The sequence below is a fragment of the Corallococcus sp. AB032C genome, assembly GCF_003668935.1.
In the GTDB taxonomy this organism is placed as follows: Bacteria; Myxococcota; Myxococcia; order Myxococcales; family Myxococcaceae; genus Corallococcus; species Corallococcus exiguus.
The window spans coordinates 1-57,671 of the sequence record NZ_RAWP01000007.1; the positions used below are offsets into that span (position 1 = coordinate 1).

Below are 57,671 nucleotides of genomic sequence, written 5' to 3' on the forward strand. Positions count from 1 at the left end.
GGGGTGGGCTCTTCGGCGGGGCGAGCCGCGCCCTTGGCTCCGCGCTTCGACTTCGATGCGGGCTCCTCGCTGGGTGCGGGAGGTCCGGAGGTCTCTTCAGGCGCTTCGGCGGGAACGGCTGCGGCTTCGGAGGCCTTCCGCTTCGCGGCGCGTCCCGTGCCCTTGCGCGAGGGGGCTTCCTCGGCGGTCGTTGTCTCCGTGGCGGGAGGCGTTCCTTCCACGGTGCTTGTGGGAGCGGTGTCGGTGGCGCCCGTCTCGGCCTGTGGCGCGGGCGTGGCGGACTCCGCGGGGGTCTCCGACGGGGAAGGCACGGGGGCCTCCTGCGGCGCGGCGGCGGGAGTTCCTTCGGCCGGGGTCTTCTTCGCGGAAGAGCCCTTGGGCGCCTTCCCTGCGCGCTTCGAAGGAGCCTCGCTGGCGTCCGTCTTCAGTTCGGCCGTCTCCGCACCCGCGGAGGTCGGCTCAGGGGCTTGAGAAGGCTGTTCGGAGGGTGTTGGCGCGGAAGCCTTCGGGCGCTCCTCGGCCGATACGGGCTCCGCGACAACTTCGGAGGACTTCTGTGCCTCGGTCTTCAGGGGCTCCTCGGTCGATGCAGCCTTCGACGCGGCGGCCTTCGAGCCCTTCTTGGTCGGAGTCGGCTCCGCGGCTACCTCGGAGGATTTCGGTGCATCGGCCTTGGGGCTCTCGTCGGTCGATGCAGCAGGCTCCTGGGCTTCCTTCGGCGCGGAAGCCTTCGGGCCCTTCTTGGTCGGCGCCGGCTCCGCAGCCGCCTCGGATGACTTCGATGCATTGGCCTTGGCGTCTTCCTCGGTCGAGCCCGGCTTCTGCGCGGCGCGTCCGGCGGCCTTTGTTGCGGACGCCTTCGGGCCCTTCCCGGTTGAAGCAGACTCCGCTGCGGGTGTCTGGGCGGCCTTCGACGCCGGAGCCTTGGGGCTCTCCTTGGCCGCGGTGGGCTTCGTGGCGGCTGCCTTTGAAGCCTGCGCGGCGGGCTTCGCAGCGGGCGTCTTCGACGATTGTCCGCCCGGCTTCGCCGCAGGCGCCTGAACGGCGGCCTTTGCTGGGGGCGCCTTCGGAGCCTGTGCGGACTTCGCGGCCGGCGTCTTCAGCGCCTGAGCACCGCCCCTCTTCGCGGCGGAGTCCTTCGGCGCCTGGGTCGCGGACTTCGCGGCAGGCGTCTTCGAGGCCTGAGCACCCGACTTCGCCATCAAAGCCTTCTGAGCCTGTGCGGCCTTCGAAGCGGAAGCCTTCGGAGCCTGCGCCGCCTTCGCGGTGGGCTTCACGACAGGCTTTGCCTTGGCCGCCGCGCCCTTCACCGCCTTCGCGACCTGCTTCAGCTTCGAGGCCGCGGTCTTCAGGGCCTGCACCACCGGCTTCGCGACCGCGGCCTTCTTCGCCGGGGCAGGGGCCTTGCCCCCGGTGGGACGGCCCCCGGGCTTCGTGGCGGCCTTGCCAGCGGCGCTGCGGGACTTGGACGAATCAGAGGAGGCGGACGGTCGGGTCGGGCGACGCTGGGCCATAATCGATGGCTAGTGCACCCACCGCCTCGCCGCAAGGCACACGTGGGGCGCGTGCACGCTTCCTGTCCTGTGGAGAGGACAGGACCGGTCCGCTGGAGAGGTCAGGCGCCATGCGGAGGGCGCGTCCCTTGCGTCTGGACGTCCTGGGGTTTCCACGGAGACCGGTCCGGTACAGCCATTGCTCAGGCGAGTGATTCCAGGTGGGCGATGGCGTCAGCGAGGACGCTGCGGAAGTAGCTGTCGGCCTTGCCAGGCGGGTCCCGAAGACGATGGAGCAGCGGCAGGAGGGAGAGGTCCTCCAGCGCCTGGGCTGCTTCGACAGCCAGGACGATGACCTCGCTTCCCTCCAACTCGCGGCGCAGCGGCTCCAGGACACGCGGGTCCTTGCGCAGCGCCAGTCCGACCAGGGCCTCGCCGCGAAGCTCCAGGTCGGTCTCCGTGAGCCGGTCGAACAACGCATCCCGAAGCTCGGGCGTGTCCACTTCTTCCGCCTGGCTGCCCAGGCTGAAGGTCGCCCAGTTCCGGACGTCCTCGTCGCTGTCGCGGGAGAGCTCAATCAAGGTCTGGATGGCGACCGGATCCCGGTGGGGCATCGTGCCCATGACCACGCCCATCCGGACATTCTCGTCCGGGTGGTTCTTCAGGGGCAGGAGCGCGGGAACCGCTCGGGCATCCCGGAGGTGCCCCAGGGCCGTGGCCATTGAGTCCAGGACGGAGGCATCCTGCTCCGTGGCCAGCGCGGACAGGACCTCATCCGCGCACTTCGTGATGAGCGCGTCGCTGCGTTTCCGACCGCCCAGTTGCGCGAGGATGTCCGTGCCGCGTCCACGCTCGCGTGAAGACGCAGAGTGCAGCAACCTGACGGCGGCCTCGAACACCTCATCGCCGCCCCGGTCGCGCAAATCGCGGATGGCCTCCCAGGCCGTTTCGTCCTCCTCGTCACCCTGCAACGCGAGGGCAATCAACTCCGGAACGGAACGGTCTTTCATGACGCGTGCCCTCCCAGGCATTCGATGGCGAAGTCGATGGCGCCCTCGAAGGCGTCGTCCATCGGGCGGGCCGCCTCTCGGACCGCGAGGAGCAGCGGCAAGAGCGACGCGTCCTCCAGGTACCTCGCGGCCTCGATGGCCGCGATCTCGACGGGTGGCCTCTCCAGTTCATGACGGAGGTGCACCAGGACGCGAGGGTCCTTCCTCTTGGCCAGCCCGACCAGCGCGTCCGCCCGGATGCCGCTGTCCTCATCCGACACCCGGTCGAGGAACGCGTCCCGCAGCGCCGGGGTGTCCACCTCGTCCTCGTCCTTGAGGGCCAATCCGGACAGCACCTCCTCGCGCACGGATGTGTCTCCGTCCCGGGAGAGCTCCATCAAGGTCTGGAGGGCCACGGAGTCGTTGTGATGCGGCATCAGACCCCGGGCGACTCCCTCCCGGACCCGGGCATCCGGGTGGTCCTTCAAGGCGCGCAGCGCGGTCAAGGCCCGGGCGTCCTCAAGGTAGCCCAGGGTATAGCCCATTGCCTTGAGGACGGATGGAGCCTGCTCCGTGGGCAGCACGGCGAGGAGGGCCTCCGCGCATCGTGCCCTGCGCTCACGGTGCTCCTTCGCGTCGTGCCCCGCCGCCTGGGCGAACAGCACCGCGCCCCGTGCGCGTTCCCTCGAAGAAGGGGAGCGCAGCAACTGCTCGGCGGCGGCGAACAGTTCCTCCCGGTCGCGCTTTCGCAGCGCATCCAGCGCGGCCCAGGTCCAATCCCCCTTCACCTCGAGGAGCGCGATGGCCACCAGCTCCAGCGCGGAGAGGGCGTCGTAATGAGCGGGAATGGCCATGGGGAAAGGATAGCCCCAGGAACACCCCCCTCGGGCTCCCCATCCCCTACGCGGAGCGCCGCTGCCGTGCGCTCGCGTCCAGCGGAAGGGTGATGGTGAAGCAGGTCCCCTCCTCGGCGCCGCTCGTCACCGTGGCCTTGCCTCCGTGCGCTTCGGCCAGGCCTCGCACCAGGGGCAGCCCCAGTCCCCAGCCCTTCTCCGCGCTCTCCGTGGCGGACCGCGTGCGGTGGAACGGCTCGAAGATGGTCTGCAGGTCCTCCGCGGCGATGGGCGTGCCCTGGTTGCGCACCTGGAGCCTCACCTGGGTTTCATTCCGGTCGAGCCGGATCTCAATCGGGGTGCCCGGCGCTCCGTACTTCGCCGCGTTGGAGGCCAGATTCTCCACGATGCGGCGCAGCCCGAGCGGATCCGCCCGCATCGTGAACTCACCTTCCGCCTTCAGCTCGAAGCGCCCCGGGTAGAGCGCAGAGATCTCATCCAGCGTCTGGGCCGCGACCGCGTGGAGGTCGCACTCCCGCACCTCCAGCGCCACGAGCTTGCCGGCCTGGATGCGGCTGGCGTCCAGGAGGTTCTGGATCATCCGCTCCGCGCGGTCCAGGCTCGCCGTCACGCGGCCCACGGAGGTCTGGACGCCCGGCAGGTCCGCATGACGCCTGCCCATCAGCTGCACGCTCAGCTTCGACGCCGTCAGGGGCGTGCGCAGGTCGTGCGTGAGCGCCGCGACGAACGTGTCCCGCATCCGCTGCTCGGCCTTCAGCTTGCGGATCTGATCGCGGAGGTTGATCTCCGTCATGATGGAGGCCGTCAGCTCCTTCATCACCAGGTGGTCCTGTTCGGTCCACTCGCGCGCCGTGGGCTGGATGCAGCAGAAGGTTCCCAGCACGTGCCCTTCCGGGTTGATCAACGGCAGCACGATGAGGGCGACGATGCCCCAGGGCCCGGTGGACGGATGGAACTTCAGGAACGGATCCGCGGGCGCGTTCGAGGAGATGATGGGCTCCCCCTCGAGCGTGTAACGGCACAGCGACGCGTCGATGGGCAGCGTCCGCGTCTCCCGGAAGGGCGAGGGCAGGCCGAAGTCCGCCTTGAAGAACTGCCGGTTCGAGTCCACCAGCGACATGATGGTCAGCGGGACGTTGAGCAGCTGCGCCGCCAGGCGGGCGAGGCGGTCAAAGGCCTCCTCCTGAGGCGTGTCCATCAGCCCGGTGTCCCGGATGGCCTGCAGACGGTTCGGATCCGCGAGGCGACGGTTGCACCGCTGGGTCCGCGCGAGAGAGGCCTCGTCCAACTCACCTAGAAACTTCATGGAGGCGAATCCTAGGTCCTGGGCCTGGAGGCCGGTCACCCGGATCCAAGGGGCCAGCTCCTCCGTTCGCTGACCAACCATCCAGGAGCGCTCAGGAAAATCTTTCAGGGCTCTTGACCCGCTTTCCCGGGGTCCGCCCTCCCTGTCTCCCGGACCCTTTTCCGGGAGGCTTTCCCCCAATGCATCCCCCTCGTTCGTCGTCCCGCGCGGCCCTCGCCGTGCTCCTGCTGCTTCTGCCCACCCTGGCCCTGGCCGCGGACCGGGGCGCCTGGGCTCCAGGCGTCGCGTATGCCGTGGGTGACATCGCGTCCTATGGAGGGAAGGGCTACGACTGCCGTCAGTCCCACACGTCCCTGGTGGGCTGGGAACCGCCCAACGTGCTCGCCCTGTGGCTGGAGCGCACCGGCAATCCTCCCGCGGACACGCAGGCCCCCACCGCGCCCTCCGGCGTCGGTTCACCCTCCAAGACGTATGACAGCGTGTCGCTGACCTGGAGCGCGTCCACCGACAACGTGGGCGTCACCGGCTACGAGGTCTTCGTCAACAACGGAGCCTCCGCCTCGGCCACCTCCACCACGACGAGCGCCACCGTCACCGGGCTCGCTGCCAACACCACCTACACGTTCACCGTGAAGGCGCGCGACGCGGCGGGCAACCGTTCCGCGGCGAGCGCCGCGTTCAGCACCACCACGCCCACTCGCCCCGCGCCGGACACGCAGGCCCCCACGGCGCCCGGCTCCCTGCGCTCCACCGGCGTGACGGCCTCCAGCGTGTCCCTGGCGTTCAACGCGTCCAGCGACAACGTGGGCGTCACCGGCTACGAAATCTTCGTCAACGGCGGCACCAGCGCGGCGGCCACCAGCACCACGCTGACCGCGACCGTGACGGGGCTCGCCGCCAACACGACCTATACGTTCACGGCGAAGGCGCGCGACGCGGCCGACAACCGCTCCGCCGCGAGCAACAGCGTCGCGGTGACGACGGGCAACACGGCGCCTTCGGGCAGCAAGGTGCTGGTCGGCTACTGGCACAACTTCGACAACGGCTCCACCAACATCCGGCTGCGCGACGTGTCCTCCCAGTTCAACGTCATCCAGGTGGCCTTCGCGGAGCCGGTGACGGGCGCGCCGTCGGGCACCATGGGCTTCACCCCGTACAACGCCACCGTGGCCGAGTTCAAAGCGGACATCGCCACGCTCAAGGCGCAGGGCCGCAAGGTGCTCATCTCCCTGGGCGGCGCCAACGGCACCATCCACCTGGACGACGCGGCGGCGCGGCAGGCCTTCGTCTCCAGCATGCAGGGGCTCGTCAATACGTATGGCTTTGACGGCCTGGACCTGGACCTGGAGGGCTCGTCGCTGTCTCTCAACGGCGGGGACACCGACTTCCGCAACCCCACCACGCCGCGCATCCAGAATCTCATCGCGGGCACGCGCCAGCTGCTCAACGACAACGGCGCGGGCTTCGTGCTCACCATGGCGCCGGAGACCGCCTACGTGCAGGGCGGCTACGCGGCCTACGGCGGCCCGTGGGGCGCCTACCTCCCCGTCATTTACGCGCTGCGCGACCGGCTGACGTACCTGCATGTGCAGCACTACAACACCGGCACCGTGATGGGATTGGACGGCCGCGCCTACGCGCAGAGCACGCCGGACTTCCACGTGGCCATGGCGGAGATGCTGCTCCAGGGCTTCCCCGTGGGCGGCAACGCGAGCGCCGTCTTCCCCGCGCTCAGGCCGGAGCAGGTCGTCATCGGTCTGCCGTCCTCGCCGCAGGCCGCGGGCGGTGGCTACACCACGCCCGCCAACGTGCAGAAGGCGCTGGACTACCTGATGAAGGGCCAGTCCTTCGGCGGCACCTACGTGCTGCGCCAGGCCGGCGGCTACCCGGGCTTCAAGGGGCTGATGACCTGGTCCATCAACTGGGACAAGTTCACCAACTTCGAGTTCTCCAACAGCCACCGCGCCTACCTGGACACCTACCCGTAGCCTGATGAGGCCTTCGCCTCCACCCGTGAAACGCGGCCGGACGGGTGGGGTGCAAGGCATTGCCTTCCCATGGACACCGCGAGGAGCTGGGAGTGTTCCCCGGGGCCTCCCGGCCCTCTGCTCGCGTGCTAGCGTCGTCGCGGTGTCGACACGGGATGACAGGCCGGAGGGGCGGGAGACGCCGTCTTCCGACAGGACCCGGACCCTTCCCGAGAAGCCCGGGGGCAAGGTCCGCTTGAAGCTGTGGGTGTTGTCCGGGCCCGCGGCCGGCCGGAGCCACCCGCTGCCGGTGGGGGAGTACCGGCTGGGCAAGAGCGCGGACTGCGACATCGTGCTCGAGGATGGCACCGTGTCCCGCTACCACCTGAAGCTGGAGGTGCGGGAGGATCGCGTCGTCGCCACGGACCTGGGCTCGTACAACGGCTCCTTCTGCCAGGGCCTGCGCTTCAGCGAGCTGGAGGTCCAACCCGGCGCCGTCCTCCGCCTGGGGGAGACGCAGCTCAAGGTGATGCCCGAGGACACCCGCGAGCGCTCGCTGCTGCTGTCGCCGCGCGGCCACTTCGGCACCCTGGTGGGGCAGAGCCGCCGGATGCGCGAGGTCTTCACCTTCCTGGAGCGCATGGCCCCGGGCGACTCGGACGTGCTCATCCAGGGCGAGACGGGCACCGGCAAGGAGCTGTGCGCCGAGGGGCTGCACCATGAAAGCCCGCGCGCGAAGAAGCCCTTCGTGGTGGTGGACCTCGCGGGCATCGCGCCGTCGCTCATCGAGTCCGAGCTGTTCGGCCACGTGAAGGGTGCCTTCACCGGCGCCCATGCGGACCGGGCCGGTGCCTTCGAGCGCGCCCACGGGGGCACCGTCTTCCTGGACGAAGTGGGCGAGCTGCCCCTGGAGATGCAGCCGCGCCTCCTGCGCGTGCTGGAGCGCCGGCAGGTGAAGCGGGTGGGGGCCAACGACTACCTGGCGCTGGACGTGCGCGTGGTGGCCGCCACGCACGTGGACCTGGAGGCCGCGGTGAGGGCGGAGAAGTTCCGCCGGGACCTCTTCCACCGGCTGGCCGTGCTGCGCGTCGCGCTGCCGCCGCTGCGCGAGCGCCCGGAGGACATCCCCATGCTCATCGACACCGTGCTGGAGCGCCTGGGCAAGCCGCCCAGCACCTTGTCGGACCAGACGCGCGCCCTGCTCCTCCAGTACCCCTGGCCGGGCAACGTGCGCGAATTGCGCAACGTGGTGGACCGCGTGGTGAACCTGGGCGAGGAGTCGCTCCCGGACATCGACCCGGGCGTCCCCGGCCGTGCCTCCCTCCGCGCGGGGGTGCTGGACCTGGCCCGGCCCTTCAAGGAAGCCAAGGAGCAGCTCGTGGAGGGCTTCGAGCGCGACTACCTCAAGAGCCTCCTCAAGCGCTGCGAGGGCCGCTTCAACCGAGCCGCCCGCGAGGCCGACATCGACCGGGTGTACCTGCGCAAGCTGATGCGCAAGCACGGCCTGGAGCTCAGCGACGGCAAGCCCGTGGCGGACGAAGACGACGCCGGGTGACTCCTGTCACCCACTGGGACCGCCACCGGGTGACTCGAGTCACCCACCCGCGAGCCTCTCTGCGTGGCTTCTCCCTCGGAAGGCCCGATGCGCGGGGCGCTGGCATCGCTCCTGCTTAGGGAACGTGTACCGGCCATTCACGGCCCCCACGACCCCGAGCACGCCATGATCTCCTCCGTCTCCTCCCGTTCCAACCCGTCCTCGTTCCTCACGTCCCTGCTGAAGCCGGCCGCGCGGACGCAGCCCGTGCAGCCCTCCCAGGACACGTCCGCGGCGGCCCTGCGCAACAAGATGTTCCACACGGACAGCTTCGAGTCCTCGCCGTCGGCGCGGACGCAATCGCTGCCTCCCACGCCGACGACGCGGCCCGCGGGCGCGGGCGCCGATCCGGTCGGCGCGGACGCGCTCGTGCCGGCCAGCACGCATGACGCCTCCAAGGACTACCAGGCGCTCTCGTACTCGGAGGACAAGCAGTACAACGGGCAGCCGCTGAGCTTCTGGAAGAAGAACGTCTGGGACACCGCCATCAAGTCGGGCGCCGCCCCCGAGGAGGCCGCGCTGCTCGTCGCGCAGGTGATGCAGGAGGGCGGCACGGACTTCAACAAGAGCGGCTCCGCGACGAACTACGGCCCCTTCAACCTGAACAAGGACCTGCTGGAGACCTACGGCAAGCACCTGCCTCAGGACCTCCAGCAGCTCAACGGCAGCAGCCCGGAAGCCATCGAGCTCAACGTGACGAACGCGCTGGACGCGATGCGCGCGGTGGGGGCCAACAACTACCTGCACCACGTGCGCGGCGGCCGCACCAACTTCGAGCACCCCGAGCAGCGCATCAGCGACAACCCGAACGTGAAGGGCGATGACGCGTTCGCCTTCGAGCGCAGCCTGTCCAACAACGCGCGCCTCTTCCTGGAGTCCGTCCAGGCCAACCCCTCCACGCTGACCGACAACCAGCGCTTCGCCTCCGACATCCCGAACATCTGAGGAAGCGGTTGGAAGTGAAGGACGGGGCCCCGCGTGCGATGCACGCGGGGCCTTTTCGCGTCCCCACGCCGCGTGAACTACGAACCGGACTCGCGCGAACCGAAGGAGTTGTTCTTGGAGCCGATGCCGGAGGAGTCCCCCAGCGTGGCGGAGTGATTCGCGTTCGCGGCGGCCAGCGCGCCCGCGTCACCTCCCTGCGGGTTGACGATGAGCATCCCGCCGCCGTTGAACGAATCCCAGCCGGAGTTCATCGCCTGGGTGAGGTGCTGGAGGTCCACGTCGTACTTGGAGCCGGTGGCCGGATCATTGATCTGATACTGGCCCTGGGCATTCTTGCCGTCGATCTCCACCCAGTGCGCGCTGCCTTTGGACGTGTCGCCGGAGGCGCCGGGCTGGATGAGGTTGGAGTCCACCAGGGCCACCGCCTTCTTGCCCGAGTCGAGCGCGGCGTTCAGCGCGTCGCGGTCGAAGTTGGCGGCGCCGCGCGTCACCTCGAAGCCCTGGCCCGCGAGCATCTGGCCCATCTGGTCCGGTGTCGTGCCCTTGCTGTCGGAGTAGCGCGACTCCAGCGACTGGACGAGCTGGGCGTCCGTCTGCCCCTGGCCGCCGCCATTGGCGCGCACCAGCATCGCGGCGGCAGTCGCGCCGCAATTGGTGGCGTCCGTCTGCCGGAGGACCGGCGTCTGCTGGGCCCATCCCTTGGCGCCCGCGAGCGAGGGCGCCGGCTCCATCTGCGACAGCTCCATGGGACGCGCGCCCAGCGGCTGTCCGGCCCCCGCAGCCTGGGCGGCCCATTGTCCCGCCACCTCGGGTGACTCCTCGAAGCGGTCCTGGGGGAGCCCGGTGACCTGCTCCGCCTCGAGGACTGGCTCCGGGGCGAGGTGGCCCTGGACCGGAGCGTTGCCTTGCGGCGCGGCCGTCTGCTCGGGGGGCAGGGAGGGAGGGAGATTCTGGGGACGGGTGACGTTCATGAACAACCCTTGCGCTCGGGGGAGGAGACCGCGGCTCCTTATTATCGAAGAAGACCGCGGTCGGGTTGTGGGGGCATGGTGATGGCAACGCCGGGGCTCCTAGGATGTCATCCATCATGAAGACCCCGGCCGGAGACGACCGCGACGACACGCTTCCCGCGCGCAGCCCTGATGGCGAGGCGACGCGCCTGCTGCCGCGGACGCCAGCGGAGACCGTGCCCGCGACGAATGAATCGGACCGGCAGCCCCGGCACGGGACGTCCTCGCCCGTCCAGGTGGGGCGCTACCTGCTCCTGCGGCCGCTGGGCGCGGGAGGCATGGGCGTGGTGTACGCGGCCTATGATCCGGACCTGGACCGGAAGGTGGCGCTGAAGCTGCTGCGCTCGGATGGGCACGCGGATCCGGAGCAGGGACGGGCGCGGCTCTTGCGTGAGGCGCAGGCGATGGCGCGCATCTCACACCCGAACGTCATCCCGGTGTTCGACGTGGGCATCTGGGGCGCCCAGGTCTTCCTGGCGATGGAGTTGCTGGATGGGGGCACGCTGGGGCAGTGGCTGAAGGAGGCCCCCCGCTCGTGGCGCGAGGTGCTGGAGGCGTACCTGGGCGCGGGCCGGGGGCTCGTGGCCGCGCACGCGGTGGGGCTGGTGCACCGCGACTTCAAGCCGGCCAACGTGCTGAGGGACCGCCGGGGCCGCGTCTGCGTGACGGACTTCGGGCTCGCGCGCCAGGTGGGGCTGCCCTCCGGCGACGATGAGGACTCCTCCGCGCGGGAAGTGAACGCGCTGGCCGCGGAGCGGCGCATGCTGGACGCGCCCATCACCGTCACTGGCGCGGTGATGGGCACGCCGAACTACATGTCCCCGGAGCAGGTGCTGGGCGCGGTCCCGGACGCGAGCACGGATCAATTCAGCTTCTGCGCCGCGCTGTACGCCGCGCTCTACGGCCAGCGCCCCTTCGACGTCGCGCGCATGCAGGCGCTGAAGACGCCGGCCGACCTGGAGGGCCCGAGCGCGCCCCGCCTCCTGGAGCCGCCGCGCGACACGCGGGTGCCCGCGTGGGTGGGCCGGGCGGTGATGCGCGGGCTGGCGCTGCGTCCGGCGGAGCGCTTCCCGACGCTCGCGGAGCTGTTGGACGCGTTGGGGCAGGAGCCGAAGCGCAGGGCCCGGCGCCGCGCGTGGGGCGGCGTGGGCCTGCTGGCGGGAGGACTCCTGATGGGCGGCGCCGTGCTCTATCAGCAGTCGCGCGTGTGCGAGGGCGCGGACGCGCTCATGGCGCGGGTGTGGGGCCCAGAGCAGCGGGAGCAGGTGGTGCGTGCCTTCACCGCCACGGGCAGCCCGCTGGGGGCGGACATGGCCGGGCGCGTGGCGGCCGTGCTGGATGGGTACGCGCGGAGCTGGAGCCAGCAGCACACGGACGCGTGCAGGGCCACGCTCGTGGAGGGCACCCAGCCGGAGGCCCTGCGCGTCGAGCGCGTGGTGTGCCTGGAGCGGCGGCGCGAGGACGCCCGCGCGGTGGTGGCGCTGCTGTCCACCGCGGACGTCCCCCTGGTGGAGAAGTCCCTGTCGCTGGTGAACGCGCTCCCCGCGCTGGACGAATGCGCGGACGTGGCGAAGCTGGGCGAGCAGCAGCGGCTGCCGGAGTCGCCCGCGGAGCGCGCCGAGGTGGAGCGCCTGGAGGCGCTCCTGTCGGAGGTGAAGGTGCTGGTGGACGGCGGACGCCTTCCCCAGGCCCGGGCGCGGCTGGAGCCGCTGGTGGAGGCCGTGCGGGCCACGGGGTACGCGCCGCTGATGGCCCGGCTCCAGCTTCAGCAGGGCTGGATGCGCGAGCAGTTGGGGGACTCCGAGGGGGCGGCCATCGCGCTGCGGCAGGCGGCCTTCGACGCGGAGGCGGGGAGGGCGGACCGGCTGAAGGTCACCATCCTCAACCGGCTGCTCTATGTGGAGGAGGGCCAGCGGCACTTCGAACCTGCGGAGGTCTGGAGCGGGCTCGCGGACGCGACGCTGCGGCGCATGGGCGGCGACGCCGTGCTGGAAGCAGAGGTGCGGGTCAATCAAGGCAACCTCGCGAACGCGAGGAATGACTTCTCCCGCTCGAGCGCCCTCTTCGAGGAGGCGCGGACGCGGGCGGAGGCGGCGTTGCCGGAAGGCCACCCGCTGCGCGCGCGCATTACCTTCCTCCAGGGGAACCTGGCGATCCGGATGAAGGACACCGCGCGCGGCGTGGCGTTGATGGAGCGCGCGCTGTCGCTGACGGAGGCCGCGGTGGGCCCGTTGCACCCGGACACCGCGCGCCGGCATGACGCCCTCGCCTGGGCACTTCGCGAGGCGGCGGATCCGGCCCGGGCCCTGCCGCACGCGCGCGCCGCCGTGGAGATCCGCAAGGCGCTCCTGGGGGCGCGCACGCTGCCGGTGGCGGAGGGGCTGGACGAGGTGGGCATGTGCCTGCTGGCGCTGGGCCGCCATGACGAGGCGCTGCGCGTCTATGAGGAAGCGCTCGCGACGAAGCAGCAGGTGGCGCCCGCTGGGGACGAGACCTTCCAGTACAGCCAGGACGGCGTGGGCCAGGCGCTGCTGGGCCTGGGCCGCGCGAAGGACGCCATCGCGCCGCTGCGGCTGGCGGTGGCGTATCCATCGATGCCGGACGGGACGCTGGCCGAGTCAGGCTTCGCGCTCGCGAGGGCGTTGTGGGATGCCGGGGAGAGGCAGCCCGCGAGGCAGGAGGCGGAAGCGGCCCGCGCACGCTTTGTCCGAGCCACGCGCGAGCCCGAAGCCGCGACCGTGGCCCGCTGGCTGGAGACGCATCCGGCTCCGGAGGCCGCCGCCGTCCCCGCGCGTCTCAAGGAGCCCCGGGCTCGGGGAGGGCGTTAGCGGAAGTAGCGCGTCAGTCCAGGCGCGTCGCGACGCGGGCTCGCAGCGTGTCGCCGGTCGCGTCCCCGGCCTTGAGGGCGTACAGGGAGCGCATGCCTTCGGACGTGATGTAGCGCAGGTGCGGCGATGGAGCGGTCGCGGCCTCGCAGATGATGCGCGCGATGTCGTCCGCGGTCTGGCCCAGGCTCGCGTAGGTCTCCGCGGAGCCCCGCATGTACCGGCCCAGCAGCTCGCCATACACGGCCGGTCCGTTGCCCTGGGTGCCATTGCCCGTCGCGCGCACGGTGTTGACGAACTCCGTGTGGACCGGCCCCGGCTCCACCAGCGAGACGTGGATGCCCAGCCGGGACGCCACGGGGGCCAGGCTCTCCATGAAGCCCTCCACCGCGAACTTCGCCGCGCAGTACGCGTCGTTGAAGGGCTGGCCCACCAGGCCTCCAATGCTGCTCAGGGAGATGATGCGCCCGGACCGCTGCTCTCTCATGACAGGGAACACCGCCTGGGTGACGCGCCACACGCCGAAGAAGTTGACCTCCATCGTGCGCCGCAGGGCCTCCTCGGAGGTCTGCTCCATCGTGGCCAGGTAGCCCGCGCCCGCGTTGTTCACCAGCAGGTCGATGCGGCCGTGCGCCTGGAGGACGTCGCGGACACACGCCTGGGTGGAGTCGTCACGGGTCACGTCCAGCGTGCGGATGTGGAGCTTCACGGACTCCCGGTCCGCCCGGTCCCGGAGCGCGTCCGCCCGGGCGCTGTCGCGCAGGGTGGCGACGACCTCGAAGCCCTGGCGTGCCAGGTGGACGGCCGTGCTCAGGCCAATGCCAGTGGAGGTGCCAGTGACGAGTGCGACCGGGGCCATGCAAGGTGTCTCCTGGAGTGGCGCACCGGGAGCGGCGCGCAGGGCATAATGACTATCACCCTGGGCCCCTTCCGCACGCGGATTCCAGGACTCAGGTCTTCTTCAGCTTCTCTCCCACCGCGCCGAGCAGCTGGTCGAAGGACTCCGTGAACAGGCGGATGCCGTCAGTGGACAGCTCGTCCGTCACCGTCTTCATGGAGATGCCGGCCGCCTCCAGTTGGCGCATCGTCGCCTCCGCCGCCGGCAGATCCTCCTCCAGGCTGGGGCGCACCTTGCCGTGGTCCCGGAACGCGTCGATGGTGGCGGGCGGCATGGTGTTCACCGTGTCGCGGCCGATGAGTTCCTCCACGTAGAGCACGTCGCGCAGCTTCGGGCTCTTGGTGCTGGTGCTCGCCCAGAGCACGCGCTGCACCTTGGCGCCCTTCGCCGCGAGCGCCTTCCAGCGCGCGCCGCCGAAGACCTCCTTGAAGGTGCGGTAGGCGAGCTTCGCGTTGGCGATGGCCACCTTGCCGCTCAGCCCCTCCATTGCCTTCTGCTGCTCCGGCGTGGCGCCCGCCTTCAGCTTCTTTTCAATCTCCTTGTCCACGATGGCGTCGATGCGGCTGACGAAGAACGACGCCACGCTCGCCACGCGGCTCACGTCCCCGCCGGACGCGGCGAGCTTCTCCAGGCCGGAGACGTAGGCCTCGGCGATCTGCTTGTAGCGCTCCTGGCTGAAGAGCAGCGTCACGTTGACGTTGATGCCCTCGGAGGTGAGCTGCTCGAAGGCCGGGGTGCCCGGCACGGTGCCCGGGACCTTGATCATCACGTTGGGCCGCGACAGCGTCTTCCACAGCCGCCGCGCCTCCTCCAGCGTGCCCTGCGTGTCCAGCGCCAGCCGGGGGGAGACCTCCAGCGACGCGAAGCCGTCCTGGCCCTTCGTCGCGTCGTACACGGGCTTGAGGAGGTCCGCGGCGCCCTGCACGTCGCGCACGGCGAGCTGCTCGTAGAGGTCGTTGCCGGAGAGGCCCTTGCCCTTCGCCGCGTCGAAGAGGTCCTGGTAGTCGTCGCTGCCCGACACGGCCTTCTGGAAGATGGTCGGGTTGGAGGTGAGCCCCTTGAGCCCGTCCTCGTCGATGAATTTCTTCAGCGTGCCCTTGGTGATGTAGCTGCGCTGGAGGTTGTCCACCCAGACGGATTGGCCGAACTCGGCGAGCTGTCGCAGCGGATTCATGGATTCTCCCGGCGGGGGCGCGAGGCTCCCGGATGGCGTTGCTTCAAGTTGCGCATGCCCTTTCCCCCGGGTCCGGCCGGGCGGGCAGGCACTCGCGGATTCTGCCTGTGAACAGGGCCGGCGGGGGGCAACGCTTCTCGCGGGCCGGGGCAGTCAACACAGTAGCGGGGGCACACCCCTGGCCCCCCAACCCGGGAGCGAAACGATGGCGGACACCTTGGCGGACCTCGCGGCGCAGCTGCGCATCGACAGCATCCGTTGCACCACGGCGGCGGGCTCGGGCCATCCCAGCTCGTCCATGTCCGCGGCGGACATCATGGCCGTGCTGTTCCAGAAGTACCTGCGCTTCGACTTCCAACAGCCGAAGGCCCCCAACAACGACCGCTTCGTGCTCTCCAAGGGCCACGCCTGCCCGGTCCTCTACTCCGCCTTCAAGGCGGCGGGCGCCATCGACGACCGGGAATTGCTCTCGCTGCGCAAGTTCGGCAGCCGGCTGGAGGGGCACCCGAACCCGCACGTGCTGCCGCTCGTGGACGTGGCCACCGGCTCGTTGGGGCAGGGGTTGGCCGTGGGCGTGGGAATGGCGCTCGGCGCGAGGATGGACGGACTGCCCTTCCGCACCTACGTGCTCATGGGCGACAGCGAGACGGCGGAGGGCTCCGTGTGGGAGGCGTTCGACAAGGCCGGCCACTACGGGCTCGACAACCTGTGCGCCATCATCGACGTGAATCGCCTGGGGCAGAGCCGCGAGACGGAGCTGGGCTGGAACCTGGAGGCCTACGCGGCCCGCGCCCGCGCCTTCGGGTGGAACGCCGTCACGCTGGATGGCCATGACCTGGGCGCCATCGACCGGGCCTTCGCCGAAGCCCAGGCGAAGAAGGGGCAGCCCACCTGCCTCATCTGCAAGACGGAGAAGGGGCGCGGTTTCTCGCTCATCGCCAACCAGGACGGCTGGCACGGCAAGCCGCTGCCGGAGGACAAGGCACAGGACGCCATCCGCGAGCTGGGCGGGGAGCGCGACGTCCGCGTCCAGGTGAAGAAGCCGGAGGCGCTGAAGGCCACCGTCCAGGACAAGGCCTCACCGTTGCAGTTGCCCACGTACGAGGTCGGCCAGAAGGAGGCCACGCGCAAGGCGTATGGCGACGCGCTCCTGGCGCTGGGCAATGCGCGGCCGGACGTGGTGGCGCTGGACGCGGAGGTGTCCAACTCCACGTACTCGAACGAGTTCCAGAAGGCGCACCCGAAGCGCTACTTCGAGATGTTCATCGCGGAGCAGAACATGGTGTCCAGCGCGGTGGGCCTGGCGGTGCTGGGCAAGAAGGCCTTCGTCAGCACCTTCGCGGCCTTCCTGTCGCGCGCCTTCGATCAGGTGCGCATGGCGGCCATCTCCAACGCCACGGTGCACCTGTGCGGCAGCCACGCGGGCGTGTCCATTGGCGAGGACGGCCCGTCTCAGATGGCGCTGGAGGACCTGGCGATGATGCGCGCGGTGGGAGGCAGCACGGTGCTCTACCCGAGCGACGCGAACCAGACCGCGAAGCTCCTGGCGCAGCTGCTGGAGCGCCCGGGCATCACCTACCTGCGCAGCACGCGTGAGAAGACGCCGGTGCTCTACCCCGCGACGGAGGACTTCCCCATTGGCGGCAGCAAGGTGGTGCGCCAGTCCGATGAGGACGTGGCGACGGTGGTGGCCGCCGGCATCACGCTGCACGAAGCGCTCAAGGCCTACGAAGCGCTGAAGAAGGACGGCATCGCGGTGCGCGTCATCGACCTGTACTCCGTGAAGCCGGTGGACGCGAAGACGCTGCGCAAGGCCGCGCGCGAGACGCTGGGGCGGCTCATCGTGGTGGAGGACCACTGGGCGGAAGGGGGCCTGGCGGACGCGGTGCTGGAGGCCTTCACCGGTGAGCGCGAGCAACTGCCCACCGTGGTGAGGCTCGCGGTGACGAAGCTGCCCGGCTCCGGCAAGCCCGCGGAGCTGCTGAACGCCGCGGGCATCGACGCGGAGCACATCGTGGAGGCCGTCACCTCGCTGAGGGAGGAGACGACGGCCCGGGGCAGGCCGTCCGAGAACGCCTGGGGCCACACGAACGCGTAGCCCCGGGTGTCTGTCTTCTCAGGGCTTCGGATCCAGCCGCTCGGCCGCGCGCGCCGCACCCATGGAGCGCGCGTAGTCCAGTGCGGTGCGCTTGTCAGCGTCCCGGACCCGGTGGTCCGCGCCGCGCTGGATGAGCAGCTCCATCATCTCCAGCTTGTCGAACATGGCCGCGAACATCAGCGGCGTGCGGCCATCCGGGCCCGCGCCGTCCACGTCCGCGCCCGCCTCCAGGAGCACCGTGGCGATGGCCTCGTTGCCCTTGAAGGCCGCGCCAGCCAGGGGTGTCTGGCCCGCGTCGTTGGGCTGCTCCGGATCCGCGCCGCGCTCCAGCAGCAGGCGCGTCGCGTCCACGTGGCCGTAATAGCTGGCCAGCATCAGCAGGGAGTCGCCTCGCTCGTTGCGAACCCCCACGGGAAGCCCGGCGTCGAGCAACTCGCGCAGCTTCCCGGCGTCCCCCGAGCGGACCAGCGTGAAGGCGTCCCTCACGGCGGCGTCGGCATCCGAGGGCGGAGCAGCGTTCTTCGGGTCGTTCGTGGGGCTCATGGTCGGTGTTCCTTCCTCGTAGGACATCCCTGACGTGTCGACTTCCCGGGGCGCGGCGGTCAGGGAGTGTAGAGCTCGGCTGCGTTGGAGTCGAAGCTCCCCGACACGACAAGGACCCTGCCGTCGAACAGCAGCGTCGCCGTGTTGAGCGCAAAGCGCGGGACGATTGTGGGCGCGGTGGGCGTCCAGGTGCCCGTTGCCGGGTCGTACAGCGCCGCGGAGTCCGAATACACGGCGAGCGCCTTCCCATTGAGCAGCACCGTCACCGGGCCCTGGAACAATGTGGACGGTGAGCCCGTGAGGCTCCAGGTGCCCGTGGCCGGGTCGTACAGCTCCGCAGTATCCCCCCCCAAGTCGAGCACCCGCCCATCCAGCAGCAACACCGGCCAGCCGCCGATGGGGATGACAGGAGCGCCCGTGGAATTCCAGGTGCCCGTGGCCGGGTCGTACAGCTCCGCAGTGGCGCCCTCCACGGCGAGCACCCTGCCGTCCTGCAGACGCGGCGCCGAGCTCGCCTCACGACTCATGGCCAGGGAGCCGGTCGCGCTCCAGGTCCCCGACGCAGGGTCATAGAGCTCCGCCGACAGCCCACTCTGAACGAGCATCTGGCCATCGAGAAGGAGTGTCGCGGTCTGGCCGGAGCGGGGCTCCGTCATGGAGCCCGTGGGACTCCAGGTGCCCGTGGCCGGGTCGTACAGCTCCGCCGTTCGCAGGGTGAAGAACTCATCCATTCCACCCGCGACGAGCACCTTGCCGTTGAGGAGCAGTGTCGCCGTGTGGCCGTAGCGGCATTCGAGCATGGAGCCGGTCGCGCTCCAGGTATTCGAGGCCGGGTCATACAGCTCCGCCGTGTTGTTGCACTGGCCTCTTTGCGCTTCGCTGCCGCCCGCGACGAGTACCCTGCCGTCCTGCAGCCGCGTCGCCGTGCTGAACAGGCGAAGACTGCCTCCAACCATGGGCCCCGTCAGGGCCCACGTCCCCGGAACGGAACAGCCTGGCAGTCCCGTCACGGTGAAGCTCCGGGTGGCCGTGAGGCCGAATGCATTCGTCACGGTGACGGTGATGGACGGGGGCGTGCCACCACTGGCGCAAGGGGGCGCCGTCCAGGTGACGCGGCTGTGCGTGGAGTCGCCGGTCGGCGTGCCCAACGCGCCGGTGCTCGCGTCCCAGGAGAAGGTGAGCGCGGAGCCCCGCGGGTCGCTCGCCACCACTTCATAGGTGAGCACCTGACCCGGGCTCGCCGTGTCGGAGGAGCGGTAGGAGCGGAGGATGACGGGCGCGATGGGATTGACGGGAGGCGTGCTGGTGACGCACAGGGCGACGGTGCCCGTGTTGTGTCCGCCGCGCCCGTCGGACACGGAGACGGTCAGGCGGCAGTTGTTGCAGGCTTCGGCTGGTGCGAGCGAAGGCGTGAATTGAGTGAAGTCGGAGGACGTGTCGCTGAAGGTGCCCGCGCACGACGCGCTCCAGGCGTAGGAGAGGTTGTCACCGTCCGGATCCGACGCAGTGACGGACACCGTCGTCGGCTGCCCGACGACGAGCTGCGTGGGCGAAGCATCCAGCGAGCTCACTTCCGGTGCGCTGTTGAAGGAGATGGACAGCTCGGCCTCGCCTTCCCCTTCGGGCAGGACGTTGACGACCAGGAGGGCGCTGGAGGCCAGGCCGCGTGAGTCCGTCACCGTCAACGTGAGCGTTTGAATGCCGGTGGTGGCGGGAGCCGTCCACGAGGTGAAGGGTTCGGAGGCCGAGGAGAACGTGCCCGCGGTGGCGCTCCATGCGTAGCTGAGCGTGTCGTCCGGGTTCGGGTCATGCGCGGAGGAGAACAGGGAGACGGTGCCGCCAGCCGCCACGGTGCTTGGGTTCGCCGCCACGAAGTCGATGATGGGCGCTTCGTTCTCGAAGGGCGGCGGCGGGTTGATTTGTTGGAGGGTGATGGCGACGAGGGTCGTCTGGTCCGCGAGGATGGAGATGCCGTCGGCGGAGCCCTCGAAGCGCAACGCGCCCCCGGCATCGAAGGCCTGCGCCAGGAAGGTGCGGTCGGCGCCCGCCGGAATGTTGCCAATGATTCCGCCCCACACCCCGTTCGTTGGCGCGAGCTCCACCGACACGGAGGGGATGGCCGCTCCCCCAGAGGTGACGACGACGCGGGTGATGCCGGATGCGAGAGATTGGGGCACGGCGACCGTGAAGCGCGCCGCCCCCGCATCCCCCGATAAAGCGCCGCAGCCCACGAACAGCGCGGCCACGAGCACCAGCATCAGGTGCCTGTCTGCTCTCTTCATGGACGCCCCCTCTTGGTCGCGATAGCGATTGGGCGGACTATCCAGGATGGAAGGCATTGCCGCCTATGACCCGGGCAGGTGGCCCACCGTCGCTTGCCGGACGACGGAGGCTCCCTGTCGTCAGTAGGGGGTGGCAGGGGCCTTCACGTCCGTGGAGGGATGCCCTTCCAATTCCAAAGGGCAATCCCCTCCTCGGAATCCGACAGCCGACCGCGCTCCCGACCCATGGCCAGAGCCCGGTGGAGACGCCACCCTGGCCGCCGCTCCCAATCCGAGGTGCCGGAAATGCACGGGTCACGGTCATGGTGGAGATTGTTCCTGCTGCTGACGCTGGGAGGGGCACTGGCGTGCGAAGTCGCTCCTGCCCCGGGGATGTTGTCATTGACGTCTCCCGCGAGCGGGGACACAGGCGACGCGAGTTCGCCGGAGACGACTGAATCCCTCCAGGCCTCGGCCATCTTCGAGGCCACGTTGCGCGAGGAGGCCACGGCGGCGCCCGGCGGGCTGAAGCCCGTGGAGCGGCTCGGCAAGCTGCTCTTCTTCGACCGCCGGCTCTCCGAGCCCATGGGCCAGGCCTGCGCCGTCTGTCATGGCCCCGAGGTGGGCTGGACGGGCCCCAGCCTGCTCATCAACCTCACCGGCTCTGTCTATGAAGGCGCCGTGAGGGGGCGTTTCGGCAATCGCAAGCCGCCCTCGTCCGCCTACGCCACGCAGGCCCCCATCCTCCACCTGGTGACGCCTGGACAGGCGGCCTTCGTGGGAGGCAACTTCTGGGATGGCCGCGCCACCGGCGAGGAGCTGGGCAACCCCGCCGCGGACCAGGCGCAGGGCCCCTTCCTGAACCCGGTGGAGCAGAACAACCCCAGCGAGGCCGCGGTGGTGGCCAAGGTCTGCGGCGGCCCGTACGGCGACCTCTTCCGGGCCGTCTGGGGCGCCCGCATCTGCGGCGACGTGCCGCGCGCGTATGACAACATCGCGAGGTCCATCGCCGCGTACGAGGGCTCTCGCGAGGTGAACGCCTTCTCCTCGAAGTACGACGCCTATCTCGCGGGCCGCGCGCGGCTCTCCTCCCAGGAGCAGTGGGGCCTGAAGCTCTTCGAGGGCAAGGCGAACTGCGACAACTGCCACACGAGCCAGCGAGGCCCGCGCGGCGAGCCGCCGCTCTTCACCGACTACACCTTCGACAACCTGGGCGTTCCGCGCAACCTGCTCAACCCCTGGTACTGGCAGCTCCAGTTCAACCCGGAGGGGCCCTTCTGGATAGACACGGGCCTGGGGGGCTTCCTCCAGACGCGCCAGGACTACGCGCCCTTTGCGCGCGCCAACCTGGGCAAGGTCAAGGTTCCCACCCTGCGCAACGTGGACAAGCGCCCCTTCCCTGGCTTCACCAAGGCCTATACGCACAACGGCTACTTCAAGAGCCTCGAGTCCATCGTCCACTTCTACAACACGCGTGACGTGCTGCCGGTCTGCACGGGGAGCACGTCTGGGATTCCTGGCGTGGACTGCTGGCCCATGCCGGAGGTGGGGCTGAACATCAACACGCGGGAGATGGGCAGCCTGGGCCTGTCACCCCAGGAGGAGCAGGCCCTCGTCGCCTTCATGCGCACGCTCTCGGACGGCTACTTCCACTGACAGGCGGGGGCCTCGGGCGCGGCGCCGCCAGGGCACCCGCTGGAGAAGAAGCGGCAGGTGCGGCTGCGCGACCTGGATGAAGAGGACGTGTTGCTGCTGGAGGACGGGCACTGCTTCCGCAGCCCCCGGGCCGAAGCGCTGCGCACCATCGAGCGAGGGGACGCTGCGCTCCGTGTGGCCCGGGGTGGGGAAGGCGAAGGTCAGCGCAGCGCCTTCTGCGAAGTGACGATGCCGTCCGCATCCGCGTAGAGGTGGTGGCCGGGGACGAAGGTGACGCCGGCGAAGCGCACCTCCTCGTCGCGCTGGCCCTCGTTGCGCTTGCCGCTCTTGAGTGGGTGGGCCCCCAGCGCCTTCACGCCGATGGCGGTGCGACCCACCTCCTCCGCGTCGCGGATGCAGCCGTTGACCACCACGCCGGCCCAGCCGTTCTTCTGGCCCAGGGCCGCGAGCACGTCACCCACGAGCGCGCAGCGGCGGCTGCCTCCGCCATCCACCACCAGCACGCGGCCCTGGCCGGGTTCCTCCAATGCCTTGCGCACCAGGGAGTTGTCCTCTGGCGCGCGCACGGTGCTGATGGGCCCGAAGAAACTCCGGCGCCCGCCGTAGTCCAGGAATCCTGGCTCAACAGTCTGGAATTGCTGAGTTCCCGAGTGGGCGTCACAGAGGTCGGCGGTCTTGATGTCAGGGGTGTCGCTCATGACCTGTAGGATGCACGCGTCGGCCGGGTATGGCTGTGATTGCGCGTGCGGGTCCGTCTGTCTTGACCGTGCAATGTTCGAAACCCTATCGTCGGCGCCTTTCTGAGGGGGAAGTTCATGCAAAGGCTGAAGTGGTTCGTGGGCGCGATTGCGTTGCTGGCGCTCGCGTGTGGTGAGGTGTCTGAGACGTCCACGCCCGTGATTCGCGAGGGCGAGGGGCTGCTGGAGCTGCCGCTGGTGTCGACCTCGGCGGGGCGCAGCTACAAGCTGGTGGGCGCGACGTTCGCCATCACCGGGCCGCAGAACGCGACCATCGCGGACACGTCCGCGGAGTCGGTGAGCCTGGCGCTCATGGCCGGGAAGTACACCATCCAGATGAACGGCGACTGGCACGTGGAGCGCACGGATGTGCCGGGCATCACGGTGCCTGTCACGCTGGTGTCTCCGAATCCGCTGACGTTCACCCTGGGCGAGGGCGAGACGCGCCCGGTGCGCTTCCTCTTCAAGGTGCCGGGGGATGGCACCGCGGACGTGGGCATTGGCGTGGACTCGGGCGGATGGGTTTCGGGGACGCTCGTGTTCGAGCCTCGCTCGCCGCCTCCGCCCGGGAGCCCTGCTGACATCTTCGTCGACATGGGAGGGAAGAGCGTTCCCTTCGTCATCAGCTATGAGTCGTCGACGGTGACGCGGTCCATTGAGTACGGGTACAAGCGGATCCAGGTCCAGTCAGGGCCGGTGACCGTCCAATTCGGGGGCGAGACGACTGCCGCGGTGCAGCAGCAATTCGTCGCCGCGCTGAAAGGGGCGACGTTGAGTTTCTTCATGGAGGCCTCCGGGCCTAACAGTGTCTACATGGGGACGTTGTTCCTGGAGAATCAGGCGCACAGCGTCCTGTTCTATCTCGACCTTCCGCCGTCCATCCTCAAGCAGGACGCGGAGGGCTATCCGCTCCTGGAGACCGTGGCTTTTGCGGTGGGGTACTCGCAGCTCTCCACGTTGGGGCTGGGAAGCGCCTACGCAGAGATCCACGACGGCACCTTCGCGCCTCGGTAGCACCCACCGCCGCGCGCCGTTCCCTTCCCGTGGAACGGCGCGCGGCCCCTGGAGCCGTGTTGGAGGCGCGGCTTCAGGGCGCGAAGGGGGGACTCTCGTAACCCACGGTGCCGGTGTTGCCGTCGTAGGTGTTGGCGCTCGGGGTGAAGGTGGAGTTCTTGAAGACGAAGACGCCCCAGCCCGTGCCCTGGGACACGAGCGAGTCGGAGAGCTGCAACCGGCCCCGGCCCGATTGGCCGCCCAGGACGATGTTGCCCTGGATGTCACCCGCGCTCGTGAAGGCGTCGCAGCAGAAGGGGTCGGAACCGCCGTGGCTCACCCGCGCGTGGGCGATGACGTTGTTCGCGTCCAGGGAGCGGATGGAGATGCCCTTCCAGTAGCCCGGCGTCTCCGTCCGGCCCGTGAACACGATGGGCTCCGCCGCCGTGCCCCGCGCCACCAGCGAGCCCGTCTCCGTGATGCGCAGGCCCGACTCCGCCTCGAACTGGAGTCGCACCCCCGGCTCCACGGTGAGCGCGCCCGCGTACTCCACGATGGTGTCCGGGGTGCCGGTGGAGACGCCGTAGGGCACGTCCAGCTTGTGCAACGTCTGGGCGACCGCGGTGTCCGCCTTCGGCGCCGCCATCAGGTGGACGGTGTTGTCGCCGTTGGCCGCCGGACTGGTGGCGCTGTTTCCGGAGAAGACGGTGGTGGCGTCCAGGGCGCTCGCGATGGACAGGCTCACCGTGGCGGGCGCTCCCAGGTTGCCCCGGAAGAGGTTGCGCGAGAAGCCCGGCAGCCGCGCCTTGTTGAAGGCGAAGAGGCCCTGGGTGCCGCTCTTCTCCACCGTCGTGTTCGCGATGCGGACCTGGCTGACGGAGTCCTGGAGCTGCGAGCCCACCACCACGGCGGCGCGGACCTCCAGGCTGCCGCCGGGGCCATGGAAGTAGTCGCAGCAGAAGGAGTCCTCGCTGCCCGCGTAGGAGATGACCACGTGCTCCAGCACGTTCGCGGGGGTGTTGGACTTGAACGCGAGTCCCTTCCAGAAGCCCGGCGCGGCCGTCGTCCCCGTGAAGGTGATGGGTGCGGCCTCCGTGCCCGCCGCGTTGAGGGACCCCGTCGACATGATGAGCAGGCCCGCGTTTGGCCCGAAGCGCACGGTCGTGCCCGGCGCCAGGGTAAGGGCTCCGCTCACCTCCACCACCCCTGTCACCGCGTAGGTGCACTGCTGCGCCCCCGGCTCCCACGTCGTGGCGGCGGTCACTTTGCTGGAGATGTCCCGGACGCAGGTGCCGCCGGGTCCGGGCCCGGGGCCGTCGCCGGGGTCGTCCTCCGAACCGCCACAGGCAGCCAGGACGGAGGCCGCCACGAAGGGTAGAAGCCGCGGGAAGCGAAGCAGGTGTTGCACCATGGAGATCCCCCTGAACGGGCCAGCGGCGGATGCCGCCTTCAGGCGGAGTACGCCGGGCCGCGCGCATATTCTCGGGTGGCGGGGAAAACGCCGCCGGCGGACGGTGGCGGCTCGCTAGACTCCGGGGATGACCGACCGGACGCTGGACGCGCTGTTCCAGAACAACCGCCAGTGGGCCGCCTCCATGGTGGAGAAGGACGCTGACTTCTTCCGGAAGATGGCCGGCCACCAGTCGCCCGAGTACCTGTGGATCGGCTGCTCCGACAGCCGCGTGCCGGCCAATCAAATCGTGAACCTGATGCCCGGCGACCTGTTCGTCCACCGCAACATCGCCAACGTCGTGGTGCACACCGACCTCAACGCGCTGTCGGTGTTGCAGTTCGCCATCGACCTCTTGCGCGTGCGGCACGTCATCGTCTGCGGCCACTACGGCTGCTCCGGCGTGCGCGCGGCGATGGAGCGCAAGCGGGTGGGGCTGGCGGACAACTGGCTGCGCCACGTGCAGGACGTGCACCAGAAGCACGAGCGGCTCCTGCCTGAATCACTGCCGCCCCGCGAGCGGCACGACCGGCTGGGCGAGCTGAACGTCCTGGAGCAGGTGCAGAACGTGTGTCAGACGACCATCGTGCAGGACGCGTGGGAGCGCGGGCAGCCGCTCACCGTGCACGGGTGGATCTACAGCGTGGAGGACGGCCTCCTCCATGACCTGGGCCTCACGCTCAGCGGCCCGGACGAACTGGCCGCGAAGCTGCCCGGAAGCCTCGCGCGCTACGCGGCGGCACCGTAGGCTCCGCCGCGAGCCCGTCCGCTCAAGGCCGGATGGCGACCTTGAGCACGCCGTCCTTGCGCTGGCTGAACAGCTCATACGCGTCCCGGATGTCCTTGAGCTGGAAGCGGTGGGTGAACAGCGGCGTGAGGTCCACCCGCTTCGCGCGCACCACCTCCATCAGGCGCCGCATGCGCTCCTTGCCGCCCGGACAGAGCGTGGTGACGATGCGGTGGTCCCCCAGCCCCGCCGCGAAGGCGTCATAGGGCATTTGCAGCTTCCCGGAGTACACGCCCAGGCTGGACAGCGTCCCGCCGGGGTTGAGCGTGCGCAGGGCGCTCTCGAAGGTCTGCTGCGTGCCCAGCGCCTCGATGGCCACGTCCACGCCGCCGCCGGTGAGCCGCTTCACCTCCGCCACCACGTCCTGGTTCCGGAAGTCGAGCACCACGTCCGCGCCCAGCTTGCGCGCCATGGCCAGACGCGTCTCGTCCCCGTCGACGCCGATGACGAGCGACGCGCCCATGAGCCGCGCCCCCACGGTGGCGCACAGGCCAATGGGCCCCTGCGCGAACACCACCACCGCGTCCCCAATCCTCACTCCGCCGGACTCCGCGCCGCTGAAGCCCGTGGACGCGATGTCCGCCAGCAGCAGCACCTGTTCATCCTTCAGTTCGTCCGGAATGGGGGCCAGGTTCGCCTGCGCGAAGGGCACGCGCGCGTACTCCGCTTGCACGCCATTCATCGTATTGCCCAGCCGCCAGCCTCCGGCCGCCTCCAGCCCCTGGCCGTGGCCGCACTGGGACGCGTGCCCGGAGAGGCAGCCCCGGCACTGACCGCACGGCGTGATGGCGCCCACCAGCACGCGCTGCCCCACCTGGTAGCCCGTCACGCCCGGGCCCAGCTCGTCGATGACGCCCACCATCTCATGGCCCACGGTGAGGCCGGGCTTCACCGGGTACTCGCCGCGCAGGATGTGCACGTCGGTGCCGCAGATGGTGGTGAGCGTCACCCGGACGATGGCCTCGCCCGCGCCCGCCTTCGGCCGCTCCACCTCCTGCACTCCCAGCTTCTGGGTGCCTTGGAACACGGTTGCCTTCATGACTCACCTCGTCTGTCTTCAGGCGCGCGGCATGCGCACCGTCACGGCGGGCCGGTCGCTGCGAGCCATCACCTGCTGCGCCACCGAGCCCAGCACCATCCGGCTCACTCCCGTGCGGCCGTGGGTGCCCAGGCACACCAGGTCCACGCAGTGGCGTTCGGCCGCCTGGGTGATGACCGCCGCGATGTCGTCGCCCTTCAGCACCGACAGCTCGACCTTGTGGCTGCCGTCATGCTCCGGGGACGGCACGCGCAGCTCCAGTTGATGCCGCGCCGCCTGGAGCTCCTCGGGCGTCGCCTTCGCGGGCTCCACGTGCAGCAGGTGCACCGTGCCGCCCGGTGGCGTGATGGCGAAGGCGTAGGCGATGGCACGGTCGCCGGCCTCACCGAAGTCCGTGGTCGCGAGCACCGAGCGCACCCGGGGAGGCTCCTGCTCCAGGCCCTGCTCCGCCGCGCGCACCGGCACGCTGACCACCGACATGGGAGCCAGCCTCCGCGCGGACTGGGACACGCTCCACAGCTTCGCGAGCGCCCTGCGCTGGTGCGTGCCCACCACCAGCAGGTCCACCTGTTCCTCCGTGGCCAGGGCGATGAGGTGGTCCGCGATGCGGCCCAGCCCCGGCTCCAGCCGCGAGCGCACCGGCAGGCCCGCGGCGCGCAGGGGCTCCAGCAGCGACTCGGACTCGCGCTCCAGCGCCTCCCGCAGCTCCGGGGACATGTCCTTGTAACTGTGCGGATGCACCAGTCCCAGCCGCTCCGCCTCGCTCCCCACCCAGACGATGCGGCCTCCCACGACCTCCAGGGGGCCGACCTTCGCGAGCCGCTTCACCCATTCCCGGGCGACCTCGAAGGGCCTGGAGCGGTCCACGCCCAGCATGACCCGCAGGGGGCGCTCGCCCCGCGCCCAGGCCTCCAGACCCGAACCCTCGCGGACCACCAGGAAGGGGACCTCCAGCAGCTGTGCCATCCGGTCGACCGTGCCCCCCAGGCCCCGGAAGGGCGTGTCCTCGCGCGGCGCGCCGGCCACCACCCACTGGAAGCCGCGCTTCGCCACCAGGTCCCGCAGCTCCTCTTCCGGCTCACCCGTGAGGAGCACGGAGTCGACCTGGATGCCGGTGGCCCGCAACCGGTCGCATTCGTCGCGCAGCGTGGATTGGGCGGTTTCACAGATGGCGTCCCCGAAGGTCCTCACCAGGGTCCCGGTCAGGACGTGCACGAGGCAGAGCGGGACGTTCATCCGCCGTGCGAGCAGCGCCGCCGTGTCACAGGCGCGCCGGGCGTCTTCCGAGAAGTTGGTCGCGCAGGCGATGGTCATGGCTCCTCCTTGCGGTCACGTCTCCAAGCTAGTCACCGCGCAAGCGCGGGATGCCCCCGACGGAGCGGCGGGCGCGGGGCACGTCAGGCACCTCCTGATGGCCTCACGGCGGCCGGACGCGTTGCCGGCGCCCATGCAGGACCCCAGCTTCTTCAGGGGGCGTCATGCGAGTCCTGGTTCCTGTCGATCGCCTGCCTCATGGCTGGGAAGACGTGCGCGGTCTGGAGGCGCAAGAGGTGTCGGCGCGCCGCGCGCGCTACGGCCGCAACGACGTGCGAGGCCGGCCTCCCCGCTCCGCGCTCCAGAGCCTGCGCGAGGCGGCGAGCGACCCGATGCTCTGGTTCCTCGTGGGCACGAGCGCCCTCTACTTCGCCCTGGGCGAGCACGTGAACGGCGGGGTGATGCTGCTGGCCCTCGTGCCGCTGCTGGGCATGGACGTCTTCCTGCACCACCGGACCCAGGCCTCCACCGAAGGCCTGCGCGGACGCCTGGCCGAGCGCGCCACGGTGTCGCGCGACGGCCAGGAATCGGAGGTGCCGGCGGAGGACGTGGTGCCGGGAGACCTCATGCGCGTGGAGGCGGGCAGCACGTTCCCCGCGGACGGTCTGGTCGTGCGGGGGCAGGGCCTGCAGGCCGAGGAGTCCTCTCTCACCGGCGAGTCGCTGCCCGTGCGCAAGCGGCCGTTGGGGCGCCTTCCGCCCGGCGCGGAGCCGGCGGTGGAGGCCGTGCATTGGGGGCTCGCGGGGACGCGGCTGCTCACCGGGACGGCCTGGGTGCGCGTCGTCTTCACCGGTCCGGAGACCCTGTACGGGAGCATCATCCGTTCGGCGGGGCAGGAGGCGCGGGCGCGCACGCCGCTCCAGCAAGCGGTGGCGCACCTGGTGGCGGTGCTGGTGGGCGTGGCGGCGGCGCTCTGCGCGGTGCTGGCGCTCGTCCGCCTGCGCCAGGGCTTCGGGTGGCTGGACGCGCTCTTGAGCGCGGCGACGCTCGGCGTGGCGGCGCTGCCCGAGGAGTTCCCGGTGGCCCTCACGTTCTTCCTGGGCGCGGGGGTGTACCGCCTGGCCCGGCGGCAGGCGCTGGTGCGGCAGGCCATCTCGGTCGAGAACATCGGCCGCGTGAGCTGTGTGTGCTCGGACAAGACGGGCACGCTGACCGAGGGGCTCCTGCGGGTGGCCCGGCTGTTGCCGGCGCCCGGGACCTCGCCGCGGGCGCTGCTGGAGACCGCGGTGCTGGCCTCGCGGGAGGAGGGGAGGGATCCGCTGGACGTGGCGCTGCTGGAGGCCGGAGCGCGGGACCTGCCGGAGCCGCCCGCTCCCACCCGCGAGGCCACCTTCCCGTTCACCGAGGAGCGTCAGCGTGAGACGGCGGTGGTGCGGCGGGGGCCCGGGACGCTGCTCGCCGCGGTGAAGGGCGCGCCCGAGCGGGTGCTGGGCCTGTGCGCATTGTCCGAGGACGCCCGGCGGGAGTGGGCGCTTCGCGTGGACGCGCTCGCGCGCGAGGGCCACAAGGTCATCGCGTGCGCGAGCCGGACGCTGGACGCGGCGCACTGGCACGGCGGCGAACCGGACCGGGGCTTCGACTTCGCGGGGCTCGTGGGGTGCGAGGACCCGGTGCGCCCGGGCGTGGAGGCGGCGGTGCGGGAGTGCCGCGACGCGGGGCTGCGCACGGTGATGGTGACGGGGGACCACCCGCGGACGGCGCTCGCGGTCGCCCGGCGGCTGGGGCTTGGGGGCGAACATCCGGTGGTGCTCACGGGAGAGGCCCTGGAGGCGCGGCTGGCCGACACGGGAGGGGCGCCGCCCGTGGACGTGGTGGCGCGCGCGCTGCCCGCCCAGAAGTACGCGCTGGTGAAGGCGCTCCGGAGACAGGGCGAGGTGGTGGCCGCCACGGGGGACGGGGTGAACGACGTGCCGGCGCTCCAGGCCGCGGACGTGGGCATCGCCATGGGGGAGCGGGGGACCCGGAGCGCTCGCGAGGCGTCCTCCATCGTGCTGCTCAACGACGACTTCGGCACGCTGGTGCGCGCCATCGCGGAGGGGCGTCAGCTCTTCTCCAACCTCCAGCGCTGCTTCCTCTACCTGCTGCTCATCCACATCCCCCTGGTGGGCACGGCGGCGCTGGTGCCGCTCTGGGGGAAGCCGCTCCTGTACCTGCCCATCCACATCGTGTGGCTGGAGCTCATCATCCACCCCACCGCGATGCTGGCCTTCCAGGCGGCCGCGAAGCCCGGGCGGCTCACCCCGCTGCGCGCGAGGCCCGCCGCGCGCTTCTTCTCCTGGCGGGAGTGGACCTTGCTCACGGCGGTGGGCGCGCTGATGGCGTGCGGGCTCGTCTGGGCCTACGCGCGGTGCCTGTCGGAGGGGCACGACGTCGAGCGCGCGCGGGCGGTGGCGATGGCCTCGCTCACGCTGGCGAGCGCCACCTTCGCGGCCGTGCTCACCCGGCTGCGGACCCGCACCGCGCGGTGGGTCTGCGCCCTGTCGCTGGGGCTCTCCGTGCTGCTCATCCAGGTGCCCGCGCTGGCCTCGCTCGTGGGGCTGCACCCGCCCGATGCTCGCGACTGGGGCCGGGTCCTCGTCGCCGTGGCCGTCGCGCTGGTGCCCCTGCTCGTCGCGGGGCCGCACGCGCGGGGCGGCCTGCTCCGGGGCCACCGGTGGCGAACCGGCCGGCGCATGACGTCCCCGGAGGCCTCATGACGAACCCGCCTCCCGTCACCCCGTCCGCGCCGCCCCGGTTCCCGAGGGGGAGCGCGGGGGGCGTCGCCGTGGCGAGCGCGTTCGCGGTCCTGTTGGGCGTGCTCGTGGTGGGCGGGTGGGCCCTGTCGCCCTCCACGGCCCCGGGCCGTCCGTCTCCCTGGGACGGATGGGGCCTGGTCTTCGCGGGAGGCGCGCTCTGGCTGCTCCACGCCCAGGGGGCGCGCGGCGCGCGGCGCGCGGTGGGGCGGGCGCTGGCGGCCGGGGTCGTGGTCATGGGCATCACGCAGCTCACCCGGGGCGCTCCGGGAGGCGGGCTGGGCCTGCTGCTCACGGGGCTGTCGCTCTGGACGTTGCACGCGCGCACGCGCCGCGGAGGGCCCCCCGCGCGGTGGCTGGCCGCCTGCGCCGCGCTGCTCGCGGTGTGGGGCCTCGTCGGAGGGCTGTACCAGGGGCACTGGTTCGGGTTGCCCCCCCTGAACACCGTGACGGGAGTCTCCAGGGCGCCGGGACTCCCCCTGTCGCTGGCCCTGCTGCTGCTGTCGGGAGGGCTGCTCTCGCTCCACCCTGACCGTGGGCTGACGGGCGTACTGCTGCGCGAGGACCTCGGGGGGCACTCGGCGCGGCGGCTGCTGCTCGCGGTCCTGCTGCTCGTGCCCGTGACGGGCGCCGTCCGGCTCCTGGGCGAGCGGCTGGGGCTCTACGGCACCACCGAGGGGGTCACGCTCTTCGTGCTCCTGACGATGGCGGCCTTCCTCGCCGTGGTCCTCTGGAACGCGAACGCCCTCTCCCGGCTGGATGCGAGCCGGCGGCGGGTGGAGCAGTCGCTGCGGCTGTCGGAGGCGCGCTTCGCGGGCATCGTCACCCACGCCGCGGACGCCATCATCTCCATCGACGCCGGGCAGCGCATCGTCCTGTTCAACGCGAGCGCCGAGCGCATCTTCGGCTACTCTGCGCAAGAGGCCCTGGGCCAGCCGCTGGACATCCTCCTCCCGGAGGACATCCGGGCCGCCCACATGGCGCACGTGCGGCACTTCGCGCAAGGCACGGCGACGTCCCGGCACATGGGCGAGCGGCTGCCCATCCTCGGCCGGCGCCGCGGCGGAGAGGCGTTTCCGGCGGAGGCCAGCATCATGAAGCTGGACGTGGAGGGCACGCTGCGGCTCACCGTCATCCTCCGGGACATCAGCGCGCGGCGGAAGGCGGAGGACCTGCTGCGCCTGAGCGAGGAGCGCTTCCGCGCCTCGTTCGAGGGCGCGCCCATTGGCATGGCGCTGGTGGGACTGGAGGGCCGCTTCCTCCACGTGAACGCGGCGCTCTGTCACCTGGTGGGCTACTCGCGGGACGAGATGCTCAGCCGGTCGTTCCAGGACCTCACCGCGCCGGAGGACCTGCCGCTGGACGAGGAGAACGCCGAGCGGATGCGCCGGGGAGAGATGTCCTCCTTCCAGCGGGAGAAGCACTACGTGCGCAAGGACGGCCGGCGCATCGCCGTCCTCGTGTGGAGCGCGGTGGTGCTCGACGCGCGGGGACGGCCGGTCCACTTCATCTCCCAGATGCAGGACATCACGGAGCGCCAGGAACTGGAGCAGGCCTGGCGCTTCCTGGCGGACGTGGGGCCGCGGCTCGCGGCGTCGCTGTCGTCCCGCACGACGCTCGCCACGGTGGCGGCGCTCGCCGTGCCGACGCTGGCGGACTGGTGCGTGGTGGCCTGCCTGGACGCGAACGGGCACATCCATCGGGTGGAGCACGCGGCCGCGGACGCGCGCACCGCGGAGCGGCTGCGGGCGCTGGACGCGGCGTATGGACCGGAGTCCCTCTTGCCAGCCCCCCTCGTCGCCTCCGTGCAGGACACGGGACGGCCGGTGCTGCTGCCGGAAGCGCCACCCGGAATGCTCGGCGCGGCCGCGGTGGACGCCGGGCACCCGGAGCCGCTGCCGCTCCGTTCGGCCCTCATCCTGCCGCTGTACAGCCGGGAGCGGAACCTGGGCGTCATCCTCCTCGCGACCTCCGGAGCCGGGCGCCGCTACGGAGCCCGGGAGCAGGCCCAGGCGGAGGAGCTCGCCCGTCGCGCCGCGCTCGCCATCGACAACGCCGGCCTGTACGAACGGGCCGAGCAGGCCATCCGCATGCGCGAGGACGTGCTGCGCATCGTGGCGCACGACCTGCGCACCCCGCTCAACGTCATCCAGTTGAGCGCGAGGATGCTGGAGAAGTACCTGCCTCCAGGTGACGGCGCCCGGCCGCGCCTGGAGACCCTCCAGAAGTCGGTCCAACGGGCGAACCGGCTCATCCAGGACCTGCTGGACGTGGCCCGGATGGAAGGTGGGAACCTGTCGGTGGAGCGCAAGCCGCTGGAGGTGGCGCCGCTCATCCAGGAGGCCCTGGAGCAGCACCGCGGGCTCGCGGAGGCAAGGTCGCTCCTGCTCCAGACCCACGTGCCGGAGGGAGTGCCCCGCGTCCTGGCGGATCCGGAGCGGCTGTCGCAGATCCTCTCCAACCTCCTGGGCAACGCGCTCAAGTTCACGCCCGAGGGAGGCCGCGTCCTCCTGCGCGTCCAGCCGGAGGCGGGCCAGGTCCGCTTCCTCGTGAGCGACACGGGCCCCGGCATCGCGGCGGAGGACCGGCCGCGCATCTTCGAGCGCTTCTGGCAGGCCGGACCGAAGCGCAAGGAGGGCGCGGGGCTGGGGCTCGCCATCGTGAAGGGGCTGGTGGAGGCCCACGGCGGCCAGGTCGGCGTGGACAGCGCTCCCTGCGCGGGCAGCACGTTCTTCTTCACGCTGCCGACGGCGGAGGGCGCCCAGGCGCACGCCGGGGCCTCCACCTGAGCGCGGCCTACCGGCGCAGGGCGGACTCCAGCAGGAGCCGCCGCTCCGCCGCCGCCACGACCGCCCGGGTCGCGCCGACGGCCCCTGGATCCACGGAGAGGGACGTGATGCCCGCGCGCACCAGGTGCTCCGCGAACGACGGGCGGTTCGACGGGGCCTGGCCGCAGAGGGACGAAGTGATGCCCGCCTCGCGGCTGGCCCGGATGATGCGGACGATGGCGTCCAGCACCGCCGCGTCCTCCTCGTCGAAGAGCTCCGCGCAAGACTCCGAGTCCCGGTCCACGCCCAGCATGAGCTGCGTGAGGTCGTTGGAGCCGATGGACACGCCGGTGATGCCCATCCGCGCGTACTCCGGGATGCGGTAGACGACGGAGGGCACCTCCGCCATCACCCAGCGCTCCAGCCCGCGGTGGTGCCCCAGCGGACTTGCGTCCACGGCCTCCAGGCACGCCTCCAGCTCCCACTTCGTCCTCACGAAGGGAATCATCAGGTGCAGGTTGGGCGTCTCGTCCCGCACGCGGGCCAGGACCTCCAACTCCAGCCGGAACACCTCGGGCTCGCGCAGGTAGCGGTAGCAGCCCCGGAAGCCAATCATCGGGTTGGCCTCGTCGGTCTCGAACTCGCCGCCTCCTTCCAGTCCCCGGAACTCATTCGTGCGGAAGTCCGTGGTGCGATACACCACCGGGCGGCCCCGGAAGGCGCGGGTGATGGTCAAGAGCGCCTGGGACATCCGCTCGACGAACTCGCGGCTCCGTCCCTGGGCGATGAGCTTGCGTGGGTGCACGCCGCCCAGGGCCTCGGTGAGCATGAACTCCGCCCTCAGCAACCCCACGCCGTCCACCGGGAGCGCCGCCGCCTCCCGGGCCTGTCCCGGCAGGGCCAGGTTCACGTAGAGCCGCGTGCCCAACGCCTCCGGCCCGGTGGCCTCCCGGGGCTGGGGACCCGCGTGGGGGGAGGGCGGCCCCACCACCGCCGCGGAGGGCGCTTCCCTGGCGCGGCCCTCGCGCACGGTGCCGGCGGCGCCATCCACGGTGACCTCCTCCCCATCGCGCAGGACCTTCGTGGCGCTGCGCGTGCCCACCACGCAGGGCTTGCGCAGCTCGCGGCTGACGATGGCCGCGTGGCACGTCATGCCGCCGCTGTCGGTGACGACCGCCGCCGCGCGCCGCAGCGTGGGCACCCAGTCCGGAGAGGTCATGGGCGCCACGAGGATTTCACCGGCCTCCAGCTTCGAGCCCTCCCGGGCGTCACGCAGCACCCGCACGCGGCCGACGGCCACGCCGGGAGACGCGCCCAGTCCGCGCACCCGCGCCCGGTCCGGGGCCGCGGCGGGCTCCGGAGCCTGCGGGGCCTCCGGTGCGGCGGCGGACACCGTCGTCACCGGCCGCGACTGGACCAGATAGAACCGGCCGTCCTGCTCCGCCCATTCGATGTCCTGGGGCGCGCCGTAGTGCCGCTCCACGCGCAGCCCCAGCCGCGCCAGCTCCAGCACCTCCACGTCCGTGAGCACCCGCGCGCGGGCCCGTTCCGGTGGGAGCTCCTCGCGCTTCTCGCGGCCCACGCCGTCGCGCACGAGCTGGAAGGACTTCAGGCCCACGCGCGTCTCCAGCAGGCGCGGCCCCTCGCGGTCCACGACGTAGGTGTCGGGCTCCACCTGTCCACCCACGACGACCTCTCCCAGGCCGAAGGCCCCCTCGATGACGAGGTGCCAGCGGTTTCCGGTGGAGGGATCCACGGTGAACATGACGCCCGAGCGCGTCGAGTCCACCATGGCCTGCACCACCACGGCGATCTCCGGGACTTCCGTGAGCCCCTGCGCCTTGCGGTAGGCCACCACGCGCGGGCCAAAGGCCGACGCCCAGCACGCGCGCACGCGGTCGAGGAGCGCGTCATCGCCCGCCACGTTGGTGAACGACTCGTGCATGCCCGCGAAGGAGGTGGTGGCGGTGTCCTCCGCGGTGGCGGACGAGCGCACCGCCACCGCGGAGCACTCCCACAGCCGGTGGTACGCCGCGAGGATGGAGGTGTCCAGCCAGTCGGGCAGGGGCGCCTCCAGCACGAGGCCGCGCAAGGACTCCGTGACCTCGGCGAGCGACCGCGGATCATCCGGATCCACGCGCTCCCACAGCTCGCGCAACCGGGCGCGCGCGGGCTGCATCGCCTGCTGGAAGGCGGCGGCGGTGATGACGAAGCCCGGGGGCACGGGCAGCCCGGCGCGGGTCAGCTCTCCCAGGTTGGCGCCCTTGCCTCCGGCCTGGGCCACGTCCTCCCGGGACAGGGCGTCGAACCAGAGGATGGATGGGGGCGGAGCCGGCCGGGCTTCTGGTGCCTGGGGAGAAAGCTCTGGGGGAAGGGACGGGTCCATGGTCTTGGGCTCCTCGCGCTCCTTCCAAGCTGAGGCTGGCGCCTTCCGGACGTACACCGTCAGGGGAGCAGGGACACCGCGAGCCTGCCCGCCGCGGCGCGCGGAGGACGCGCCCCGTGCTTATCCGGACCGGTATGGACGACTGGACCCAACGCTACGCGGACCGGGTGAGGACCGCCGGGGAGGCCCTGCGCGCCGTCCTGCCGGGAAGGCGCATCCTCATCGGTTCGGGCGCGGCCGAGCCGGTGACGCTGGTGCGGGCCCTGGTGGACGAGCGGGGCCCCTCCCTGGCGGACAACGAGGTGGTGCACCTGCTGACGCTGGGGCCCGCGCCCTACGTGGAGCCCGCGCAAGCCGGGCGCTTCCGCCACGTCGCCTTCTTCATCGGGCCCAACGTGCGGCAGGCCGTGCAGGAGGGGCGGGCGGACTTCATCCCGGTGTTCCTCTCCGAAGTCCCGGAGCTCATCCGGAGCCGGAAGATCCGCATCGACGTGGCGCTCATCCAGGTTGGTCCGCCGGACGCCCACGGCTACGTCAGCCTGGGCGTCTCCGTGGACATCGTGCGCGCCGCGGTGGACGGGGCCTCGCTCGTCATCGCGGAGGTCAACCCGAACATGCCGCGTACGCACGGGGACTCGTTCCTGGACGTGCGCCGCATCCACCACCTGGTGCCGGTGACGCTTCCGTTGTTGGAGGTCCATCCCGAGCCACCCGACGCGGTGTCCCGGAGCATCGGGGAGCACGTCGCCCGGCTCATCCCGGATGGCGCCACGTTGCAGTCGGGCATCGGGAGGATCCCGGACGCGGTCCTGGCGGCGCTGGTGGACCACCACGACCTGGGCATCCACACGGAGATGCTCTCCGACGGCGTCATGCACCTGGTGGAGGCGGGCGTCATCACCGGACGGAGGAAGACGGTGCTCGCGGGCAAGCTCGTCACGTCGTTCATCATGGGCAGCCAGCGGCTCTACGCCTGGGCGCATGACCACCCGGCCATCGAGATGCGGCCGAGCGACGACACCAACGACCCGGCGGTGGTGGCGCGCAACGCCCGGATGGTCGCCATCAACTCCGCCCTGGCGGTGGACCTCACCGGCCAGGTGGCGGCCGACACGCTGGGCGGGTGCTTCTACTCCGGCATCGGCGGGCAGGTGGACTTCATCCGGGGCGCGAGCCGAAGCCCTGGAGGCCGGGCCCTCATCGCGCTCCCCTCCACGGCGCAGGGCGGCACGGTGAGCCGCATCCAGCTGGCGCTGGAGCCCGGCACCGGCGTGGTGACGAGCCGGGGGGACGTCCACTCCGTCGTCACGGAGTACGGCGTCGCGGAGCTCTGGGGGAAGAGCATCCGTGAGCGCGCGCTCGCGCTCATCAACGTCGCCCACCCGGACTTCCGGGCGGAGCTGCTGGCCGCGGCCAAGGGACGCCGCTGGGTGCTGCCGGACCAGGTGGTCCCCCGCGCGCGCTACCCCTGGGCGGAGCAGCGGCTGGAGCACACGCTGTCGCACGAAGCGCTGGTCGTCCGCCCGGCCCGCATCACGGACGAGCGCGCCCTGCAGGACCTGCTGTACGGCCTGTCGCGCGAGAGCTGCTACCGGCGCTTCATGGGCTTCAAGAAGGAGTACCCGCACGAGGAGATCCAACGGCTGGTGGACCTGGACTTCGAGCACGACATGGCGCTGGTCGCGTGTCCGCCCGGCACGGAGGAGGTGGTGGGCATGGTGCAGTACAGCGTGGATCCCGCGACGCGCCTGGGGGACGTGGCCTTCCTGGTCCGGGACGACTGGCAGGGCCGGGGCGTGGGGACGGTGCTGATGCGGCGCATCCGCGAGGCCGCCATGGCCCGGGGCATTCCCGGCTTCCAGGCGGATGTCCTGGTGACGAACAGCTCCATGCTGGACGTCTTCCACGAAAGCGGCCTGCCCGTGCGCAGCCGCCGCGAGGACGGCATGTACCACCTGGAGCTGCTCTTCCCGGAGGCGCCCGCTCCGCCGGCCCCCGCGCCCGGGTGAGGGGCCGCGCGCCGCCTGCCCCTGTCCGGAGCTCTTGCGCGCTCCACTGCTGGCCCCAACGTTCCACGCAGAGAGAGGGGCGAGTCCTCGCGGGCAGCGGGGCATGCGAAGGCCCCTGGGGGGACGTCATGGCCATCGTCGTCGGCACGGATTTCTCCGACCATGCCCGGGAGGCCGTCCGCGTCGCGGCCGCCATCGCGGAGCGGACGGGCACGCCGCTGGTGCTCGTGCACGCCGCGGAGCCCGGCATGCTCCGGCGCGACTGGCCGGCCGAGCGCGGCAGCACCATCACCGAGCTGGAGAAGCGGCTCGCCGCCGAGGCGGACAGGTTGAGCCATCCGGGCCTGTCCGTGGAGCCCCAGGTGCTGCTGGGCATGCCGGACGAGGCACTGGTCGAGCACGCCGCGAAGATCCACGCGCGGATGATCATCACGGCGGCCCTGGGCTGGCGGTCGGAGAAGCGCTGGCGGCTGGGCGGCATCCCGGCGCGCATCGCGCAGCTGTCGCGCTGCCCCTTCCTGATGGTCCGTCTGTCCGAGCCATTCCTGGACTGGTGCCAGGCAAAGCGCCCGCTGCGGGTCGCCGTGGGCGATGACTTCTCGGACAGCGCGGAGGTCGCGCTGCGCTGGCTTCCGGAGCTGCGCCGGGTGGGGCCGGTCGACCTGACGGTCGCCCACGTCTACAGCACGGCCACGGAGTACGGACGGCTGGGGTTGTACCGCGTGAACCCGGAGCCCGAGGGCATCGAGGTCATCCTCGAGCGGGAGCTGCGCGAGCGCCTGTCGCGCATCGGTGAGCCGCGCGCGGAGGTCCGGATGTCCTCGGACCACGGGAACGCGGCGGAGCCGCTCGCCAGGCTCGCGGAGGCGGCGCGGGCGGACCTCCTCCTCCTGGGCAGCCACCAGCGGCGGGGGCTGCGGCGCGTGCGGCACGGCTCGGTGTCGCTCTCCTCCCTCCAGCTCGCGCCGGTGGCGGCGGTCGCCTGCGTCCCGTCCTGTTCGGCGCGAGAGGCGGAAGCGCCCGTGGGCATCCCGTCCATCCAGCGCGTCCTCGTCTCCACGGACTTCTCGCCGCTGGCGAACCGGGCCATCCCCCACGCCCTGTCGCTCCTGCCCCGGGGCGGAGAGCTCATCCTGGCGTATGTCCTCGAGTCGCCGGTCCCCATCGTCTACGCGGACTTCTGGCCCGCGGTGGCCCTGAGCGGGAACGATGACGACGCGCCCGAGCTGCGGCGCCAGCTGGAGGCGCTGGTCCCCGGTGACGCGGCCGGCCGGGGCATCACCGTCCGGGTGGAGCTGCTGTCCGGGGTCCACGCCGCGCAGGTGCTCTGCCAGGCGGCGGAGCGGTATGGGGCGGACATCTTCTGCATCAGCTCGCATGGGCGCACGGGCGTGCGCCGCGCGGTGCTCGGCTCCGTGGCCCAGGAGGTGGTGGCCCGCAGCCGGCGGCCCGTGCTGGTGGTCAAGCATCCCGCGCCGCAGTGAGGGGGACGCCATGCTCAAGCCCTTCGAGGTCCACGTGCGGGCCAGCTCGCTGGAGTGCTTCCGGCCCGGGCTCACGGCGGAGGAGTGGGAGTTGTTCCACTCCCACGCGGAGCAGGCCCGGGACCGCATGGAGGGCCGCACGTTCTGGAACGTGAACTCCACGGCCCGGGGCGGCGGGGTGGCGGAGATGCTGCCCGGGTTGCTCGCCTATGGGCGAGGAGCGGGCGTGGACACGCGGTGGATGGTGATGCAGGGCACCCCCGGCTTCTTCCACATCACCAGGCGGCTGCACGACGCGCTGCACGGCTCCCGGGGAGATGGCTCTCCGCTGGGGGCCGCCGAGCGCGCCTGCTACGAGGAGGTGCTCCGGGACAACGCGGAGGAGCTGCTCGTCCTCATCCGCCCGGGCGACGTGGTCCTGCTGCACGACCCGCAGACCGCGGGACTGGCGCCGGCGCTCGCCGCGGCGGGGGCCCGGGTGGTGTGGCGCTGCCACATCGGGAGTGACGTGCCCAACGACGAGGTGGAGCGGGCGTGGGCCTTCCTCGCGCCGGGGCTGGCCGCCGCGCGGCTCGCGGTCTTCTCCCGGGCCGCCTATGTGCCGCCGCTGCTGGCGGACCGGGCGGTCGTCATCCAGCCCTCCATCGACATCTTCGCGGTGAAGAACCAGCCCCTCGCACCGGACGTCGCGAACGCCATCCTGGAGGACATCGGGCTGGTGGGCCGCTCGCCGGGCCTCCCCGCGCCCGTCTTCACCCGGATGGACGGGGTGCCGACCCGGGTGTCGCGCGGGGCGGACATCGTGAGGTTGGGCTCCGCGCCCGCGCTGGACGTGCCGCTGGTGGTGCAGGTGTCGCGGTGGGATCCGCTGAAGGACCCGGTGGGCGTGCTGCGGGGCTTCGCGCTGCTCATGAAGCAGTCGCCCGGCCTGCGCGCGGAGCTGGTCCTGGCCGGGCCTTCGGTGACGTCCGTGGCGGATGATCCGGATGCGGCGGCCACGTTCGAGTCCGTCGTCGCGGCGTGGCGCGAGCAGCCGCACTTCCTGCGCCAGCGCGTCCACCTGGCCTGCCTGCCCATGGTGGACCCGGAGGAGAACGCCGCCATCGTCAACGCGCTCCAGCGGCATGCGGCCGTGCTGGTGCAGAAGAGCCTGAAGGAGGGCTTCGGGCTCACCGTCACGGAGGCCATGTGGAAGTCCCGTCCCGTGGTGGCGAGCGCGGTGGGTGGCATCCAGGACCAGCTGCATCACGAGGTGGAGGGACTGCTCGTGCGCGACCCCGCCAGCCTGCCGGAGTTCGCCGCCGCGGTGCGGAGGCTCCTGGAGGATCCGCGACTGTCGGCCCGCCTGGGCACCCAGGCCCACGAGCAGGTGCGCGCCCGCTTCACCGCCGTCCGCCACCTCTCCGACTTCGCGTCCCTGCTGCGGAGGCTGGACATCCGTCCGGAGGCCCGGTGAGTGCGTCCGCGTCCGCGGTCAGGTGGCGCTCACGCTCCGGCCCGTCTCCCGCCGCCGCGAGCGCAGCCACTTCTCCAGGCCCACCACGGGCAGCACGCAGGCGCCCACCAGCACCGACCGCGCGATGTCCCCCAGGGACAGCGGCGCGGAGCCGAAGAGGCGCTGGAAGAAGGGCACGTACATGAACGCGGCCTGGAGCAGCACCAGCGCGGCGATGCCCACGAACACGGTGGGGTTGCTCGCGAAGCCCACCTCGCGCGTGGAGCCCGTCAACGTGCGGCACAGCCACAGGTAGAAGATTTGAAAGCTGACCACGGTGTTGACGGCCATGGTGCGCGCCTCGGCCAGGGCCCAGGCATTGGGGACGCCGTGGGTGCCGCCCTGGCGCGTGAACTCCCAGAGGAACAGGCCGATGGCGCCCGCCGTCATCAGCAGCGCGACGAGCCCGGTGCGCATCACGACGAAGTGGCTCAGGACGGGCGTGTCCGGCGAGCGGGGCGGACGGCGCATGACGTGGCGCTCCTTCGCCTCGAAGGCCAGGGGCAGCGCCAGGGTGACGGTGGCCACCAGGTTGATCCACAACAGCTGCGTGGGGCGCATGGCCAGCAGCGGTTCGAGCACGCCGCCGGACTCCTGTAAGGGGAAGAACGTCACGCCCAGCATGAGGATGAGGGCCAGCCCCAGGTTGGTGGGCAGCACGAAGGCGAGCGACTTGACCAGGTTGTCGTAGACGCGGCGGCCCTCCTCGACGGCGGCGACGATGGTGGCGAAGTTGTCGTCCGTCAGCACCAGGTCCGCGGCCTCGCGGGACACGGCCGTGCCGGTGATGCCCATGGCCACGCCGATGTCCGCCTGCTTGAGCGCGGGCGCGTCGTTGACGCCGTCGCCCGTCATCGCCACCACGTGGCGCTGCGCCTGGAGCGCGCGCACCAGCCGCAGCTTGTGTTCGGGGGCCAGGCGCGCGAACACGTGCGTGTCCTTCACCGCCAGGGCCAGCTCCGCGTCGCTCATGCCGGACAGGCGCGCGCCGGTGAGGGCCGGATGCCCCGGAGCGTGGAGGCCCAGTTGAAGGCCAATGGCCTCCGCCGTGCCCGGATGGTCCCCGGTCATCATCTTCACGCGGATGCCGGCGGCGTGGCAGGCCCGCACGGAGGCCACGGCCTCCTCGCGGGGCGGGTCGATCATCCCCTGCAGGCCCAGCAGCGCGAAGCCGTCCTCCACGTCCTGGGGCCGCAGCGCGTCCGCGCGGGACATGTGCTTGCGCGCGAAGGCGAGCACGCGCAGCCCCTGCCTCGCCATGCGCTCCACCTCCGCCAGCACGGCGTCCCGGTCCGTCTCCGGTCCGCAGCGGCGCAGCACGACTTCCGGGGCGCCTTTCATGAAGAGCTCGGCGTGCTCCGGGCCGCCCGCGTGGAGCGCGGCCATGAACTGGTGCTCGGATTCGAAGGGGATGGCGTCCAGGCGGGGATGCCGCTCGCGCAGCTCCGTCACGCCCAGGCCCGCCTTCTTCGCGGCGAAGAGCAGCGCGCCCTCCGTGGGGTCGCCCGTCATGCCCCAGCGTCCCTCCCGGGGCTGGAGGTCGGCCTCGTTGCAGAGCACGCCCGCGACGAGCAGCGCGCGCACGTCGTCGGGCGGCACGTCCAGGGGGCGCCCCGCGCGAAGCAGATCTCCCAGGGGGGAGTGACCCACGCCGGTGAGCACGTAGTGCCCGCGCCAGGTCCACAGCGCCTGCACGGTCATCTCGTTGCGGGTGAGGGTGCCGGTCTTGTCGGTGCAGATGACGGTGGTGCTGCCCAGGGTCTCCACGGCGGGCAGCTTGCGGATGACGGCGCGGCGGGACGCCATGCGCTGCACGCCAATGGCCAGGGCGATGGTGACGATGGCGGGCAGGCCCTCCGGGATGGCGGCCACGGCCAGGGTGATGGCCACCAGCACCGCGTCGCTGAAGGCATACCCACGGAACATGCCCACCCCGAGCAGCACGGCGGACAGCACGACGATGCCCGCGCTGATGACGCGGCCCAGCCGGGCCAGCTCCCGCGTGAGCGGCGTGCTCAGGTCCGCGGCCTGATCCATCAGGTGGGAGATGCGACCCAGCTCCGTGGCGCTGCCCGTGGCGACGACGACGGCGGTGGACGTGCCGGACGTCACCAGCGTGCCGCCGAAGGCAAGGCTTGCCCGGTCCCCCAGCTCCGCGTCCTCGGACACGGCGGTGACGTGCTTGCTCGACGGGACGGACTCGCCGGTGAGCGCGGCCTCCTCCACCTGGAAGTTGCGCGAGCGCAAGAGGCGCAGGTCCGCGGGCACGCGGTCCCCCGACGCGAGCTGCACGACGTCACCGGGGACGAGCTCCGCCGCGGGCCGCGCCAGCAGGTGTCCGTCGCGCAGCACCTGCGCGGTCTCCGGCACCATGTGGTTCAGCGCCTCGATGGCCCGGCCCGCGCGGTACTCCTGCACGAAGCCGATGAGGGTGTTGAGGACCACGACGGCGGCGACGACGAGCCCGTCGGTCACCTTGCCCAGCAGGATGGCCAGGCCCGCGGACGCGATGAGGACCCAGATGAGCGGGTTGTCGATCTGCCGCCACAGGAGCTTCCACGCGCTGTCTGGCCGCGAGCGCTCCAGCACGTTGGGGCCCTGGCGCGCGAGCCGTTCCCGGGCCGCTTCCTCCGTCAGCCCCTGGGGCGCGCTGGAGAGCCGCTCCAGCACGGCCTCCGGGAGGAGCGCATGCCAGGGGACGGAAGGCGCGTCGTGGGCGCGGAGGCCTGCCTGCTTCCTGGGATGTGACGGCTCCTGCATGGCGTGCCTCCCATCAGGGAAGCTGGCCACGGGCAGGGCCGCCCGTCAGCGGGAGGCGGGCAGTGGGGCGGTGGTGTCGCGCGCTGCCCGTCATGTGGCCGCGTCCCGGGGCGCGCGGGCCCCGGGGCGCTCCCAGGCGCGGATCGTCTGGACCTGGACGGCGCCGCTACTTGCTGTCGAGGACGAAGACGCCGTCCCAGTCCTCGGGAGGGGGCGCCGCGAGCAGGGCCTCGCACCTCGCGGCGAACCGTCCCGAAGGCACGTCCTCCGGCGAGGCGAGGAACGCGGCTCGGGCCTCGGCGAAGCGGCGGGCACGGTAGAGCGCGAGCCCCTCGGCGAAGCGCTCGAGGTGCGGTGGCGGCGGCGTGCCCGCCGGGCCCACCAGCTCGAAGACGCGGACCGGCCGCTGCTTGCCCTTGACGCGCAGCAGGTCCAGCTCTCGCGCCAGCACCACGCCCCGGGCGGCGGCGAGGGTCTCCTCGGCCACCAGCGTGCGGGTGCCGTAGACCTTGGCCGCGCCCTCCAGGCGCGAGGCCAGGTTCACCGTGTCGCCGATGACGGTGTAATCCTGGGCCGCGCTGGAGCCGATGTTGCCGGCCACGCCCTGCCCGGTGTTGATGCCGATGCGGCAGTCCAGCCGGGGCAGCCCTCGCGCCACGAACCCGGGGGCGAGCCGCTCCACCACCGCCACCAGCTCCAGCGCGGTGAGGCACGCGCGCGCCGCGTGGTCCTCCAACGGCAGCGGCGCGTTCCAGAAGCACATGATGGCGTCGCCGATGAACTTGTCGAGCGTCGCGCCGTGCTTCGTCAGCACGCCGGTGGCCTGCTCGAAGTAGGTGTTGAGGACGGCGACGAGGTCCTCCGGGCTCATCTGCTCACCCATGGAGGTGAAGCCCACCAGGTCGCTGAAGAGCACGGTGAGCATCTTCCGCTCGCCGCCCGGCGCGGCCTTCTCCGGGTGCTTGAGCAGCTCGTCCACCACCTGGGGCGCGAGGTAGCGCTTGAAGAGGCCCTTGATCTGGTCCCGCTGCCGCAGGCCGCTGACCATCTCGTTGAAGGACTGCGCCACCCGGCCCACCTCGTCCGAGCCGCGCACGGGCACCTCGACGGTGAGGTCCCCCAGTCGCACGCGGCCGGCCGCGGCCTCCAACTGCACCAGCGGTGAGGCCATGCTCCGCGCCATGAAGACGGCCGCCGCCAGCGCGAGCAGCGCCACGCCCACGGCGGTGGGGATGAGCCAGCGCTGGAAGCGCTGGAGGATGGGGTTGATCTCCGCGTCGAAGTCGCGCAGCACGAACACCTGGCCGATGCGGCTCCCATCCACGCCGCTCAGCTCCCCCCCGCGCACGAGGTAGTGCGTGCCTTCGATGGACACGTCGTGGGCCTGCCCGGACCGCACGCCGTCGCCGTCGAGGAGCGAGCCCACGGGGAGCTGCGAGGCCAGGGCCCCGTCCTCCGTGCGCACGACGAAGCGGGCGCGGGTGTCCCCCAGGTGGGGCCCGGTGGCCCGGGGCGCCAGGGGCTCCTCCAGCAGCACGTCCCGCACCCACTGGCCGGACAGCACCACGCCCACCTTGTCCCGCCGCGAGCCGTAGGCGGGCTGCGCATGGACGAGCAGGAGGTCCCCCTCCCGGAGCGCCTCGGGAGGAACGAAGACGAAGGGCAGGGCGCGCAGCTGCGCGGGAGACCAGAGCGCGGAGGCGGGGCCGCGCTGGAGCGACGCGGCGAGCAGGGGGAGGTCGACCGGGCCGTCCCCCAGCTGCTCCGGCGCGGCGCGCGAGTAGACGAGCCGGCCGCTGGCGTTGAAGAAGGCCCAGGGCAGCGGGCCGTCGCGGCTCCAGCCGAAGGCCTCGGTGTCCGCCGAGTCGATGACCTCGCGGGCGCTGAGGATGCCGTCCGTCTCAGAGCTCGCGTCGCCCAGCCCCGCGTCGGCGTCGACGGAGTTCACCGACAGCGACATCTCCTTGAAGGAGCGGTCCAGCGTGCGCGCCTCGGCCACGTCGCGGATGCGCTCCTGGCTGGCGCGGGCGAGCTGCTTGAAGGCCTCCAGCGTCCGCTCCAGGTCACTGGCGATCTTCTCCTTCGCCGCCGCCTCCACGGCGAGGTTGGTGAGCAGCAGCGCGGTGACGAGCGCCGCGCCCGCGAGCGCCATGAAGGCGAGGATGAGCTTCTGGGTGAGCGTCACGGCGGCAACTCAGCGGTCTGGCCCGGTGTAGTCGGGCCGGGGGGTGTACTTCTTGCCGCGCTTGTCCAGGTGGGTGTCGTCGGGGCGCGTCTCCACGAGCGTCAGCGTGGCCGTGCTGGCGCGGCCCGCCTCCACGACGACCTCCGTGCGGGCGATGTCGCTCTGCTGGTCCCGCCGGTGCACCGCGAAGAGGGGGTATCTCCCGGGGGGCACGCCGCGCAGCACGAAGCGCCCGTCCCCGTCCGTCACCGCGAAGGCGCGGTTGGGGACCACCACCAGCGTGGCCACCATCTGCTCGTGGATGTCGCAGTAGACGTCGATGATGCCCGTCTTCTTGAACGTCTCCACGTACTTCTCGCCGGGCCGGTTCTTGCCCGCGTCGAACTTTCGGGCCACCGAGCGCGAGAAGACGTTGTGCAGCACCACGTCCTTGTTCAGGAACTCCACCTTCTGTCCGGCGACGATGGGCAGCACGCCTGGGCTGAACGCCTTGTTGGCCTGGCTCATCAGGGCCACCTCCGCGGGAGGCTCCTCCGTGTAGCCGGTGAGGTAGACGACGACGCCGGAGCGGTCCTCCTTCGGGCGGGGCTCGCCGTCCGCGCCGATGACGGAGATGCGCACCTCGCCCTGGACGCTGCCCGGCTCCGCCGACGCGAGCGGCGCGGCCAGCAGGAGCGCCAGCAGCAGGGACTTCAGAGAGCGACTGCCCATATGAGCCTCGGCATGAAGCGGGGGGTTTCGGAGGCCACGGCCGTCAGGCCGACCAGGGTGCCGGCGGTCACCCACATCCGGCCGAACGTCCACGCCAGGCTCGGCCCGACGAAGAGGTGCGGGGCCTGGCCGGAGTCCTTCACGTTGAACTCTCCGAAGGACTCGAGCGACAGCCGCAGCTCGTCCTCGATGACGGGGTAGGACACGCCGGCGGAGTAGGCCCCGAGGAGGCGGGCCGGCCCCTCGTCGCCGCGCAGCGCGGGGATGCCCACCTGCGCGCCCAGGTCGACCGTCGCCCGGAGGCCGCTCTCCCACTGGTAGGAGCCGACGAGGTCCACGTCCACGCGCGAGGGGCCCGTCGTGTGGATGGCCTGGTGCCACACCGCGCGCACGAGCGGCTGGAAGGCGCGGTCGTCCCCCCGGGGGAAGAGCCGGTAGCGGAAGTCCGCCTCGAAGGACTCGAGCTGGGTGACGCCCCGTTGGGCGCGCACCTGGAAGGGGATCGCGAGCTCCAGGTGCTGGCTCAGCCCGAGCACGGGCCCCCACCATATCCAGTACACCGAGGACCGCTCGGGCTCGGCGGGAGCGCGGCCGCGGACCCACAGCCACTGCTCGAGCTCGACGTCGCCCTTGGGGACGATTTCGGTATCAAAGGTCCAGATGTAGGGGCGGCGTCCCGCCTGCGCGGGAGCGGCCCACGTCAGCCCCATGATGCATGCCACCGCGGTCACCCAGCGGGCTGTGCGCATTCGGCCTCCCCACCCCCGCCGCGGGGATGTCCATGGGGTTGACTATCGCACAGTCTGGAGGGCGGGCGGCCCGTGGCTCATCCCATCCTCAACCGGTGTCCGTGACGCGCTCGAACGACACACCCAGGTTCCCGACGCTTTCGAGGGCGTTCTTGACGTCCTCCGAGACGATGAACGCGACCTTGAACTTCTTCAGCCGGAAGACATGGGCGCCCTCGGTCTTCGCAGGGTCGATTCGCAGTCCGTAGATCCACCGGTACTCCCCCGGGTAGTCAGGAGAGGGGGCGTCCTCGTCGTAGTGCTGCACCTCCCGGCACCGTGCCTCGTCGATGCAATCAACCGTCTTGGTGGCATTGACGACGAAGAACGGGTCGGCCTCTCCCTCTATCGATACCGGAAGAAGTTGGACGTCGCCGGGAGCCAGTGTCCTGAAGACATTCGCGACAAGCTCACTGGCAATGGGCGTTTCTTCAATCGAAGAGAATACAAAGTCTCGCTTGGTGCCAGGATGTGCGACCTGTGCCTTGAGGGGGGCAGGGTCGGGGAGGCTGCGACCATCTACAAACATCCAGGGTTCGTCAAAAGCCTCGCCTGAATACCGTGTCGGCGTATCAAGCAGCCAATGCGGTACATTTCCAAGCTCCACCGAGTAAAAATGGCGCTCCATCTCACCTCTCTCCCTTCACAATGAAACTCCGCATATCGGAGCCCTGCGTCAGAAGCTCATTGGCTATCTTCGCAAGTTCCTCCATCAAACTGGCCCGGCAGGTCTCCGTCGTTCGGCAGCGCGCAACAGAACGATCAAGGCGCCGAAGCACCGCTCGGTGATACAGTTCGGGGTGAGGCCCCTCGTGCCCCTTGAGCCGCACTTTGTTCGAGGCATCTTCGAGCGTCATTCCGGCCTTCTTGAAGACCTCCTCGCACCTTGGCGTCCAGGGACCGCCAGTAGCATCGGAGATGTGGTTCTTGTTCGTACAGATGTGATGAACAGGCCCCTTCTCGTCACCGGGAAACCGCCCCTCTCCGTACATCGCCAGTGCCGCCGCAGCTCCCGGAGCCAGCGCCACGTTGAGCACACCGGCAGCAGGCAACGAGATGGAGCCCACCCCTCCGTTCAAAGCAGCCGCGAGCCCGAATCCACCTTCTGCCTGCGCGCGAAGTGCGGCCTGGGAGAAGCCCAGGGAGCCTGGGCCCCTGGGCCGCCATCGCGTTCTTTCCACCCAAGGCCGCTGTGACGAGCAGCACCAGGACACGCGTTCCGTTGGTCCCGAGCACCTTGCCGAAGCGATGTCCGATGTCCTGCAACTCGATGACGCTCGTTGCTGTCTCCGCTTCGTCCCACAGGTGCACGAAGCCCCGGCCCATCTCCCAGACCGGCACGATGCCCAGGTAGGCCACCATCGCCGCCGTCAACGCGACCGCGATGACCTTGGTGACGGGCTCGGGCAGCGCCATCGTGAGGAGCACGGTCAGGGCGGCCGAGGTCACCAGGGCCTTGAGCGCCACCGGATTCAGCACCTTGCCGACCTCGACCTCGACGCTCTCCCACACCGTGTCGAGCGCGAACGAGAGCGCCATCATCGTCCGGTCCTTGCGCGAGAACGTCAGCCCCGTCCCGCCCACCAGGGTCAAGCAGTCGTCCCCGTCAGGGCAGATGCGCGCGTACAGCGATTCAGGTGAGCTGACCGAGCCAGCGTCCGCGAGTCCCTTTGCAGACGCGAGCAGGGCCCTGGACCGCACCCACCCTCGCTGGTCGGCCGCATCCGTCTCGCGGAAGGCAACGTCCATTCGCATGTCCAGGAGGAGCTGCGTGAGGGCCGCCTTGAACTCGGCCTCACCCACCTGGACCGGATCCACATCCAGGGACTCGTGAACCACCTGCCTGCCGTCTCCAACATCCACGTGGACAACACGAGTGGTCGCACACCCTCCCACGAGGAACAATAACGCGACAGCTCCCACCCATTGCCAGTGGCTCTGCATGTGTGTGATTGCCATACGAACTGATCAGCGGGCCGGGGACGAGGGCGTCCCGGGCGGCGGATCGACGCGCTGGCAGGAGCTGAGCACCGGCTCCGAGGGCGCCTCTCCGGTGAGCCGCTGCTTCAGCCAGGCCAGGGTGCCGGGAATGTCATCCCCCAGCACGCCGAAGTGATCCGCCACCGGGCACCCGACGTACTCCACCTGGGCCCCTTTGCTGATGAGCCCCGTGCTCACGAGCGCGGTCTGGGCGGGGTTGACGCGCTCGTCCTGTCCACCCTGGACGAGCCGCACGGGCGTGGTGACGGTCAGCGCGCCCGGCTCCATCGCGCGGAGCTGGGCGTTCAGCTTCAACACGGGCGCGGTCAACTTGAGCACCTTCCCCGCCGGAACGAAGCCGCCCCAGGAGCCTGCTTCGCTCAGCTCCGTACGGCACTGCGTGTCGACGTACGCGTACAACCGCTGGGCTTCAGCCTGGAGGATGTTCTCCGGCGTCAGCTCGGAGGGGTTGCCCGCGATGGCGCCCGTCAGGAACAGGGGCATGAACGCGGCGTTCGGGCCCGCGGACGTCTGGGCAGTGCCCGCGTAGAACAGCGCCTCCATGGCGGAAGCCGGCGCATAGGCCAGCACCCCCACCAGCTCCAGGCCGTCATCCTTCAGCCGCTCGGGCGCCCTCGCTGCGGCGAACAGCGCGGCCTGTCCGCCCTGCGAGTGCCCCACGATGGCGAACTTCTTCGACAGCTTCTTTCCATGCAGCGCATGCGCGGCGCGCACGATGTCCAGCACGCCGTAGGCCTGGGAGTTGCCCAGCAGGTACGGGTGCCGCCCCGGCGTCCCCAGTCCCTCGTAGTCCGACATGACGACGGCCCAGCCCTGCCTCAGGAACTGGTTGAGCAGCCGGTGCGGGGCCTGGTTGTACCAATGCGCGGACGCGCCCAGCTCGTCCCGCGACGGCGCGCACTTGTCCGCGATGCCCAGGGTCCCGTGCGCCCACGTCACGACGGGCCAGCCCTCCGTGGGGGCCTCTCCCTCCGGCACCGCGACGATGCCCGACACGGCGATGGGGGCCTCGCCCGGTCCTCCGCTGTTCGACAGGTAGAGCACGCGCTCGTTCAGCGTCGTGCCCTCCAGCGCGGCCAGCCCCGTGAGCGGTTCGTGGCCGAGCACGAACCCGGGCGCCTCGTTCGGAAGCGGGGAGGGGGGCCGGTAGAACTCGCGCACGTCCCAGTCGACGTCCTTCACCTGGGACGACGTCGAAGGCGCCCGGTGGGCACAAGCAGAGGGGAGAACGGCGAGTGCGGTCAGCGCCCACAGCGACCGGTGCAAGGCGGACATCAGGACTCCTGGGAAATATGGAATCCAAAGATTCCATGAAATTCCACCTGTGCGCCAGGACACCTCCAGGTGCGACTTCCGCCTGCCTCCAGTGAGGCAATCTCCCTTTGAAATTCAGGGCGCCTTCCCGTAGTTTCCCCCGCGACTTCGAGGAGCGTTGCGAGGCCTTTCCGGCCCCAGGCTCGAAGCCGACTGACCCAACGGCGCTCACCTGAACGCGTTTCTTGCGAGGGTGAGGCGGCCTTTCTTTCCAGGGCCCAAGCCTCTCCCTTGCCGGCAGGCGCGCCACCTGGATCCGGAGCCACACATGACCGCGGTTACCCAGAAGCAGAATCAGGACTACGCCATCGCCGACCTCAAGCTCGCCAGCTGGGGCCGCAAGGAGATCCGCATCGCCGAGAGCGAGATGCCCGCGCTCATGGCGATCCGCGAGGAGTACGCGAAGCAGCAGCCGCTCAAGGGCGCTCGCGTCACGGGCTCGCTGCACATGACCATCCAGACGGCCGTGCTGGTGGAGACCCTCCAGGCGCTGGGCGCGCAGGTGCGCTGGGCCTCGTGCAACATCTTCTCCACGCAGGACCACGCCGCCGCCGCGCTGGTGGAGGCCGGCACCCCGGTGTTCGCCCACAAGGGCGAGTCCCTGAAGGAGTACTGGGACTTCACCCACCGCATCTTCGAGTTCGGCCCCTCCGGCAGCGACCACGAGGGTCCGAACATGATCCTCGACGACGGCGGTGACGCCACGCTGCTCATGCACCTGGGCAAGCGCGCGGAGAAGGACCTGTCCGTCATCGCCAACCCCGAGAGCGAGGAGGAGCGCGAGCTGTACGCCTCCATCAAGGCCAAGCTCGCCGAGGACGCGACCTGGTACTCGCGCAAGAGCGCCAAGATCATGGGCGTCACGGAGGAGACGACCACGGGCGTGCACCGCCTCCAGGAGATGTCCGCCAAGGGCACGCTCCTGTTCCGCGCCATCAACGTCAACGACAGCGTGACGAAGAGCAAGTTCGACAACCTCTACGGCTGCCGTGAGTCCCTGGTGGACGGCATCAAGCGCGCCACGGACGTGATGGTGGCCGGGAAGATCGCCGTCGTCGCGGGCTACGGCGACGTGGGCAAGGGCTCCGCGCAGGCCCTGCGCGCGCTGTCCGCCCAGGTGTGGGTGACGGAGATCGACCCCATCTGCGCGCTCCAGGCCGCGATGGAGGGCTACCGCGTCGTGACCATGGATTACGCCGCGGACAAGGCGGACATCTTCGTCACCGCCACGGGCAACAAGTCCGTCATCACCCATGCGCACATGGCCAAGATGAAGGACCAGGCCATCGTCTGCAACATCGGCCACTTCGACAATGAAATCGAGGTCGCCTCCCTGGAGCAGTACAAGTGGGAGGAGATCAAGCCCCAGGTCGACCACGTCATCTTCCCGGACAACAAGCGCATCATCCTGCTGGCCAAGGGCCGTCTGGTGAACCTGGGCTGCGGCACCGGTCACCCCAGCTACGTGATGTCCAGCTCCTTCGCGAACCAGACCATCGCGCAGATTGAGCTCTACTCGCACAGCGACAAGTACCAGGTGGGCAAGGTGTACGTGCTGCCCAAGCACCTGGACGAGAAGGTCGCCCGGCTCCAGCTCAAGAAGCTCAACGCCCAGCTCACCGAGCTCACCCCCGAGCAGGCGAACTACATCGGCGTGCAGAAGAGCGGCCCGTACAAGCAGGACACCTACCGCTACTAATCGCGTCCTGACGTGACACACCCGGGGCACCGTGGGCTTTCAAGCGCCCGCGGTGCCCTTCGTGTTTCAGAACAGCCGGTTGAGGCCGTTGAGCGCCGCCACGCGGTAGGCCTCCGCCATGGTGGGGTAGTTGAAGGTGGTGTTGATGAAGTAGTCGATGCCGTTGCCCGGCCAGTCCTGCGCCATGATGGCCTGGCCGATGTGGATGATTTCGGAGGCGTTGTCCCCGAAGCAGTGGATGCCGAGAATCTCTCGCGTCTCCCGGTGGAACAGCAGCTTCAGCATGCCCACGGTGCGGCCCGTGATCTGCGCGCGCGCCAGGCTCTTGAAGAACGCATGGCCGACTTCGTAGGGGATGCCCGCCTGGGTGAGCTCGCGTTCGGTGCGGCCCAGGCTGCTGATTTCGGGGCTGGTGTAGATGCCGGTGGGGATGTCCTTCACCAGCTTGTGCTCCGCCCGCCCCTCCACGATGTGCGTGGCGGCGAAGCGGCCCTGGTCATAGGACGCGCTCGCCAGCGACGGGGCGCCCACCACGTCACCCACCGCGTAGATGTGGGGCACGGACGTCTGGTAGCCGTCGTTGACCTGGATGCACCCGCGCGCATCCACCGCGATGCCCAGCGCCTCCAGCCCCAGGTCCTGGCTGTTGCCGGAGCGGCCGTTGGCCCAGAGGAAGACATCCGCCTTCAGCCGCTTGCCGCTCTTGAGCTGGAGCACCACGCTGTCGTCGTGCGGCTCCACGGAGACCATCTCCTCCTGGTGGCGGATGAGCACGCCCTGTTCGCGCAGGTGGTAGGAGAGGGCGTCCGAGATTTCGTCGTCCAGGAAGGACAGCAGCCGGTCGCGCGTGTTCACCAGGTCCACCTTCACGCCGAGCATCCGGAACATGGAGGCGTACTCGCAGCCGATGACGCCCGCGCCGTAGATGATCATCGACAGCGGGGACTCGCGCAGCTTGAGGATGGTGTCCGAGTCGAAGATGCGCGGGTGGCGGAAGTCCACGCCCGAGGGCCGGTAGGGCCTGGAGCCCGTGGCGATGACGAAGGCGTCCGCGGTGAGCAGCTCCACGGAGCCGCGCGGCTCCGTCACCTCCACCGTGTGCGCGTCCCGGAACTTCGCGCGGCCCACCACCAGCTCCACGCGGTTGCGCTCGTAGAAGGTGGTGCGCAGCTGCACCTGCTTGGACACGACGGTGGTCGCCACGCGCATCATGTCCTTGAGCGTGGTGTGCCGGGCCAGGTCCGCCCGCATCTCCGGGTGGTCCTGCTGCACGTCCATCAGCCGCTGGATGGCGTGGCGCAGGGCCTTGGAGGGGATGGTGGCGGTGTGGGTGCAGGCGCCGCCTACGAGGGCTCCCTGCTCCACGGTGCACACCTTGCGGCCGGACTTCACCGCCTTCATCGAAGCCCCTTCACCGCCGGGACCGGAGCCGAGGACCACCACGTCGAACCGCCGAGCGCTCATGGGTCCGGAGTGTTCCCCCAACCCCGGCCCCGAGGGAAGAAATCACCTCGGGGCCGGGCACTGCTTCACACATCAGTGCCTACGGGGCGTCGTCAGTAGGTCGCCTGAAGCGTCAGCCCGGCGTAGTCCGTGTAGCCCTTGATCATCACGTGGTAGACGCCCGCGACGGGGTTGCTGATGAGGCACGACTCCGTGTTGCCGCCCGTCAGGGGGCGGCAGTCGTAGACGGAGTCCTCGGGCTTCGAGCCCTGACGGACGTACAGGTCCGCGTCTCCCGTGCCGAACATCGTCTGCACGAGCAGCGAGGACTTCCCGGCCGGCACGGTGATGGTCCAGTAGCGGTACGAGTCCTTCGCGCCCGACAGGCCCGTCACCGGGACGTTGTTGTTCAGGATGCCCGTGCCCGGGTTCCCCGTGCCGCCGGTGACGTAGGCGCCGCGCAGGGAGGCGTTGGAGAGCGTTCCGGACGAGGACGCGTTGTACACGCGCACGTGCCAGACGCCCGCCGCGGGATTGGAGAGGGTGCACGTCTGGTTGTTGCTGCTGCTCGTGTTGGCCACGCAGTCATAGGAGGACAGCGTGGGCGCGCTGCCAAGCTTCGCGTAGAGGAACGCGGTGCCGCCCGAGCCACTGGTGGTGCTGAAGGTAACGCTCGAAGCCCCCGACGGGATGGTGAGCGTGTAGTCGCAGGAGAAGCCTCCGGGAGGCGCGCTCAGGCCGTACGTGGTGGTGTTGTTGTTGAGCGGGCTGGTGGACGTGCACCCCGGCTGGCCCTCCGACAGGGTGTAGGTTCCCGTGATGCTCACATTGGAGAACGACCCGGTGCCGTACAGGCGCGCCCAGTAGGTCCCGGGGGACGTCACGTTGACGGAGCAGGTCTCGGAGTTGCTGTAGAGGCTGCCCGACTTGCAGTCGTAGACCGACTCGGTGGGGGAGGCATCCCGGCGCACGAACAGGTCGGAGTTGCCGCTGCCACCGCTGGTGTTGAACGTCACCTTGGTGGCACCGGTGGGGACATACAGCTTGTAGATGCAGGACCAGTCGCCCGTGTTCGCGCTGATGCCGGTCAGGGTCACGTCCTTGGTCAGCGTGGTACTGCTGGTGCAGCCCGTCTGTCCGGAAGGCGTGGACGTCGCCTTCAGTGTCGCGCCGCTGAACGCAGAGTAGCCGTACAACTTCACGTAGTACGTGCCCACCTGCGCGCCGGTGATGGAGCAGGACTCCGTGCTGCTGGAGCCAGCGGAGCTACAGGTACTGCTCCCCGTGGTCGGCTCCGAGCCGTACTTCACATACAGGTCCACGTCGCCCGAACCGCCGGAGGTGCTGAAGGTGAGGTTGCTGTTCGCGGACGCGACGTACAGCGTGTACGTGCAGGAGTACTCCCCCGCGTTCGCGCTGATGCCGGTGACGGTCACGTTGGGGGTGAGGGCAATGCTGCTGGTGCATCCGGCCAGGGCCCGCACCCGTTCTTCCGGCGGGGGCCCCTTCTCCAGCACCGGGGCCTGTTCAGCGGCCTCGGTGGGGTTCTCCAGCTCCGTCTCAGCGCCCTGCTCCATCTCCGCGCCACAGCCCGTCAAAGCACACGTCAGCCACACGGCGGCCAGGGACTTCAATCCAATATGTTTCAAGATGTTCCTCGGTTTGTGAGAACGCTTGTCGCCAGGGGGGAGCGAAAGCTTGTCGTCCGTCCGGCCTCGGACAGTACGCAAGCTATCAAGCGTGTCTGACATTCCGCGTGAGGCCGGCCCGCACGGAGCGCGCGGGCCGGATGCGGCGTCCTCAGGGGGAGAGGAAGAGGCTCTCGCCCTGGGCCAGGCGCTTGTGGGCGGCTCGCGCGTCCAGCTTGATGAGGACCTTCGGGTCCTCGTCCGCCTGCTCCTCCGCGGAGAGGGAATTCCACTCCTCCGTGTCGAGGACCTCCGTAACGACAAGCATGCGCAGGTCGGGAGGACTCTGCGACTTGATGACCTTGCGGCCGTTCATCACGTAGTGCGTGAGATGTTTCGAGTGCAGCTGGGACGCGTCTCCAAAGAGGGTGAGCCACGCGCCAGAGCCGGAGTCGACGAGCTCCGCCTCCACCACTCCCGCCGCGTACGTCACGCTGTCCATTGAGGTCGCGACGAGCGTCTCCTTCACGCGCAGCGTGCCGGTGCAGACGAAGGTGAAGCCCACGCCAACGAAGAGGTTGCGGCAGGTGACGTCGCCGAACACGACGAGGACGCCCTCGTCCCGCCTGTCGGCTTCCACCAGCACGTTGCCTTCGACGTCCAGGTTCCCCATCACCAGCGTGTAGGCGTTGGGCGGCCGCCAGGGCGCGGCGCCCGTCTCCTTCACCTCCGCGGGCTGGGCCCAGGGCTCCTCCACGTCCAGGGTGAACAGGCCCTCGACGAACTTGCGCAGCGCTTCGGGCGCGGACTGGAGCTGGGGCGGGGCGGTGGGCCTGGGCGGCATGGGCGGGCTTCCGGTGAGGGGGTCCAGGCCTCCTCCTGCCCGGGGGCGGAGGCCGGGGCAACCGCATTCGTCACTCGATGGTTGCGAGGGCCTCCACGCCGTGCTCCTGGCACCAGCGGCGGTACGTCTCCAGCCGCTCCGCGGGGCTCACGCTCTTGAGGACCTGGCCGTCGTCGCCCAGGTATTCGATGCCGCCCTTCACGGTGATGTGCAGGACGAGGGGCTCATCGCCCACGACCTGCCAGCTGTCGATGTTGCCGGACGGCTCATAGACATACGTGCCCGGGCCAATCACCTCGCCGGTGTCGAGCAGCTGGCGGCGGCCGGAGATGTTGAAGGCGTGCGACTCGCCGACGTGGCGGTGCCGGGGGATGAGGGTGCCGGGCTCCAGGCGGAAGAGGTACATCCAGCCGCTGCCGTCGCGGAAGAAGCGCAGCGGCTTGAACGCGAGCCCGGGCCGGCCCATGGGGATCCACGGCATGCGTTCGGAGTCGACGGGGTGGGAGGCGTAGGTGGAATCGGTCATGCCGGCAGGATGGTCCGCCGCTGGCCCGGTGACAGGGCCAGGATTGACGAATTCCACTGGGCCAATCCGTGGGAGCATGCGGCATGGACTTTCACGTCGAGCTCCGGGGACGCCGGGACCTGGCCGGGCAGATCTACCGGGGGCTGCGCGCGGCCATCCTCGACGGGCGCCTGCGCCGTGGGGAGCGGTTGCCGCCCACCCGTGAGCTGGCGCTGCGCCTGGATGTGGCGCGGAACACCGTGGGTGTGGCGTATGAATGGCTCACCGCCGAGGGCCTCATCGCGGGGCGCACGCGGGCGGGGAGCTTCGTCCAGGGGGAGGCATCCCGGCCGCGTGGCAGGGCAGGGCGGGAGGCCCAGGTGCCGCTGCGCGCCCGGGCCTTCTGGCGCGCGCTGCCGGACCTGCCAGCACCGCTGGCCCCCGCCGCGTATGACTTTGGCGTGGGCAGCCCGGACGTCTCGGGCTTCCCCTTCGAGTCCTGGCGCCGGCTGGTGGCGCGCCAGCTGCGGGCCGCCACGATGCCCGGGGGCTACGTGGACGCTGCCGGGCACCGGGGGCTGCGAGAGGCGGTGGCGCGGCACGTGGGCGTCGCGCGGGGCGTACGCGCGGAGGTGGACGACGTGTTCATCACCAATGGCGCGCAGCAGGCGTTGGACCTCGTGGGCCGGGTGCTCATCGAGCCGGGGGACTGCGTCGCCATGGAGGAGCCGGGCTATCCGCCCGCGCGGCAGGTGTTCCAGTCGCTGGGCGCGCGCGTCGTGCCCGTGCCGGTGGACGCGGAGGGGCTGGACGTGGCGGCGCTGCCGGACGCCGCTCGGCTCGTCTATGTCACGCCGTCACACCAGTTCCCGCTGGGCATGCCCATGTCGCCCGCGCGCAGGGTGGCGCTGCTGGAGTGGGCGAAGCGGCGGGACGCGGTGGTGATTGAAGACGACTACGACAGCGAGTTCCGCTTTGGCGGCCGG

40 protein-coding genes, 1 pseudogene and 1 riboswitch (1 of these 42 running past the window's edge) are annotated in these 57,671 nt (G+C 70.7%); of the genes and pseudogenes, 16 read left to right on the plus strand and 25 right to left on the minus strand.

Annotation, left to right across the window (positions count from 1 at the left end; translation table 11 throughout):
- From D7X99_RS42220 to D7X99_RS04260, 4 genes are all read right to left on the minus strand, one after another.
- On the minus strand, nt 1-1,514 hold a 1,514-nt coding region (locus D7X99_RS42220; RefSeq protein ID WP_147476020.1), incomplete at its 3' end, for a hypothetical protein.
- A 182-nt stretch (nt 1,515-1,696) separates the two neighbouring features.
- Nucleotides 1,697-2,503, minus strand: a complete 807-nt coding sequence (locus tag D7X99_RS04250; protein ID WP_121776595.1) for a HEAT repeat domain-containing protein — start codon at nt 2,501-2,503, stop codon at nt 1,697-1,699.
- Entirely contained in the window at nt 2,500-3,336 is an 837-nt protein-coding gene (locus D7X99_RS04255; RefSeq protein ID WP_121776596.1) for a HEAT repeat domain-containing protein, read from the minus strand. The genes D7X99_RS04250 and D7X99_RS04255 overlap by 4 nt, the downstream gene beginning before the upstream one ends.
- Nucleotides 3,337-3,382: 46 nt before the next feature.
- The gene (locus tag D7X99_RS04260; RefSeq protein ID WP_121776698.1) at nt 3,383-4,642 is read right to left on the minus strand and encodes a GAF domain-containing sensor histidine kinase; all 1,260 of its coding nucleotides are present in this window, start codon (nt 4,640-4,642) and stop codon (nt 3,383-3,385) included.
- A gap of 179 nt (nt 4,643-4,821) precedes the next feature.
- On the opposite strand from D7X99_RS04260, the gene D7X99_RS04265 reads away from it, so the two are divergent.
- The 3 genes from D7X99_RS04265 to D7X99_RS04275 all read left to right on the plus strand — a co-directional run bounded on the left by D7X99_RS04265 (nt 4,822) and on the right by D7X99_RS04275 (nt 9,148).
- Nucleotides 4,822-6,630, plus strand: coding sequence for a glycosyl hydrolase family 18 protein (locus tag D7X99_RS04265; protein WP_121776597.1), 1,809 nt, complete (start codon nt 4,822-4,824; stop codon nt 6,628-6,630).
- A gap of 235 nt (nt 6,631-6,865) precedes the next feature.
- On the plus strand, nt 6,866-8,164 hold the full coding sequence (locus D7X99_RS04270) for a sigma 54-interacting transcriptional regulator (protein ID WP_233613081.1): 1,299 nt from the start codon (nt 6,866-6,868) through the stop codon (nt 8,162-8,164).
- 165 nt (nt 8,165-8,329) lie between these two features.
- Nucleotides 8,330-9,148, plus strand: a complete 819-nt coding sequence (locus D7X99_RS04275; protein ID WP_121776599.1) for a hypothetical protein — start codon at nt 8,330-8,332, stop codon at nt 9,146-9,148.
- A gap of 77 nt (nt 9,149-9,225) precedes the next feature.
- On the opposite strand, the gene D7X99_RS04280 is transcribed toward D7X99_RS04275, so the two are convergent.
- Nucleotides 9,226-10,119 carry a papain-like cysteine protease family protein gene (locus D7X99_RS04280; RefSeq protein WP_147476021.1) on the minus strand — a complete coding sequence of 298 codons (894 nt, stop codon included), beginning with the start codon at nt 10,117-10,119 and terminating at the stop codon, nt 9,226-9,228.
- Between the two features lie 116 nt (nt 10,120-10,235).
- Here D7X99_RS04280 and D7X99_RS04285 point away from each other — a divergent pair, with 116 nt between their 5' ends.
- Nucleotides 10,236-12,986 carry a serine/threonine-protein kinase gene (locus D7X99_RS04285; RefSeq protein WP_158626917.1) on the plus strand — a complete coding sequence of 917 codons (2,751 nt, stop codon included), beginning with the start codon at nt 10,236-10,238 and terminating at the stop codon, nt 12,984-12,986.
- Nucleotides 12,987-12,999: 13 nt separating this feature from the next.
- On the opposite strand, the gene D7X99_RS04290 is transcribed toward D7X99_RS04285, so the two are convergent.
- The gene (locus D7X99_RS04290) at nt 13,000-13,842 is read right to left on the minus strand and encodes an SDR family oxidoreductase (RefSeq protein ID WP_121776602.1); all 843 of its coding nucleotides are present in this window, start codon (nt 13,840-13,842) and stop codon (nt 13,000-13,002) included.
- 91 nt (nt 13,843-13,933) lie between these two features.
- On the minus strand, nt 13,934-15,055 hold the full coding sequence (tal, locus tag D7X99_RS04295) for a transaldolase (protein ID WP_121776603.1): 1,122 nt from the start codon (nt 15,053-15,055) through the stop codon (nt 13,934-13,936).
- A 205-nt stretch (nt 15,056-15,260) separates the two neighbouring features.
- On the opposite strand from tal, the gene D7X99_RS04300 reads away from it, so the two are divergent.
- Nucleotides 15,261-17,153, plus strand: a complete 1,893-nt coding sequence (locus D7X99_RS04300; RefSeq protein ID WP_121776604.1) for a transketolase — start codon at nt 15,261-15,263, stop codon at nt 17,151-17,153.
- Nucleotides 17,154-17,171: 18 nt separating this feature from the next.
- On the opposite strand, the gene D7X99_RS04305 is transcribed toward D7X99_RS04300, so the two are convergent.
- Together D7X99_RS04305 and D7X99_RS04310 are read right to left on the minus strand one after the other, a co-directional pair.
- On the minus strand, nt 17,172-17,696 hold the full coding sequence (locus tag D7X99_RS04305) for an ankyrin repeat domain-containing protein (RefSeq protein WP_121776605.1): 525 nt from the start codon (nt 17,694-17,696) through the stop codon (nt 17,172-17,174).
- Nucleotides 17,697-17,755: 59 nt separating this feature from the next.
- Nucleotides 17,756-19,978, minus strand: a complete 2,223-nt coding sequence (locus tag D7X99_RS04310) for a kelch repeat-containing protein (RefSeq protein WP_121776606.1) — start codon at nt 19,976-19,978, stop codon at nt 17,756-17,758.
- A gap of 381 nt (nt 19,979-20,359) precedes the next feature.
- Here D7X99_RS04310 and D7X99_RS04315 point away from each other — a divergent pair, with 381 nt between their 5' ends.
- Both D7X99_RS04315 and D7X99_RS04320 read left to right on the plus strand, forming a co-directional pair.
- Nucleotides 20,360-21,613 (plus strand): cytochrome-c peroxidase, encoded by a 1,254-nt coding sequence (locus D7X99_RS04315; RefSeq protein WP_233613082.1) that lies wholly within the window; start codon nt 20,360-20,362, stop codon nt 21,611-21,613.
- A gap of 57 nt (nt 21,614-21,670) precedes the next feature.
- Nucleotides 21,671-21,862, plus strand: a complete 192-nt coding sequence (locus D7X99_RS04320) for a hypothetical protein (protein ID WP_233613083.1) — start codon at nt 21,671-21,673, stop codon at nt 21,860-21,862.
- On the opposite strand, the gene rraA is transcribed toward D7X99_RS04320, so the two are convergent.
- Nucleotides 21,814-22,311, minus strand: a complete 498-nt coding sequence (rraA, locus tag D7X99_RS04325; RefSeq protein ID WP_121776607.1) for a ribonuclease E activity regulator RraA — start codon at nt 22,309-22,311, stop codon at nt 21,814-21,816. The genes D7X99_RS04320 and rraA overlap by 49 nt on opposite strands.
- Nucleotides 22,312-22,428: 117 nt before the next feature.
- Between rraA and D7X99_RS04330 the strand changes: the two genes are divergently transcribed.
- Nucleotides 22,429-23,364, plus strand: a complete 936-nt coding sequence (locus D7X99_RS04330) for a hypothetical protein (RefSeq protein ID WP_121776608.1) — start codon at nt 22,429-22,431, stop codon at nt 23,362-23,364.
- 73 nt (nt 23,365-23,437) lie between these two features.
- On the opposite strand, the gene D7X99_RS04335 is transcribed toward D7X99_RS04330, so the two are convergent.
- The gene (locus D7X99_RS04335; RefSeq protein WP_121776609.1) at nt 23,438-24,754 is read right to left on the minus strand and encodes a hypothetical protein; all 1,317 of its coding nucleotides are present in this window, start codon (nt 24,752-24,754) and stop codon (nt 23,438-23,440) included.
- A 127-nt stretch (nt 24,755-24,881) separates the two neighbouring features.
- Between D7X99_RS04335 and can the strand changes: the two genes are divergently transcribed.
- The gene (can, locus tag D7X99_RS04340; protein ID WP_120578035.1) at nt 24,882-25,541 is read left to right on the plus strand and encodes a carbonate dehydratase; all 660 of its coding nucleotides are present in this window, start codon (nt 24,882-24,884) and stop codon (nt 25,539-25,541) included.
- A 22-nt stretch (nt 25,542-25,563) separates the two neighbouring features.
- Here can and D7X99_RS04345 read toward each other — a convergent pair whose 3' ends face one another.
- Both D7X99_RS04345 and D7X99_RS04350 read right to left on the minus strand, forming a co-directional pair.
- On the minus strand, nt 25,564-26,619 hold the full coding sequence (locus D7X99_RS04345; RefSeq protein WP_121776610.1) for an alcohol dehydrogenase catalytic domain-containing protein: 1,056 nt from the start codon (nt 26,617-26,619) through the stop codon (nt 25,564-25,566).
- A gap of 18 nt (nt 26,620-26,637) precedes the next feature.
- Nucleotides 26,638-27,933 (minus strand): universal stress protein, encoded by a 1,296-nt coding sequence (locus tag D7X99_RS04350; RefSeq protein WP_121776611.1) that lies wholly within the window; start codon nt 27,931-27,933, stop codon nt 26,638-26,640.
- Between the two features lie 164 nt (nt 27,934-28,097).
- On the opposite strand from D7X99_RS04350, the gene D7X99_RS04355 reads away from it, so the two are divergent.
- Together D7X99_RS04355 and D7X99_RS04360 are read left to right on the plus strand one after the other, a co-directional pair.
- A complete protein-coding gene (locus D7X99_RS04355; protein WP_121776612.1) occupies nt 28,098-30,629 on the plus strand; it encodes a cation-transporting P-type ATPase in 2,532 nt (843 codons plus the stop codon).
- On the plus strand, nt 30,626-33,454 hold the full coding sequence (locus D7X99_RS04360) for a PAS domain S-box protein (RefSeq protein WP_121776613.1): 2,829 nt from the start codon (nt 30,626-30,628) through the stop codon (nt 33,452-33,454). The genes D7X99_RS04355 and D7X99_RS04360 overlap by 4 nt, the downstream gene beginning before the upstream one ends.
- Nucleotides 33,455-33,461: 7 nt before the next feature.
- Here D7X99_RS04360 and ppsA read toward each other — a convergent pair whose 3' ends face one another.
- Nucleotides 33,462-35,819: a phosphoenolpyruvate synthase gene (gene ppsA, locus D7X99_RS04365; RefSeq protein WP_121776614.1), complete on the minus strand. Its 2,358-nt coding sequence runs from the start codon at nt 35,817-35,819 to the stop codon at nt 33,462-33,464.
- Nucleotides 35,820-35,935: 116 nt separating this feature from the next.
- On the opposite strand from ppsA, the gene D7X99_RS04370 reads away from it, so the two are divergent.
- The 3 genes from D7X99_RS04370 to D7X99_RS04380 all read left to right on the plus strand — a co-directional run bounded on the left by D7X99_RS04370 (nt 35,936) and on the right by D7X99_RS04380 (nt 40,768).
- Nucleotides 35,936-37,828 carry a bifunctional acetyl-CoA hydrolase/transferase family protein/GNAT family N-acetyltransferase gene (locus tag D7X99_RS04370; protein ID WP_233613084.1) on the plus strand — a complete coding sequence of 631 codons (1,893 nt, stop codon included), beginning with the start codon at nt 35,936-35,938 and terminating at the stop codon, nt 37,826-37,828.
- Between the two features lie 128 nt (nt 37,829-37,956).
- Nucleotides 37,957-39,312, plus strand: a complete 1,356-nt coding sequence (locus D7X99_RS04375; RefSeq protein ID WP_121776616.1) for a universal stress protein — start codon at nt 37,957-37,959, stop codon at nt 39,310-39,312.
- Nucleotides 39,313-39,322: 10 nt separating this feature from the next.
- Nucleotides 39,323-40,768, plus strand: a complete 1,446-nt coding sequence (locus D7X99_RS04380) for a glycosyltransferase (protein ID WP_121776617.1) — start codon at nt 39,323-39,325, stop codon at nt 40,766-40,768.
- An 18-nt stretch (nt 40,769-40,786) separates the two neighbouring features.
- On the opposite strand, the gene D7X99_RS04385 is transcribed toward D7X99_RS04380, so the two are convergent.
- The 7 genes and pseudogenes from D7X99_RS04385 to D7X99_RS04415 all read right to left on the minus strand — a co-directional run bounded on the left by D7X99_RS04385 (nt 40,787) and on the right by D7X99_RS04415 (nt 50,527).
- The gene (locus tag D7X99_RS04385; protein ID WP_121776618.1) at nt 40,787-43,567 is read right to left on the minus strand and encodes an HAD-IC family P-type ATPase; all 2,781 of its coding nucleotides are present in this window, start codon (nt 43,565-43,567) and stop codon (nt 40,787-40,789) included.
- A gap of 166 nt (nt 43,568-43,733) precedes the next feature.
- A complete protein-coding gene (locus tag D7X99_RS04390; RefSeq protein ID WP_121776619.1) occupies nt 43,734-45,752 on the minus strand; it encodes an adenylate/guanylate cyclase domain-containing protein in 2,019 nt (672 codons plus the stop codon).
- Nucleotides 45,753-45,761: 9 nt separating this feature from the next.
- Complete coding sequence (locus tag D7X99_RS04395; protein WP_121776620.1) at nt 45,762-46,463, minus strand: carboxypeptidase regulatory-like domain-containing protein; 702 nt, start codon at nt 46,461-46,463, stop codon at nt 45,762-45,764.
- Nucleotides 46,445-47,212, minus strand: a complete 768-nt coding sequence (locus D7X99_RS04400; RefSeq protein WP_121776621.1) for a hypothetical protein — start codon at nt 47,210-47,212, stop codon at nt 46,445-46,447. The genes D7X99_RS04395 and D7X99_RS04400 overlap by 19 nt, the downstream gene beginning before the upstream one ends.
- Nucleotides 47,213-47,300: 88 nt before the next feature.
- Nucleotides 47,301-47,879 (minus strand): DUF1629 domain-containing protein, encoded by a 579-nt coding sequence (locus D7X99_RS04405; RefSeq protein WP_171805333.1) that lies wholly within the window; start codon nt 47,877-47,879, stop codon nt 47,301-47,303.
- Between the two features lies 1 nt (nt 47,880).
- Nucleotides 47,881-49,195: pseudogene (locus D7X99_RS04410) on the minus strand (AHH domain-containing protein).
- A 24-nt stretch (nt 49,196-49,219) separates the two neighbouring features.
- Nucleotides 49,220-50,527 carry a S9 family peptidase gene (locus D7X99_RS04415; RefSeq protein WP_121776622.1) on the minus strand — a complete coding sequence of 436 codons (1,308 nt, stop codon included), beginning with the start codon at nt 50,525-50,527 and terminating at the stop codon, nt 49,220-49,222.
- A 143-nt stretch (nt 50,528-50,670) separates the two neighbouring features.
- A riboswitch (S-adenosyl-L-homocysteine riboswitch) is annotated at nt 50,671-50,743 on the plus strand.
- A gap of 91 nt (nt 50,744-50,834) precedes the next feature.
- Here D7X99_RS04415 and ahcY point away from each other — a divergent pair.
- Nucleotides 50,835-52,265, plus strand: a complete 1,431-nt coding sequence (ahcY, locus tag D7X99_RS04420) for an adenosylhomocysteinase (protein WP_121776623.1) — start codon at nt 50,835-50,837, stop codon at nt 52,263-52,265.
- A 66-nt stretch (nt 52,266-52,331) separates the two neighbouring features.
- Here ahcY and sthA read toward each other — a convergent pair whose 3' ends face one another.
- From sthA to D7X99_RS04440, 4 genes are all read right to left on the minus strand, one after another.
- On the minus strand, nt 52,332-53,729 hold the full coding sequence (sthA, locus tag D7X99_RS04425; RefSeq protein ID WP_121776624.1) for a Si-specific NAD(P)(+) transhydrogenase: 1,398 nt from the start codon (nt 53,727-53,729) through the stop codon (nt 52,332-52,334).
- Nucleotides 53,730-53,821: 92 nt separating this feature from the next.
- Nucleotides 53,822-55,357 carry a PPC domain-containing protein gene (locus D7X99_RS04430; protein WP_158626918.1) on the minus strand — a complete coding sequence of 512 codons (1,536 nt, stop codon included), beginning with the start codon at nt 55,355-55,357 and terminating at the stop codon, nt 53,822-53,824.
- 151 nt (nt 55,358-55,508) lie between these two features.
- Nucleotides 55,509-56,180: a hypothetical protein gene (locus tag D7X99_RS04435; protein WP_121776626.1), complete on the minus strand. Its 672-nt coding sequence runs from the start codon at nt 56,178-56,180 to the stop codon at nt 55,509-55,511.
- 70 nt (nt 56,181-56,250) lie between these two features.
- Nucleotides 56,251-56,706 (minus strand): anti-sigma factor, encoded by a 456-nt coding sequence (locus D7X99_RS04440; protein ID WP_121776627.1) that lies wholly within the window; start codon nt 56,704-56,706, stop codon nt 56,251-56,253.
- 83 nt (nt 56,707-56,789) lie between these two features.
- On the opposite strand from D7X99_RS04440, the gene D7X99_RS04445 reads away from it, so the two are divergent.
- Nucleotides 56,790-57,671: the 5' portion of a PLP-dependent aminotransferase family protein gene (locus D7X99_RS04445; protein ID WP_121776628.1), read on the plus strand. The gene runs 561 nt beyond the window's last position; 882 of the gene's 1,443 nt are visible here — the first part of the coding sequence; its start codon is at nt 56,790-56,792; its stop codon lies off the right edge, out of view.

Bases quoted from the DNA above. Each gene is read 5' to 3' on its own strand.
- D7X99_RS04355 (WP_121776612.1), top strand. From the start codon at position 28,098: ATGCGAGTCCTGGTTCCTGTCGATCGCCTGCCTCATGGCTGGGAAGAC.
- D7X99_RS04265 (WP_121776597.1), top strand. From the start codon at position 4,822: ATGCATCCCCCTCGTTCGTCGTCCCGCGCGGCCCTCGCCGTGCTCCTG.
- D7X99_RS04400 (WP_121776621.1), bottom strand. From the start codon at position 47,212: ATGCGCACAGCCCGCTGGGTGACCGCGGTGGCATGCATCATGGGGCTG.
- sthA (WP_121776624.1), bottom strand. From the start codon at position 53,729: ATGAGCGCTCGGCGGTTCGACGTGGTGGTCCTCGGCTCCGGTCCCGGC.
- D7X99_RS04435 (WP_121776626.1), bottom strand. From the start codon at position 56,180: ATGCCGCCCAGGCCCACCGCCCCGCCCCAGCTCCAGTCCGCGCCCGAA.
- D7X99_RS04405 (WP_171805333.1), bottom strand. From the start codon at position 47,879: ATGGAGCGCCATTTTTACTCGGTGGAGCTTGGAAATGTACCGCATTGG.
- D7X99_RS04285 (WP_158626917.1), top strand. From the start codon at position 10,236: ATGAAGACCCCGGCCGGAGACGACCGCGACGACACGCTTCCCGCGCGC.
- D7X99_RS04385 (WP_121776618.1), bottom strand. From the start codon at position 43,567: ATGCAGGAGCCGTCACATCCCAGGAAGCAGGCAGGCCTCCGCGCCCAC.
- D7X99_RS04275 (WP_121776599.1), top strand. From the start codon at position 8,330: ATGATCTCCTCCGTCTCCTCCCGTTCCAACCCGTCCTCGTTCCTCACG.
- D7X99_RS04350 (WP_121776611.1), bottom strand. From the start codon at position 27,933: ATGACCATCGCCTGCGCGACCAACTTCTCGGAAGACGCCCGGCGCGCC.
- D7X99_RS04335 (WP_121776609.1), bottom strand. From the start codon at position 24,754: ATGGTGCAACACCTGCTTCGCTTCCCGCGGCTTCTACCCTTCGTGGCG.
- tal (WP_121776603.1), bottom strand. From the start codon at position 15,055: ATGAATCCGCTGCGACAGCTCGCCGAGTTCGGCCAATCCGTCTGGGTG.
- D7X99_RS04375 (WP_121776616.1), top strand. From the start codon at position 37,957: ATGGCCATCGTCGTCGGCACGGATTTCTCCGACCATGCCCGGGAGGCC.
- ahcY (WP_121776623.1), top strand. From the start codon at position 50,835: ATGACCGCGGTTACCCAGAAGCAGAATCAGGACTACGCCATCGCCGAC.
- D7X99_RS04300 (WP_121776604.1), top strand. From the start codon at position 15,261: ATGGCGGACACCTTGGCGGACCTCGCGGCGCAGCTGCGCATCGACAGC.
- D7X99_RS04440 (WP_121776627.1), bottom strand. From the start codon at position 56,706: ATGACCGATTCCACCTACGCCTCCCACCCCGTCGACTCCGAACGCATG.
- D7X99_RS04260 (WP_121776698.1), bottom strand. From the start codon at position 4,642: ATGAAGTTTCTAGGTGAGTTGGACGAGGCCTCTCTCGCGCGGACCCAG.
- D7X99_RS04345 (WP_121776610.1), bottom strand. From the start codon at position 26,619: ATGAAGGCAACCGTGTTCCAAGGCACCCAGAAGCTGGGAGTGCAGGAG.
- ppsA (WP_121776614.1), bottom strand. From the start codon at position 35,819: ATGGACCCGTCCCTTCCCCCAGAGCTTTCTCCCCAGGCACCAGAAGCC.
- D7X99_RS04395 (WP_121776620.1), bottom strand. From the start codon at position 46,463: ATGGGCAGTCGCTCTCTGAAGTCCCTGCTGCTGGCGCTCCTGCTGGCC.
- D7X99_RS04305 (WP_121776605.1), bottom strand. From the start codon at position 17,696: ATGAGCCCCACGAACGACCCGAAGAACGCTGCTCCGCCCTCGGATGCC.
- D7X99_RS04310 (WP_121776606.1), bottom strand. From the start codon at position 19,978: ATGAAGAGAGCAGACAGGCACCTGATGCTGGTGCTCGTGGCCGCGCTG.
- D7X99_RS04380 (WP_121776617.1), top strand. From the start codon at position 39,323: ATGCTCAAGCCCTTCGAGGTCCACGTGCGGGCCAGCTCGCTGGAGTGC.
- D7X99_RS04360 (WP_121776613.1), top strand. From the start codon at position 30,626: ATGACGAACCCGCCTCCCGTCACCCCGTCCGCGCCGCCCCGGTTCCCG.
- D7X99_RS04330 (WP_121776608.1), top strand. From the start codon at position 22,429: ATGCAAAGGCTGAAGTGGTTCGTGGGCGCGATTGCGTTGCTGGCGCTC.
- D7X99_RS04250 (WP_121776595.1), bottom strand. From the start codon at position 2,503: ATGAAAGACCGTTCCGTTCCGGAGTTGATTGCCCTCGCGTTGCAGGGT.
- D7X99_RS04255 (WP_121776596.1), bottom strand. From the start codon at position 3,336: ATGGCCATTCCCGCTCATTACGACGCCCTCTCCGCGCTGGAGCTGGTG.
- can (WP_120578035.1), top strand. From the start codon at position 24,882: ATGACCGACCGGACGCTGGACGCGCTGTTCCAGAACAACCGCCAGTGG.
- rraA (WP_121776607.1), bottom strand. From the start codon at position 22,311: ATGAGCGACACCCCTGACATCAAGACCGCCGACCTCTGTGACGCCCAC.
- D7X99_RS04415 (WP_121776622.1), bottom strand. From the start codon at position 50,527: ATGTCCGCCTTGCACCGGTCGCTGTGGGCGCTGACCGCACTCGCCGTT.
- D7X99_RS04290 (WP_121776602.1), bottom strand. From the start codon at position 13,842: ATGGCCCCGGTCGCACTCGTCACTGGCACCTCCACTGGCATTGGCCTG.
- D7X99_RS04280 (WP_147476021.1), bottom strand. From the start codon at position 10,119: ATGAACGTCACCCGTCCCCAGAATCTCCCTCCCTCCCTGCCCCCCGAG.